The organism is Dyadobacter jiangsuensis, from assembly GCF_003014695.1.
Classification (GTDB): domain Bacteria; phylum Bacteroidota; class Bacteroidia; order Cytophagales; family Spirosomataceae; genus Dyadobacter; species Dyadobacter jiangsuensis.
Map to the genome: position 1 here is coordinate 57,672 of NZ_PYAS01000017.1, position 57,671 is coordinate 115,342.

At 52.4% G+C, this 57,671-nt stretch carries 40 protein-coding genes (1 of these 40 only partly in view); 12 read left to right on the top strand and 28 right to left on the bottom strand.

The annotated features are described in order from the left end of the window. Window positions 1-81: 81 nt before the first annotated feature. Entirely contained in the window at window positions 82-1,203 is a 1,122-nt protein-coding gene (locus CLV60_RS28530) for a Fic family protein (RefSeq protein WP_106598815.1), read from the top strand. Between the two features lie 4 nt (window positions 1,204-1,207). Here the strand turns inward: CLV60_RS28530 and CLV60_RS28535 are convergent, their stop codons facing one another. From CLV60_RS28535 to CLV60_RS28570, 8 genes are all read right to left on the bottom strand, one after another. After that, window positions 1,208-1,468, bottom strand: a complete 261-nt coding sequence (locus CLV60_RS28535; RefSeq protein ID WP_106598816.1) for a type II toxin-antitoxin system RelE family toxin — start codon at window positions 1,466-1,468, stop codon at window positions 1,208-1,210. Next, window positions 1,465-1,647: a hypothetical protein gene (locus CLV60_RS28540; RefSeq protein ID WP_106598817.1), complete on the bottom strand. Its 183-nt coding sequence runs from the start codon at window positions 1,645-1,647 to the stop codon at window positions 1,465-1,467. The genes CLV60_RS28535 and CLV60_RS28540 overlap by 4 nt, the downstream gene beginning before the upstream one ends. 205 nt (window positions 1,648-1,852) lie before the next feature. Next, window positions 1,853-5,302 carry a PVC-type heme-binding CxxCH protein gene (locus CLV60_RS28545; protein WP_106598818.1) on the bottom strand — a complete coding sequence of 1,150 codons (3,450 nt, stop codon included), beginning with the start codon at window positions 5,300-5,302 and terminating at the stop codon, window positions 1,853-1,855. A 63-nt stretch (window positions 5,303-5,365) separates the two neighbouring features. Continuing rightward, window positions 5,366-6,592, bottom strand: coding sequence for a GDSL-type esterase/lipase family protein (locus tag CLV60_RS28550; RefSeq protein ID WP_106598819.1), 1,227 nt, complete (start codon window positions 6,590-6,592; stop codon window positions 5,366-5,368). Between the two features lie 93 nt (window positions 6,593-6,685). After that, complete coding sequence (locus CLV60_RS28555; RefSeq protein WP_106598915.1) at window positions 6,686-7,957, bottom strand: MFS transporter; 1,272 nt, start codon at window positions 7,955-7,957, stop codon at window positions 6,686-6,688. Between the two features lie 185 nt (window positions 7,958-8,142). Then, complete coding sequence (locus CLV60_RS28560; protein WP_146151609.1) at window positions 8,143-9,339, bottom strand: putative outer membrane beta-barrel protein; 1,197 nt, start codon at window positions 9,337-9,339, stop codon at window positions 8,143-8,145. A gap of 112 nt (window positions 9,340-9,451) precedes the next feature. Continuing rightward, on the bottom strand, window positions 9,452-11,317 hold the full coding sequence (locus tag CLV60_RS28565; protein WP_106598821.1) for an ATP-binding protein: 1,866 nt from the start codon (window positions 11,315-11,317) through the stop codon (window positions 9,452-9,454). A 19-nt stretch (window positions 11,318-11,336) separates the two neighbouring features. After that, window positions 11,337-12,032 (bottom strand): LytR/AlgR family response regulator transcription factor, encoded by a 696-nt coding sequence (locus CLV60_RS28570; RefSeq protein WP_106598822.1) that lies wholly within the window; start codon window positions 12,030-12,032, stop codon window positions 11,337-11,339. A gap of 185 nt (window positions 12,033-12,217) precedes the next feature. Here CLV60_RS28570 and CLV60_RS28575 point away from each other — a divergent pair, with 185 nt between their 5' ends. Continuing rightward, the gene (locus CLV60_RS28575) at window positions 12,218-12,751 is read left to right on the top strand and encodes a hypothetical protein (protein ID WP_106598823.1); all 534 of its coding nucleotides are present in this window, start codon (window positions 12,218-12,220) and stop codon (window positions 12,749-12,751) included. Between the two features lie 125 nt (window positions 12,752-12,876). Here the strand turns inward: CLV60_RS28575 and CLV60_RS28580 are convergent, their stop codons facing one another. From CLV60_RS28580 to CLV60_RS28620, 9 genes are all read right to left on the bottom strand, one after another. Continuing rightward, complete coding sequence (locus CLV60_RS28580) at window positions 12,877-14,571, bottom strand: SGNH/GDSL hydrolase family protein (RefSeq protein ID WP_229211170.1); 1,695 nt, start codon at window positions 14,569-14,571, stop codon at window positions 12,877-12,879. Between the two features lie 68 nt (window positions 14,572-14,639). Beyond that, a complete protein-coding gene (locus CLV60_RS28585) occupies window positions 14,640-16,016 on the bottom strand; it encodes an enolase C-terminal domain-like protein (protein WP_106598825.1) in 1,377 nt (458 codons plus the stop codon). Between the two features lie 173 nt (window positions 16,017-16,189). Continuing rightward, window positions 16,190-18,433, bottom strand: a complete 2,244-nt coding sequence (locus CLV60_RS28590; RefSeq protein ID WP_106598826.1) for an outer membrane protein assembly factor BamB family protein — start codon at window positions 18,431-18,433, stop codon at window positions 16,190-16,192. 127 nt (window positions 18,434-18,560) lie between these two features. Then, a complete protein-coding gene (locus CLV60_RS28595) occupies window positions 18,561-20,285 on the bottom strand; it encodes a RagB/SusD family nutrient uptake outer membrane protein (protein WP_106598827.1) in 1,725 nt (574 codons plus the stop codon). A 23-nt stretch (window positions 20,286-20,308) separates the two neighbouring features. Then, the gene (locus CLV60_RS28600; RefSeq protein WP_229211172.1) at window positions 20,309-23,887 is read right to left on the bottom strand and encodes a TonB-dependent receptor; all 3,579 of its coding nucleotides are present in this window, start codon (window positions 23,885-23,887) and stop codon (window positions 20,309-20,311) included. A gap of 177 nt (window positions 23,888-24,064) precedes the next feature. Next, a complete protein-coding gene (locus CLV60_RS28605; protein ID WP_106598828.1) occupies window positions 24,065-25,312 on the bottom strand; it encodes a FecR family protein in 1,248 nt (415 codons plus the stop codon). 98 nt (window positions 25,313-25,410) lie between these two features. Beyond that, window positions 25,411-26,004 carry an RNA polymerase sigma factor gene (locus tag CLV60_RS28610; RefSeq protein WP_106598829.1) on the bottom strand — a complete coding sequence of 198 codons (594 nt, stop codon included), beginning with the start codon at window positions 26,002-26,004 and terminating at the stop codon, window positions 25,411-25,413. A 247-nt stretch (window positions 26,005-26,251) separates the two neighbouring features. Continuing rightward, window positions 26,252-28,078: an alkaline phosphatase gene (locus CLV60_RS28615; protein WP_106598830.1), complete on the bottom strand. Its 1,827-nt coding sequence runs from the start codon at window positions 28,076-28,078 to the stop codon at window positions 26,252-26,254. Window positions 28,079-28,205: 127 nt separating this feature from the next. Beyond that, window positions 28,206-29,111 (bottom strand): DUF6528 family protein, encoded by a 906-nt coding sequence (locus CLV60_RS28620; protein ID WP_106598831.1) that lies wholly within the window; start codon window positions 29,109-29,111, stop codon window positions 28,206-28,208. Between the two features lie 169 nt (window positions 29,112-29,280). Between CLV60_RS28620 and CLV60_RS28625 the strand changes: the two genes are divergently transcribed. The 3 genes from CLV60_RS28625 to CLV60_RS28635 all read left to right on the top strand — a co-directional run bounded on the left by CLV60_RS28625 (window position 29,281) and on the right by CLV60_RS28635 (window position 33,856). After that, window positions 29,281-30,267, top strand: coding sequence for an exonuclease/endonuclease/phosphatase family protein (locus CLV60_RS28625; protein WP_106598832.1), 987 nt, complete (start codon window positions 29,281-29,283; stop codon window positions 30,265-30,267). A gap of 321 nt (window positions 30,268-30,588) precedes the next feature. Further along, a complete protein-coding gene (locus CLV60_RS28630) occupies window positions 30,589-31,686 on the top strand; it encodes a hypothetical protein (protein ID WP_106598833.1) in 1,098 nt (365 codons plus the stop codon). A gap of 292 nt (window positions 31,687-31,978) precedes the next feature. Continuing rightward, the gene (locus CLV60_RS28635; protein ID WP_170118889.1) at window positions 31,979-33,856 is read left to right on the top strand and encodes a S8 family peptidase; all 1,878 of its coding nucleotides are present in this window, start codon (window positions 31,979-31,981) and stop codon (window positions 33,854-33,856) included. 58 nt (window positions 33,857-33,914) lie between these two features. On the opposite strand, the gene CLV60_RS28640 is transcribed toward CLV60_RS28635, so the two are convergent. Beyond that, a complete protein-coding gene (locus CLV60_RS28640) occupies window positions 33,915-34,724 on the bottom strand; it encodes an AraC family transcriptional regulator (RefSeq protein WP_106598835.1) in 810 nt (269 codons plus the stop codon). A gap of 34 nt (window positions 34,725-34,758) precedes the next feature. Next, complete coding sequence (locus tag CLV60_RS28645) at window positions 34,759-35,616, bottom strand: NAD(P)H-binding protein (RefSeq protein WP_106598836.1); 858 nt, start codon at window positions 35,614-35,616, stop codon at window positions 34,759-34,761. Window positions 35,617-35,781: 165 nt separating this feature from the next. Here CLV60_RS28645 and CLV60_RS28650 point away from each other — a divergent pair, with 165 nt between their 5' ends. The 3 genes from CLV60_RS28650 to CLV60_RS28660 all read left to right on the top strand — a co-directional run bounded on the left by CLV60_RS28650 (window position 35,782) and on the right by CLV60_RS28660 (window position 39,614). Further along, window positions 35,782-37,026 carry a Na+/H+ antiporter gene (locus tag CLV60_RS28650; protein ID WP_106598837.1) on the top strand — a complete coding sequence of 415 codons (1,245 nt, stop codon included), beginning with the start codon at window positions 35,782-35,784 and terminating at the stop codon, window positions 37,024-37,026. A gap of 149 nt (window positions 37,027-37,175) precedes the next feature. Further along, complete coding sequence (locus CLV60_RS28655; protein ID WP_106598838.1) at window positions 37,176-38,156, top strand: alpha/beta hydrolase; 981 nt, start codon at window positions 37,176-37,178, stop codon at window positions 38,154-38,156. A gap of 207 nt (window positions 38,157-38,363) precedes the next feature. Beyond that, window positions 38,364-39,614 carry an SGNH/GDSL hydrolase family protein gene (locus CLV60_RS28660; protein WP_106598839.1) on the top strand — a complete coding sequence of 417 codons (1,251 nt, stop codon included), beginning with the start codon at window positions 38,364-38,366 and terminating at the stop codon, window positions 39,612-39,614. Here the strand turns inward: CLV60_RS28660 and CLV60_RS28665 are convergent. Continuing rightward, window positions 39,604-39,999: a LytR/AlgR family response regulator transcription factor gene (locus CLV60_RS28665; RefSeq protein ID WP_229211173.1), complete on the bottom strand. Its 396-nt coding sequence runs from the start codon at window positions 39,997-39,999 to the stop codon at window positions 39,604-39,606. The genes CLV60_RS28660 and CLV60_RS28665 overlap by 11 nt on opposite strands. Before the next feature lie 221 nt (window positions 40,000-40,220). Here CLV60_RS28665 and CLV60_RS28670 point away from each other — a divergent pair, with 221 nt between their 5' ends. The 4 genes from CLV60_RS28670 to CLV60_RS28685 all read left to right on the top strand — a co-directional run bounded on the left by CLV60_RS28670 (window position 40,221) and on the right by CLV60_RS28685 (window position 46,360). Continuing rightward, window positions 40,221-40,784, top strand: coding sequence for a Crp/Fnr family transcriptional regulator (locus CLV60_RS28670; protein WP_146151610.1), 564 nt, complete (start codon window positions 40,221-40,223; stop codon window positions 40,782-40,784). Between the two features lie 104 nt (window positions 40,785-40,888). Continuing rightward, complete coding sequence (locus CLV60_RS28675; protein WP_106598841.1) at window positions 40,889-41,920, top strand: efflux RND transporter periplasmic adaptor subunit; 1,032 nt, start codon at window positions 40,889-40,891, stop codon at window positions 41,918-41,920. 8 nt (window positions 41,921-41,928) lie between these two features. Continuing rightward, window positions 41,929-45,033: an efflux RND transporter permease subunit gene (locus CLV60_RS28680; protein WP_106598842.1), complete on the top strand. Its 3,105-nt coding sequence runs from the start codon at window positions 41,929-41,931 to the stop codon at window positions 45,031-45,033. Beyond that, window positions 45,023-46,360 carry a TolC family protein gene (locus tag CLV60_RS28685; protein ID WP_106598843.1) on the top strand — a complete coding sequence of 446 codons (1,338 nt, stop codon included), beginning with the start codon at window positions 45,023-45,025 and terminating at the stop codon, window positions 46,358-46,360. The genes CLV60_RS28680 and CLV60_RS28685 overlap by 11 nt, the downstream gene beginning before the upstream one ends. A gap of 83 nt (window positions 46,361-46,443) precedes the next feature. Here CLV60_RS28685 and CLV60_RS28690 read toward each other — a convergent pair whose 3' ends face one another. From CLV60_RS28690 to CLV60_RS28725, 8 genes are all read right to left on the bottom strand, one after another. After that, window positions 46,444-48,195: a RagB/SusD family nutrient uptake outer membrane protein gene (locus CLV60_RS28690; protein WP_106598844.1), complete on the bottom strand. Its 1,752-nt coding sequence runs from the start codon at window positions 48,193-48,195 to the stop codon at window positions 46,444-46,446. A 21-nt stretch (window positions 48,196-48,216) separates the two neighbouring features. After that, window positions 48,217-51,330, bottom strand: a complete 3,114-nt coding sequence (locus CLV60_RS28695) for a SusC/RagA family TonB-linked outer membrane protein (protein WP_106598845.1) — start codon at window positions 51,328-51,330, stop codon at window positions 48,217-48,219. 341 nt (window positions 51,331-51,671) lie between these two features. After that, window positions 51,672-52,724 (bottom strand): FAD:protein FMN transferase, encoded by a 1,053-nt coding sequence (locus CLV60_RS28700; protein WP_229211174.1) that lies wholly within the window; start codon window positions 52,722-52,724, stop codon window positions 51,672-51,674. Continuing rightward, the gene (locus CLV60_RS28705) at window positions 52,700-53,920 is read right to left on the bottom strand and encodes a Gfo/Idh/MocA family protein (RefSeq protein ID WP_106598847.1); all 1,221 of its coding nucleotides are present in this window, start codon (window positions 53,918-53,920) and stop codon (window positions 52,700-52,702) included. The genes CLV60_RS28700 and CLV60_RS28705 overlap by 25 nt, the downstream gene beginning before the upstream one ends. Before the next feature lie 325 nt (window positions 53,921-54,245). Next, window positions 54,246-55,583 carry a hypothetical protein gene (locus CLV60_RS28710; protein ID WP_106598848.1) on the bottom strand — a complete coding sequence of 446 codons (1,338 nt, stop codon included), beginning with the start codon at window positions 55,581-55,583 and terminating at the stop codon, window positions 54,246-54,248. Further along, entirely contained in the window at window positions 55,570-56,154 is a 585-nt protein-coding gene (locus tag CLV60_RS28715) for an RNA polymerase sigma factor (protein WP_106598849.1), read from the bottom strand. Before CLV60_RS28715 ends, CLV60_RS28710 begins: the two co-directional genes overlap by 14 nt. A gap of 67 nt (window positions 56,155-56,221) precedes the next feature. Next, window positions 56,222-57,148 (bottom strand): hypothetical protein, encoded by a 927-nt coding sequence (locus CLV60_RS28720; RefSeq protein ID WP_106598850.1) that lies wholly within the window; start codon window positions 57,146-57,148, stop codon window positions 56,222-56,224. 10 nt (window positions 57,149-57,158) lie between these two features. Next, a protein-coding gene (locus CLV60_RS28725) for a hypothetical protein (protein WP_106598851.1) crosses the window boundary here: on the bottom strand, window positions 57,159-57,671 show its 3' portion. The gene runs 150 nt beyond the window's last position; 513 of the gene's 663 nt are visible here — the last part of the coding sequence; its start codon lies off the right edge, out of view; its stop codon occupies window positions 57,159-57,161.

Below are 57,671 nucleotides of genomic sequence, written 5' to 3' on the forward strand. Positions count from 1 at the left end.
AAAAGCATTAATTTTAATGCCAAAATCAGAGCTAACATTAAAACACAGCCTAATTTAATGCCAAACTAACACACTGATTCCATGCCTTATCCCATCAATCCCGACCGAAGTGTGCCCTGGAACGATCTTCCCGAACTGCCTATTTCCGAAGAACTGTACCGAAACATCGACGTTTACGAAGCCCTCGCTAATGCAAAAGCTGCATTGGGAAGGCTGCAAGGCCGGAGTATCGCGATCCCCAATCAGGCTATCCTGATCAACACCATCAGCTTGCAGGAAGCCAAGGCATCCAGCGCGATAGAGAATATCTTTACCACAGACGATGAACTGTATAAGGCGTTTAGTGAACAGAGGCTTAACGAAACAAGCGGTTCCGCCAAAGAAGTGCTGCGTTACCGCGAGGCGCTCTGGTTCGGTCACGATTTTTTGAAAGACAGCGACCGGTTCAGCGAAGACTATTTCAGGGTTGTTTACCAGGAGATTTACCAAACTACCGAAGGCATCAGGCCGCCGTTTATCCAAACCCACATCCGGCAAGGTGGTACCGGCCCTAACGCAGGCAAGCCGGTATATACGCCTCCGCGAGGAGCGGGGATTATCGAAGCTAAACTGACCAATCTTGTCAATTTCCTGAACGACGATGAAACATTCAAAGTCGATCCGGTACTCAAAATGGCCATTGGACATTATCAGTTCGAAGCCATTCACCCATTTCGCGACGGCAATGGCCGCACCGGCAGAATTTTCAATATCAACTATCTCACACACAAAGGCTTGCTCGACTACCCCATCCTATTCCTCAGCCGCTATATTCTCGACCATCGTGAAGATTATTATAATGGCTTAATGGGCGTCAGCCAGCGCGGCGAATGGAATATTTGGCTGAAATTCATGTTAAATGCGATTGAAGCTACTGCGATATTGACCTACAATAAAATCAACGACATCCTCAACACCAAGGACGCGATCCGCCAGGTGATCCTGGACGACACCGCCATCACCCGGCCCGAATTGCTGGTCAATGCGATATTTACGCAGCCATTCACACGCGTAAAGCATTTGACGGATCAGCGGCTTTATGCGGAAAACACGGCAAAAAAGTATTTAAATCAGTTGGTTGATCTGGGAGTGCTACAACGAAAGGTGATTCAGGGAAATCACTACTATCTGAATTTGGAATTGTATCGGATCCTGGGAGAGTAAGTCGTTATCTACTATAAACATCCTTTCGATCACCGATCGCTACAATTATGACATGCAGTTCTCCGTCATTAATCTCATAAAGAATTCGATAATTCCCCACACGAGCCCGATAAATTTCATCGGTATCGGTAAGTTTCCTGACGCCCGCCTGATAGGGATTTTCAGCCAGGGAATTAATCTTCTTAACCATTTGGCCGACGGCCTTCGAAGGAAGTTTGGAAAGTTCTTTTAGTGCGCGTTTTGCGTAGCTGACCTTATATTTCATAGTTTACCATGGCTCCGCAGGAACTCCATGGCTTCTTCCTCTGACACAAACTCTCCGTTTTTTCGTTCCGCATAGACCGCCAGATCGATCAGATCCTCATGGATTTCCCGCGCTGTTAGCTTCTTTTGTTTAGGCTTGCTTTCCAATGCTTTGCCATCCTTTTTTTCAGTTGTTTCCATGGACGTGAGTGATTTGAATCAAAACAAATTTACGATTTTTTTAAGAGTTCTATCAAGCCTAATATCCGCCGGTGCCATTCAAATTTGCAAGTACTTATCAGGCACTTAGTATCGATTATCAAATGGCGGAGAAATATATCCAAATAGTAAAAAAGCCGGTACTCATCCAGAGCACCGGCCATATTTCAACAACATTCAAAACAAATCACTTCCCAACCTTCAACCGCGTCTGCGCGCCTCCGGTTACGTCTTTCAACTCCACTTTCAAGCCACCTTTCACCACATTCCGGTCGAGCACCAGTGTGATCGGCTGAATGCCCTGCGAAAGATCGGCAGTGATGGTGCCGTCCGTGACTTTCAGCGCTTTGCTCCCGTTATAAGCCGCAACACCCGCTGGCGCGTTCAATGCGAAGGTTACCGGGCCTTTCGTCAATGCTTCTACCTCGAAACGGATAATGCTGAATGGCTTACCGGCGCTGTTTTTCATTTCGGCCAGGTCGTCGGTCGGGAGCTCGCCTGAGACTTTGCTGTATGCCGGGCTGGTAACGATTTTGGCACCTTTGCCGGCAATGACCGGCGTTTCCATAGAAAACTTGTTAGCTAGCTCCTTACTCAGCTCGATCGTCTCCCACCTGCGTACGTAGCGCGTTGCAGGCACGCGGAAGTCACCCGGTTCGCCGAGTTTGGTTAGGAATGCCACGAGGTTCACGAACTGGTCGCGGTCGAGGCTGGCGGTGAGGCCCGGAGGCATGAGCGAGCCCGGGACTTTTTCCATTACCTGCACCTGGCTTTTGGCAATAGAAACCTCTTTACCCGTCACGTCGCGGATCACGATGTCGTTGGCGCCGTCGGAAGCCAGGTAACCCATGAGCTCCGAGCCGTCCTTTTTCACGACGCGTTTCAGGTCGTAACCTTCTTTAATGGAAGCACTTGGATACAGAATCGAGCGGATAATGGTCTCTGCTGGCGAACTGGTACCAAGGCTGCTCAAATCCGGGCCGATCAATCCACCTGCGCCACCAATAGCGTGGCAGGTTGTACAGCTCGATTCCGCTTTACGGAAAATAAGCTCACCTTTGGCGGCATCGCCCTTTTCCCGGGCCAGCTTGGCAAGTCCTTCTATGGTTTTGTCATCAAGATCCTGCGGCATTTTAGGCGCAGGCAACGAGCCGCCCGATGCTTCCAGGGCCTTTTTCAATGCGGCGATCTCGTCGATGCTCTGGCGTGTCCAGCCGGCACGCTGCTGCACGAGCACCCGACCACGTTTGGCTACGGCTTCCGGGATTTTCTTCGCAGCAATAGCCTCTGCCAATGCCGCCGATCCGGGGTTCGATGGAATGAATGCGAGGAACAAGTCCGACATATCGGTGTCCGCCGGCAATGTCCGCATGAGTTCGGCGCTCACCCGTGCACCTTCCTTCTCGTCCAGCGACGCGAGTTGCGCGGCAGCGATAATGCGAACTTCGGGAGTATTCTTCGGACCGGCAAGGTCAGTTACGAGTTGCAGTGCTTTGGGTTTATCAATAGCCCCCAATGCGCCCAGCGCCGCTTTCTTGGTAGCCGGGTTACCGCTCTGGATAAGGCCCGTCAGACGGTCGTTCAATGACGACAATTTCCAAAGACCGATGAGGCGAATGGAGCTCAGGCTGGCACCCTCGTCGTCATTACCAATCAATGCAGCAATGCGCTCCGGACTCTTGTTGGGAGCTACATGACGCTGATTGCCGGCTTCTTCGAGCGCAGCCAGCTGAGCAGCCGCGTTCTTGTTGTTGCTCTGCACAGCCAGATCCAGCAAGGTATTAAGGTCGGCAGGCTGGCCGAGGCGCGCAATGGATGCGAGCACGTCTTTCTGGTAATCATCAGGCACCTGGCCTTTCTGGTACAAAGCAGTCAGTAAAGTCGCCGCATCGGCACCGGTAGCCGATTTCAATGCATAAGCAGTCTTTTTGGCGTCGCCCAGCAAGTTGGCGTCGGTTTTCAGTTTGGGCAGCCAAACCGGTTCCAGTTCCCGCACGGTTTGCCACAATGCAAAGTCCAGGAATTCATCCATCTGCGCGTCGAGCACCGTTAATGCGGTTTTCGCGGCTTCCGGTGTCTTGGTTTTACGCAATGCGATCACCGCTTCCAGGCGTACCTGTGGGTGCGAATCGCCCACTGCTTTGGCCAGCAATGCGGGCGTATTCGAAACTTTCGGGTACCAGAGCGCCAGCGCACGCAATGCGGCCGCACGTACGTTGTGGCTTTTCGCATTCAGCAAGCTTTGCAGCACCGGCTCGTTTACGGTTTCCAGCGTTTGGTATACCCACAATGCTTCCAGCAGATTGTGCTCGTATTTCGCATCATTTTTATCCAAACCAGCGACCCACTTTTCCAATGCGGGCAATACCTCCTTCGCGCCACGGGCTTTCAGTACCTGTTTCGCTTGCAGGCGTGTCCAGTCTTCGGGCAATTTCAATGTTTCGAGCAGCTCGGCCACGCTCGCTTTGCCTAATTGCGGTTTCTTCACCAGCGGGCGGTTCTTGGCTACTATGCGCCAGATACGACCGTGCTGCTGGTCGCGGCGGGGATCGTGGAAATCGACTTCACCGTGCTGAATGATGGGGTTATACCAGTCGGCGACGTAAATGGCGCCATCCGGACCAACGTTGATATCCACCGGACGGAAAGCCACGTTATCAGACCACATCAGGTCGTCGGTCTGCTTAGACACATAACCACTCCCCTGCTCTTCCAGTTTGAAGCTGTTAATGCGGTTGGCACGGAAGTCGTTCGTGATCATACGGCCTTGCCACGCATCGGGCAAATGCGTACCGGAAACCACGTCGAGGCCGCTGTGCTTCGGCTGACCGGGGTTAAGGCCTCTAAGAATCCGTGCAGCACCCGGCGCCGTCACGAACGTCGCCCCCGGAAATGCGTAGTTAATACCCTCACCACCGGCGCCGTCCGTCAGGAACGATTGCCCCCAGCGGTCGAACTGCAAGCCCCACGGGTTCACAAGCCCGCGTGCGTACACGTCCATATCCAGGTTGCGCGTATTGAGCTGCCACACACCACCGCCTTCGAGGCGCTTGATACCAAATGGCGTTTCCACGTGGCTGTAAATGTAAATCGACTGATTGAAATACATCCGCCCCTCAGGTCCCCAGCGGAAGGTGTGGATCAAGTGGTGGGTGTCTCCGGTGCCGAAACCGCTCAGAATGCGACGCTTCTTGTCGGCCTTGCCATCACCGTCGGTATCCGCAAAATGCAGGATTTCCGTCGAGTTAGCCACATAACACCCCCCATCGCCAGGCAGGATACCCGTTGGCTGGATTAACCCTTCCGCAAAAACGGTCGATTTATCGGCTTTGCCGTCGCCGTCCGTGTCTTCCAGGACGAAAATCTTGTCGTTCGCCGATTCACCGGTTTTCAAATGCGGGTATACGGTACTGCTCACCACCCAGAGGCGGCCTTCGGTATCCCAGTTCATCTGGATCGGCTTCGCGACCATCGGGTCGGCGGCGAACAGCGTTACCTCGAAGCCTTCGGCTACTTTAAAGGATTTCAGTTCCTTTTCAACGTCAGGGTCAAGGTTAAAGGGATGCTGCTCGGGCTCTGTCGAGGAGGTTAGCAGCACCATGGGAAGGAGCAACGCTCCGTAGAATAGTTTTTTCATATGTAACAATCGGCGGTCAGCGGTCGGCAGTCCGTCGGCTTTATGTTCTGATATCGGTTAATGTTAATCCAGTTTCCGCAATTCATACACCACTTCCTTCGGCTCCGCATGCAGGATAATCTGCCCTTCGAGCCATTTGATGAGGATATTCTGCTCTTCAAGCCCCTTCACGTGGCGACCCTGCTCATATTTCCGGAAACCGATGATGTAGGTCTGGTTCAATGGCCGGTACTGGAAAAAATGCAGTTCGTTTTTACGGATAATCATCTCGCGAATGCGCGCCGACTGCTCGAATTGCGGCCCCTGCTTGATCTCCACGCCCTTTTCCCACTCTTTCGCAGAGGCGGTAACAACCTGTTCATTCCCGGCCGTCAGGGTGTAATATCCCTTTTTCAACCCGACGACCCGCACTACGTTGGCATCGTTGCCCACCCAGCTGCTGGCCTGCGGAAACGGTAATGGAAGGTATTTGTCGGTCACTACAAACCGCACGATCGCATTGTTATCCTTGCCGTCGGTTGCGATTTTGACATTGGAAGAATACGGAGTTGGCTTGGCGACCGTAATCGTCGAAGTTACCCGGTCGTAAGGCACACCCATGGCTTTTCCCAGCACATCGGCGAGATAGTAATAGCCGGTTTCGTTCAAATGGACGGTGTTTTCGATGATATCCGCCTTCTTGCTCGTATTCAGCACGGGATTGTAAATATCGATAAACTGCTTGCTGCGCTGGGAAGCCACATCGGCAATCGCTTTGGAATACAATTCAAGATCCGCATTCCGGGCATCGATATGCTGCGAGGTGTCAGAAGAAACTACCGGTATCGTCGAAAGCAGCACGGTCCGGGCGCCCAGCGATTCAATTTTATCAATCAGTTTATTCAAACCATCCTTGAAATGCGCCACTCCGGCCTGGCCTTCCTGCGCCTCCACGCCCCCGTACGCGAGGAACACGATGCTCGGCGCAGCCTGGGTAATGTCCTGTATCAAATGCTCGTAAGGCGTCGGCGGATTGGTGTAGGTGCTGCGTGCTTCGCCCCAGACGTTATCGCCCGTCCAGCCAAGGTTGCGGAACGTAATGCCTTTGTCGGCGAAACGCGTGGTGAGCGCCAGTTCCAGGTAACCATACTGAAATTCGTTCTCAAAGATGGAATTCCCCAGGAAAACGACGCGGTCGCCGTCTTTCAGCACATTCGGGCTTTTGTTCTGGGCGTGAGTAGGTCCGTAGACGAGGGTTAGTAAAAACAGAAAAACACAAACCGGAAGCCCCGGCAGTCTAAAATTGCTCATTTACCTTGGGTTAAGTGTTTGGCAGAGTATTATAACAGCATACAAAGACCCAAATCCATCGAACTTAACCGCCCGTTACACAAAATTCGAGCATCATACTTCCTCCGGCACCGGTTGCAGCGCCTTCGGAGCGGGAATTACGGCGATGGTAATCGCCGTGGCCAACACCAGCGCAACCGCCATCAATGTATAGGAAGCATTAAAATTCCCCGTTTCACTGTTGAGATAACCCACCAGATAAGATCCGGCAAAGGAGCCCAATGCGCCCAGGCTGTTGATCAGCCCGATAGCCCCGCCGATCACATTCTTGGGCAATATCTCCGCGATGGCTGCAAAGAACGGCCCATAGGGCGTATACAATGCCCCTCCGGCAACCACCAGCAGGGCATATGCGAGCCAGAAATGCTCGGTACCAATCCAAACGGCAGCGTACAAACACACAGCGGCAATGAGCAGAAACGGCCATACGAACACTTTGCGGTTGCCTGTTTTATCCGAAAAATAGGACGCCGCGAGCATCCCCACCACGGCAAATACATAAGGCACCGCCGACAGCCATCCGGTAGTCACCATATTCATATTCGGAGCTGCCTTAATGATCGACGGCAGCCACATGACAAAACCATACACCCCGACGCTCCACAACAGGTATTGCAGGCAAAGCAGGATCACTTTCGTGGATTTAAATGCCTCCGCATAGTTTTTGACCGGCTTAATACCTGCCTGCTCGGCTTTCAGTTTCTCTTCTACGGCCATTTTCTCCTCCTGCGTGAGCCAGCTGGCTTCCATGGGGCGCTCGTCAATCAGTTTCCACCAGATAAACGCCCAGAGAATGCCGGGCGCGCCCTGGATAATGAACATCCATCGCCATCCCAGCGAATCGATCAGGTATCCCGATAGCACCGACATCCACAGCACCGTCACAGGGTTGCCCAATATCAGAAATGTATTTGCACGCGAACGTTCTTCCTTGGTAAACCATTGACTCAAAAGGATCAGCATCGCCGGCATTACCGCGCTTTCCACCACGCCAAGCATGAACCGGATCACGATCAGTGCCGTCGCATTGTTGACCATCCCCGTAGCTGCCGCCAGGCCGCCCCAGAGGATCAGCGAAATGAATATCAGCTTCTTGGCCGTACGCGTAGCCGCATAATGTGCACCCGGGATCTGAAAGAAAAAATACCCCAGGAAAAACAGCGAGCTCAGCAGCGTGGAGGTATTCGGGTCGATATGAAGATCGTCGGCCATGCCTCCCGCCACCGCAAAGCCAAAATTGGCACGGTCGAGGTAGGCAAGGCTGTAAGTGACAAAAACAACGGGGATAATCCGGTACCAGCGTACCTGTGCGAGTTGCGGCTTCATGCAGGGGTTCAGGAGATGATATGCATTAAAAGCGCAAAACCCCGGTGGTTCTACCATCAGGGATCTGAAATGTTGGAGCTCGTTTGCCGAAGCGTTGTTTGTAACGTTGGTAGCAGATCGGGATATCCAACGTCCGGAATGCCGTCAGGCATGCAACAACAAAAAGCAGCGCCGACACAAAAAGGCTACTTGCTTAACAGCTTATACCCAAGGATCAGCGAGGCTTTGCTGTAATCCAAATCAACCCTGGCCCGGTACAGGTAAAGGCTTCGGTTGAGATAGTACCTTGCTTCGAGGCTGAAACGCCCGCTGGCAATACCGACGCCACCGGCAAAATTGGAACCGGCAATGACTCCGTAATTTACATTGTCGTCCCGCTTGCCCATAGCCTGTTCCTTCAAAGTCCAGGCGTAGAGCGCATTTACGAAAATTTTGGTTTTATCCGAGAGGTAAAAGTGGTGACGGATACCCACGGGCAGTTCGATGGTCCAGAAATCGGCATCGAGCGTGTATCCGGGCGACGCGAGGGGAAATTGGTAGTACTGGAAGCTGGGCTCGACCAGGACTGACCATTTATTTTTATGAAAAGGTGCGAAATACTCCCCTTCCAAGCCAACCCGTGCGGAAACCTGGCTGCCGCTGCGTTTGCCCTTGTTTGTGAACGTAAAATTCCGGGTCGACAGCATCGTCAAATCTGCACCCGCCGTGACTTTCAGGTTGAACACATTTCGCTTTCCCTGCTTTACGACATTCTTCGCCGACGGATTACGGCAAATATTATATCGTCCGAAAAACCGTATCAGATCGGTGTCGCGGTAATTGGTACGCTCAATTTGAAGTTGTGTAATGCCCTCGCAGGAAAATTCATTCAGCAGCTGCTGCCGGAAGCCGAAATTGATGGCACGCTGACCATTACCATCAATATAGCGTTTGAAAATCAACGGTGTATACAGAGAATCCGCTTTCTGATAGTAAAACTGACTTACCTCGTTCTGCTTGTATTGCAAAAGTTTCGCTTCGCCTTCAACCAGCACTTTCAGGAACACCAGTTCTTCCTTCCATTCAGGATTGCGGCCATTGGAAAGCCTGCTCACGTCCGTCGAGCTCTGATCCACCTTCACAAAAGCCCTCACGTACGCGTTGCCGCCATCGATTCCGAAGGCTTTGATATCCTGCAACGTGGCTTCGACTACTTCATCACCCCCCGGCAGCTGGTAGCGAAACGATGACGGGTTATTGTCCCAATCCACATTCCGGATGTTACAGATCGTCCTCACGCCGTCGTTGGAGAGGAAATAGCCTTTTTCAAATCTGATCTGGGCTTTTACACTGATCGACAGGCAAATGAAAAAAAGCAGCAGGATTGGTTTGTCAGGGAGCATAGCGCGGTCGAGTTTCGGTACAATATAATCAAAGTAAAATGATGTAACCGATGAGACCGTTTTATTTCTGTTTAGCGTTGCATGCATCCGGCTCGCATGCCCCGAAACTTGTTCAGCCCTTCTGAAACTGCCTGTAAAAGGCCCCTGCTTCCCCCAGCGCTTCCTTACAAATGTTCAATACCCGCTCCAACGGCCCGGCGATGCTCTTTGTATCAACTGATGCGCTTTCCAGGCTATCCAGCGGCTCATCGAGCAATGGATTCAGGCCCATAATCGAAATAGTCGTTTTGATGCCATGAGCGATCCGGCGGATTTCACCAAGGTCATGTTTCGCCGCCGCCGCTGACAACGCTTCGAGTTCCCGTGGCATGAGATGCAAAAACTGCTCGGTCACCAGCTTTTCGTAGGTGGCGTCGCCGTTACTGATCTCCCGCATATAATCCAGGTCAATTACCTTGAATGCATGGGTGGGCGAGCCGTTCGCGGAAAAAGGTTTGGTATAACTGGCCAACACCCTGTCCAGCTCGCTTTCCCTTACCGGTTTGGCTATATGGTCGTCCATGCCGAGCCGAATGCACTTCTCTTTTTCCCCCTCCATCGCATGGGCTGTCATGGCTATCACCGGGATCGTCAGTTTCAATTCCTCGCGTATCGTGCGCGTAGCCATGTAGCCATCCATACCCGGCATTTGAATATCCATAAAAACCAGGTCAAAAGGCTCGTTGCGAAGTACCTCGATCGCCTCATGTCCATTGGCGGCAACACGGCCCACTATCCCCCGCTCCTCCATGAGGCGCATCATCAGCCCCTGGTTAATGATGTGATCTTCGGCAATCAGGACACGTAACCCCGGCCTTCGCGGGTGAGCTGCTTCCACGGAAGCGCCGGCAAGAGCCATTTCACTCTCCACCGTCACCCGGTACGGAATGGTCACTTTCACGGATGTACCTGCGCCGGGTTTGCTTGTCAGCGTTATGTGCCCGTCCTGCAAATGCACAAGATCGCGCACGATGGACAAGCCAAGGCCTGTACCTCCGAACTGCCGTGTAGTGGAATCCTCCGCCTGGCGGAAACGTTCGAAAATCGTTTCGAGGCGCTCGTTTTCAATGCCTATGCCAGTGTCGGCCACTTCGAAGGTGAGGTCCACCCGGCCATCCTTGCCGCCGTCCGTAGTAACACGGAGGTTGATTTCCCCCGTTTCGGTGAACTTGAATGCATTGCTGACCAGATTGACGAGAATCTGCGTCAGGCGCGTCGGATCGCCCGTAATCGTTTCGGGGATAGCCGGATCGAACGACACGATAAGCGGCACGTTTTTTTCGGATGAGCGGTGGTGAAACATCGTCTCGACCGAATGTACCAATGCCTCAGGATCGAAGGGTACGTGTTCGATCCGCATCATACCCGATTCTATTTTGGACAAATCGAGGATATCATTCACAATCGCCAGCAGCGTTTCGCCGGATTGCTGTACGGTACTGATATGCAAACGGGTATCGGCGTCGAGTTTTTTCTTTTGAAGCAGATTGGTGTATCCTAAAATCGCGTTCAGCGGCGTCCGGATCTCGTGACTCATATTCGCCAGGAAGTTCTCTTTCACGAGCACCGCCTCTTTCAGCTTTCTTTCGCTGGTATTGAGCTGGCCGATCAGCTCAGCCTGTTTCTTCATGCGTCCGATAATGATCGCAAAAACCGCCGTAAGCAGCGCCAGCACACCGATCGTCAGATACAAGTTCCAGCGCAAAACCCGCTGCCCGCTCTGGTCGACCACATTAATCTTCACGGCCAGCGCCGCCCGACTGGTGCTATCGGCCTGGTGCGAAAGTCCGCTGCTCATCCGGTACTCGTCCAGCAGGCTCTCATTTGCACTGATCAGCTCTTCCAGGTTCCGCCGCGTCATATACTGCACCGCCACCAGCGCGAGCACGGCGGCTACAAAACCTGTGGTAATGTAAATGACAAGCGTGCGGACTCTCATGGATTCAACTTTTCAAAACTCACAAAACATTCAACCTGCGGTTCAGCGCCGCGCGGTAGGTATCGGCTACGGGTACCATTTTCTTGTTAATAATAAGCGTGCCGCCTTCGATTGTGTCGATTTTACCTACCTGGATGATAAATGAGCGGTGTACGCGGAGGAATTTCGATTCGGGGAGCTTGGCCTCTACTTCCTTCAAAGAGGTGTGTACGGAGTAAAATTTTTCGAGCGTGTACAGTTTCACATAATCCCCCATCGCCTCGGCATACAAAATATCCCCGATTTTCAGCCGACGGACGATGTTGGAATCGCGGATGAACAGGAAACTGTCGTCCTCCATCCTCACCTCCTGCTTTTTGCTCCTGAAAATCTCCCGGGCTTTTTCAATGGCCTGCAAGAAGCGGACGGGCGTTACCGGTTTGGTGATGTAATCGGCTACATTGAGCTCGAATGCTTCGGCAGCGTACTCTTTTTTAGAGGTCGTGAATATGATAACCGGGTTTTTACTGCCCAGGCTCTTCACCAGTTCGATGCCCGTCATTCCTTCCATTTCAATGTCGAGCAGCAGCAGATCCACCTGTTCGTCCATAATCCGGCGATAGGCGTCCATGGCATTGTCGCACTCCCCGATGAGCACCAGCTCCTTATCGTGCTTCACAAGCTGCTTCAATGTGGTGCGGGCAATGATGTTATCGTCGATCACCAGGCAATTCATAATTAACGATCCGGTTTGGTGGGAGGAATGCGTAAACCAATGTAGCGAAAAGAAACCACAAAGACACTTTTGCCCTTTTCACCGACAGTTTCTGCCCTTCTGCCCACGCCCTGTTTCCCAGTTTGGCTCCACCAGGTAGTTTTGGATCATTCAAACGATCAATCACCAAAAAACATAGCATCACAATGAAAACTTTCATCACATCCGCTATTATCGCCGCATTGGCCATCACAGGAGCTCAGGCACAAACCCTTGCCAAAGACATCAGAAAAGAACACCGCGCCGAAAAACATGCCGAAGCACGCAGCGAAGTAAGCTCCCGCTCCAAAGACAGCTTCTACGCCGATTTCGGCCAGGTAAGCGATGCCAAATGGGTTAGAGGACCGCAATTCGACGAGGTCACATTCACCAAAGACGGCCAGCAACAAACTGCCTATTACGACAACCACTTCATCCTCGTAGGTACCACCGCCGACAAAAAATTCGCCGACGTGCCTGCCAAAGCACAAAAGGAAATCCAGAAACAATTTAAAGGCTACGCGATCGGCGCGGTGGTGGAGTACAAAGACAACGAGAACAACGACACCAACATGCTCCTCTACGGCACCCAGTTCGATGACGCCGACCATTACTTCGTGACCGTTTCCAAAGGCAAAGAAGCCGATGTACTGATGGTCAAAACCGACGGCGAAATCTCGTTTTTCAGCACCCTTCGCTGAAAGGGAGAAAGGAGGAACGGGAGGAAGGAGGAAAGGGAGAAAGGAAAACCCTCCCTTTCCTCCCCTTCCATCCCTTCCTCCCCTTCCTCCCCTTCCTCCCATTCCTCCCATTCCTCCCTTCTTTCCTAACGCCGCTTTTTAGCTTCAACCTGCTGCTCCACAAACGAGAGCAGCTCGTTCAGATTAAACCGGGAGGTATTATTGGCCGCCGCATAGCGCACGTAAGGCAATGCCTCCGACGGCTCGTCCATTTTCAGGAGTATGACAAAAAGCATTCGTGCGCGTTCGAAGCTGTTCTCCATGCGGAATGCTTTTGAAAGATAGTTCACCCCCTGTCTGTTCAAACCGAGCGCTATACTCAGTTTACCGGCGTTGTCGAAATGCACGACATTCAATGGATCGTCCAGCGCCAGTGCTTCGATTACACGGAGCATTCCCGCGGTATCTCTTGCAGCGGCATAATATTGTTTGAGCGTGCTCATCGCATCCCGCCAGGATATTTGTTTGACTACCAATGCCCCAGCCAGCTTTTCCTCTTCCGTTTTCTCGCGCTTTTCTTCCGCCGGCATCGGGATATTGAACGGCCAGCCTTCTTTCAGGATCATCATTTCATACTCCCCTTTCAAAGAATCTACGAGCGTGACCGGCATTTGCTTTTTCAGTATTGCGAACGGCATTTCATTCGGTGAGGCCGGCAACAGCCCTGTTTTTCGAAGGGACTGATAAAATGCTTCCGAAAGCAGCGCATAGCCCTGCAAGTTGGGATGTACGTGTTCCAGCAATGTTTCCTTACCCAGAATGCGCCCAGTGGAATGCTTTTGAAAAAGATCGCGCGTGTCGACGAGCGTCACGCCCTTGTGTGCGTGTGCGATGTCTTTGATAATGGCATTCAATGCCTCCGGCGCACGAAAACGCAATGCGTCGAGCTCTTTGGCGCGCACAAACTCCTTTTTAGCACCGCTGTATTTGCCCTGTTTATATAAACCAATGCCTGATTGATAATGCGTATCGGCCGATTCTCCTTTTCCGCCGGGAATACAGATAAAGGGTTTCAAATCCTTTTCATTGCTAACCAGGTTGCTGATCAATAACGGTATATGCCTGGCGCTTACTTCCCCGGCAAGTTCGTCCATATTGGCTCTGAACTGTTCGAGTCCGGCATGGTATGCGTCCGAACCGAATGCAATCTGCTGGTCGGCAGCCATTCGCTTCATCAGGTTTTCGCGCAGATCTACTTTTTCGCCTGAAATCAGCCCCTTTATCTTGTCGGTGAGAGATGCCATCAGTTGGGTAAGCCTCCAACTGCGGAGGTTCATCAGCAAGCGCGCCAGTGCACGGCTATGGCCAATGCCTTTGGTAGCGGCCACGCCCATGGCTCCGTAGTATTCATTATGGCCCGTGTAAACCAGCAGGGCGTCCGGCTCATAGTCGAGCACGGCTTTCCCGAAATCGAGGACGGTGTAGGAATTAACGGCCGTGAGCGAGAGGTTAATGACCTCGAAATCGTGATCGGGATAGCTTTGCGAAAGCCGGTATTGCAGCCAGCGGTGGAACGATCCGTTGTTCATGTAGGGATAGCCAATGGTTGTCGACTCGCCCAGTACGAATATCCGAAATACGCCCGGCGTCTTTTTTGCGGTAAATGGCTCGGCGTTGCCGTAAGTCGCATTCTGCTGGTTGGCAAAATAACGTTTTGATGCGTGCGGGTTAAGCAACAGGTAGCCCTTTCGGGATGGATCTTCCGTAAAAACCGCCAAATCATGGCCATAACCAAACAACCGCAATGCCCCTTCCAGCACCAGCAGTACCAGAAAGGGCATTATTAATATGATTAACTTAAATTGAGACTCGCGTTTCATTTGCTGTTACATGCCTGCGGCAACAACCATTACGGCCGGATGCTCGTACCGTCAAATTTACGAACCTGCCAGTTGGATTTACTCGTGATCGGATACTTGGCGGCTTCTTTTTCATCAATATCCACACCCAGCCCCGGCACTTCATTCACCGACATATAGCCGTCCTTCATCGTCGGGCAGCCTTTGAAAATCGCCTGCGTCTTTTCGTTAAAGCTCACCGCCTCCTGGATACCGAAGTTCCATACAGCGAGATCGACATGCGCATGCGCCGCGTGCCCTACCGGCGAAACGTCACCCGGCCCGTGCCAGGCCGTTTTGATATTGAACCATTCCCCAAGCCGTGCTACTTTCATGGCTGGCGTAATGCCGCCAATCTGCGACACATGGCAGCGAATGTAATCGAACCATTGATTGGCCATCGGGTCGCGGAACTCGTTCACATTGTTGAACAGCTCGCCCATGGCGATGGGCACCGTGGTACTTTGCCGCAACTGGCGAAACCAGCCCATGTTTTCGGGTGAGAACGGGTCTTCGATGAAGAATGGCCGGTATGCTTCCAATGCTTTGATCATATTGATCGCGTCCATCGGCTGCACGCGCTCGTGGATGTCGTGCAGAAGCTCGATATCGTCGCCGCAGCGCTTGCGCACCGTTTCAAAAAGCTTCGGTACCGATTTCAGATAGGCCCTTTCATTCATGTAATTGTCGGTAGCCCCGCCGAAACCGGCTGACTTGAAATCCGGCTTTTGCTCGGTAGCACCCACCGCGCCATAGCCGCCCTGCTGGATACGGATGTATTTGAAACCCCGGTCCATAATGCGCTGGACGTCGTCGGCAACCGCTTCGGGCGTATTACCGTTGGCATGAGTGTAACACGGTATCGCAAACCGCGCCTTGCCGCCCAGCAGCTGGTACACCGGCATACCGGCGCGCTTGCCCTTGATGTCCCATAGCGCCTCGTCAAGTCCGCTCAATGCATTGTTCAACACCGGGCCGTTACGCCAGTAGGAGCTCACGTAGGTCGAATGCCACATGTCCTCGATATTGTCGACATCCTTCCCGACGCAGAATTCATTGAGGTAAGTATCGATCGCCGTTACCACAGCGAATGCGCGCTGGGTGAAAGTCGCGCAGCCCAGCCCGTACAGGCCCGGCTCGGTGGTTTCCACTTTGACGACGATCAGGTTGGAGCCCTGGGGAGCTGTGACGATCGCTTTCACGCTTTTGATCTTTACCGGCGCCATGCCTTTCGCATACGCTGGTTGCGTGTAATGCGCTTGCGTATGCCGTGCCTCTGCGCGGGCGGTCGAGCCCAGCAGGCCGAGTAATCCGGCTGTCGATCCGGCTCCCAGCATTTTTAAAGCATCGCGACGGTTCTGTTGGGGCTCAGGGGTATTTTGGTTCATAAATATTTGGATTAGGAATGATTGATTTTACTGTTCAGGATTGGTTAATGGGGGCAGGAATAGTCAAGAGTGGTCAGGTGTGGTCAAGAGTGGTCAGGAATAGTCAGGAATAGCATTGTCAGCGGTCGGCGGTCAGCGGTCAGCGGTCCGCCGTCAGCCGTCAGCCCTCATTCTCACGGCAACGCAAATGCAACATACTTCCCACCGGGTTTGTGGCCGTTTTTTGCCCCGCCGGCTGCGATCACGACGTACTGCTTGCCATTCACCATGTAGGTGGCCGGGGTTGCGAAGCCGCCCGCTGGGAGCTGGTATTGCCAAACGGTCTTACCGGTTTTGCGGTCGAATGCACGGATCTTCTCGTCTTTAGTACCGGCGATGAATACCAGCCCTCCCGCCGTCACGATCGGCCCGCCGTAGTTTTCGGTGCCGGTAATGGGAACGCCCTTTTTCGTAAGCTCCGGAAACTCGCCTAGCGGTACGCGCCAGAGGTATTCCCCGGTGTTCAGGTCAATGGCGTTGAGCGTGCCCCAGGGCGGTTTAATGGCCGGGTAACCGTCCGGATCGAAAAAGCGCGTCCAGCCATTATTGATATAGGGCGGAATGTACGGAAATGGCGATTTCGCTTCCTCCGGCGCTTCGCTCGCGCTGTGATTTTCGGATGCCAATGTTTTTTGTTCCGGGTTGGCCAGGAATGCAACCAGTTCGTCCCGCTCTTTATCGGAAATATGCTGGAATGAAGGCATTCGGCCACGCCCGCTTTTGATAATGTTCGCTATTTCCTCCTTCGACATTCTGTTACCGACCTGCACCAGGCTCGGGTATTCCTGCCCGCTCCCCTGGCGGTCGGCGCGATGGCACGCGGCGCAGTTGCGCATGTACACGACCTGGCCGGGCGACAAAGCAGCTTGCCTCGCAGCATTACCCCCTCTTGCGTTATAATCCATCATCTTCAGGTCCCATACCATTTCGTTGGCATTTTGGTATAAAATACCTTGTGGATCGGCCGCATTACCGCCCCATTCGGCCCCGCCGCCAATACCCAGGTACAGGCTTCCTTCCTTGCTGGGCGGCATGTATTTATTGCCGGAGCGGGAGACGCTGAATTTTTCCTTGACGAACGCGTGTGCTTCGGGCGTACGATCGGTGATTTCACCTTCTGTAAAATTCTGCCGCGAAAACGGCGCGGGCTTGATTGGGAAAGGCTGGGTAGGCCAGGGATGTTCACCAGGAAGGTGGTAGTCCGTCAATGCCGGGCGCTCCTCCACCGGGAATAATGGCTTGCCGGTATCGCGGTCGAGCAGGAAAAGCAGGCCGTCTTTGGTCGCTTGCGCTACCGCGTCGATTTTGCGGATTTTGCCGTTCGGGCCTTTGTGATTGACAGTCAACAGATTGGGCTGGCACGAAATATCCCTATCCCAAAGGTCGTGATGGACAGTTTGATAGTACCAGTTCATTTTCCCGGTTTCTGCATTCAGCGAAATCACGCAATTGGCATACAAGTTCTTCCCTTCGCGATCCGCACCATAAAAATCGACCGACGGCGAGCCGGTACCGAAATACACCGCGCCACGCTTTTCGTCGAGCACCATACCCGCCCAGTTGTTAGCCCCGCCAATACGTTTCCAGGCGTCTTTGGGCCAGGTGTCATGGCCGGGCTCCCCCGGTTCCGGGACGGTATGGAAGGTCCATTTGAGCTTTCCCGTACGTATGTCGAACGCGCGGATGTGCCCGGGCGCGGCATCCCCGTACTCGGACACGCGCGAGCCAATCACGAGCAAGTCCTTGTAAATCACTCCCGGCGAAGTCGCGTCTACGGATAACTTGTCGTTTTCGCGGCCCGGTCGGCCAGTCACACCTTCGCTCAAATCAACTTTCCCGCCATCGCCGAAGCTCTCCACGAGCTTTCCAGTGGCGGCATCGACTGCGCAAAGGTGGTTCCCAGCTGTGTAAAGGATTCTCTTATCCCGCCCGTCTTCCCAAAACATCACACCCCTGCTCACATGGAAACGCGGTGTGCTTCCGGTGAACGGGTCGAAACGCCAAAGTTCCTCTCCGGTATCGGCTTTCAATGCAAAGAGGCTCAGGTGCGGCGTGGTGCCGTACAGAATGCCGTTCACAATGATCGGCTGGCATTGGATTTCCATCGGCCGGCGCGGGGCCGTCATACCAGGTGCTAACTTCGTCGCGTCGTATTCCCAGGCTACTTTCAGCTGGCTTACGTTACTCAGATTGATTTGCTTCAATGGCGAATAGCGGTTCCCTGCCTTGTTGCCGCCGTAAGCGAGCCAGTCGGCGTTGCGGTCGTCGGCACTGCGCCGAGTGGCTAATGCGGCGAAGGCTATAACTATTACCAAAATCGTCGCTAAACGCCGGTATCGCTTCCGCAAGCCGACTTTTTTCATTTGGTTCAAATGCATAAAATGGAATATTGTATTGGCAACAAATATTGCTGTGTGCAACAAGCATACGGCGCTCCGCGCCTTTACGGGCGAGGCGCAGAGCGCCGCAATACTTGTAGGTGCAAAGCACCGTATGATTTGCGGATCAATACCCCGGATTCTGCCGCATGTTCACGTTAGCGGTGATTTCGTTGATCGGGATCGGCTGGGCGTAGTCGGTAGGATCCCATTGAATGGCGCCTCCGCGAATGCGCTGGTAATAGGCCGCCTCCTTGTCGCCGATCTGCCAGCGCCGGACATCGAGCCACCAATGGCCTTCTGCGAAAAGCTCGGCCCAGCGTTCGTATTTCAGCGGGTCGTTTTTCAGGACGGCATCCGTCGCTTTCGTTTGGTCGGTAAGGCTCTTGTAGTCCAAAGCCGAAGGTGTATTAACCGGCAGGCCGTATGCCCTTCTTTTGACCTTATTAATGTATTCCAATGCGCCTGCATTGTCCCCCGAATGCGAGAGGGTTTCGGCATAAAGCAGGTACACATCGGCCAGCCTTAGCCACGGAAAATTGGCACCATTCGACATGTTGATCTCCGCTTCCGTCCCGCTTGGGTTCGTGAACTTACGGAAGCTCCAAGCCTCCATGTCCAGTTCAGTAATGTCGAGATAATGCGAAATAGGCCGTTTTTTACCATTCACGACCATCGAATCCACATAAGGCTGGTAGCATGCCACCCAAAGGCGCGGGTCGACGGTTTGCTTTTTCTTCGCTTCCAGCGAGCGGGTAATGTAGGCAGGATCCACGTTGGCGATATTCGCGCTAGTAGTGCCGGCTTTGAAATAATGGCCTTCATTGAACCCGAAACGGGCGATATTTTTGGCATGCGGGAACACATTCGACCACGCCGAAGCCGCCTGCCCGCCATTGTCGCTCACGTAGGTAGGCGCGATCACCATCCCGATACTCGAACCCATCGACTGGTCGTCGCCACCGCGGGCGGTCATGTCCACATTCAGGTTCAGTTCAAAAAGTGATTCGGAGGTAAACTCATTCTTGCCATTGAACATATCCTTGTACACATCGAACGTCACAAGCGATTTGCCGCTGTTGGTCACCACGTCGCTCAGATATGTTTTAGCATTAGCCCAGTCGGCCTGGTAGGCATATACTTTGCCCAAAAAGCCCTTTACAGCCCAGCCCGACACCTTGTGTTTATCGGTAGCGCCCGTCCAGTTCGTGCTTTTGAGCAAACCTTCCGCGGCTTTAAGATCGCCGATGACGAAATCCCAACCTTCCTTCACCGTTTTGCGCGGCACCTGCGTCGCTTCAAGGCCCGATGCTACTTCGGTAATGATAGGCACGCCCATTTTCGCGCCATCCGTAGCCGCATTGAAGCCCTCGCCCCAGAAGGAAACCAGGTGGAAATAGTACCAGGCACGCAGAAACAGCGCCTGTCCCTTGATCAAGTCAATGGCGGCGGCGTCGTTGGGAGCCTTCTGGCGATAGGTTTCGATTGATGCGAGCAATGTGTTGCTTCGCTGCACGCCGCGCCAGAGTTCGCGCCAGGTGTCATACAGAAAGCTGTCGTTGGGCTGCGAATTGTTCTGGCCCATCTGGATCCACGTCGGTGTACCCTGCCAGCTCAAATCGAGGGTGTGGTCCCAGAGCCAGAGGTTTTTGCCCAGCATCGTGTGCCCATAAAGGCCGGTGGCGTGCTGGGTAGCATATACGCCCGTCAGCAACTGTTCGAGGTCGGTTACCGAATTGGGGTATTGCGAAGGTGACAGTGCGCCGGGGTTTTCGACATTCACGAAATCGTCGCTGCACGAAAGCAGGCCCGTAAGCACGAAAAGCAGGAGAAATTGGTGTAATATTTTCATAGCCTTGCCAGCTGTTTAAGTCGTTAGAAATTCAGGTCGATACCCATGGAAACCAATCTCGTGCGCGGGTACGAATAAATTGTGTCGAGCCCGCGGGCGGTGGTACCGTTGCGGCCAAGCACTTCCGGGTCAAGTCCCGAGTAGCCGGTAAACGTGAACAGGTTCTGAGCCTGGAAATAAACCCGCAAGCCGCTCATTTTCCATTGCTTAACCAGCGCAGAAGGCAAAGTGTAGCCTACTTGCAGGTTACGCAGTTTCAGGAATGAGCCGTTTTCGACCACAAAAGAGGAAATACGCGTGTAGTTCGAGTTCGGGTCGCGCACGTAGTTGCCCGACGCGTCCTTCGTGCCCACGCGAGGCTGGTCGGTGAGGCCGTTTCCATTGAAAAACGAGGTCTTGAAAATGTCGTTGGTCGTATTGTAATCGCCGACGAAGAACTGGGTGTAATATTTGTTTCCATTGAAAACATCTACCCCCTGCACGCCCTGGAACATCGCCTGCAAGTCAATGCCTTTCCAGCCGAGATTCAGCGAGAAACCGTAAGTGATCTTCGGCCACGGGTTACCGATGTAGGTTTTATCATCGATGGTAATGCGGCCGTCGCCGTTCGTATCACGGAATTTCAAATCGCCCGCGCCGGTCCCTGCATTCTGGAAGAACACGCCGGTGGTGGGCTTCCCTGCCGCAGCCGCCGCTTCCTGTGCGCTCTGGTTCAATGCGGCTACTTCCGAATCCGTCTGGAACAGGCCCTCCACAATGTAGCCGTAAAACTGGCTCAGCGGCTTGCCTGCCTGCGTACGCGTGACGGTGCTTTCGAGGTAATCGCCTGCCGCGCCGTCGTTGATCGGGTTGTTGTTGGTACCGCTCAGCTGTTTCACCAGGTTTTTGTTGAATGCCGCATTGGCACTCACAGAGTAGGTAAAATCTTTCACCTTACCCCGGTAATCCACGGCCAGTTCAAGTCCTTTGTTGCTCATCTGACCGATGTTGGTATACACACTCGAACCGTAGAAACCTGCCGAAACCGGCACCGGCACCTGGTAAATCATATCCTGCGTCTGGCGGCTGTACCAGTCGGCGGTGATATTCAACGCATTCTTGAACAGGCCCAGGTCGATACCGATGTCGGTTTGGTTCACCTGCTCCCATTTGATATTCTGGTTGGGCAGCTGGGCTGTCAAAGCATAGCCTTTCGAGCGGTCGCCGTTGGGCAAACCGAGGATATTGGTGCCGCCACTGCCACCGAACGACGCCTGATAGGTGTATTGCTGAATGCTGCTGGTACTGCCCAGTTTACCATAGCTCCCGCGGATTTTCAGGTTCGAAACCTGTGCAAAATTGTCCCGTACGAAGGCCTCCTCGCTCACTTTCCAGCCCACGGAGAAGGATGGGAACACGCCCCATTTATTGGCCGGACCGAAGCGGTCGGAACCATCGCGGCGTACGTTGGCAGTAAAGAGGTATTTGTCGGCAAATGTATAGTTGATCCGTCCGAACTGCGAAAGCAGCCGCGTTTGCGGGAACTCGCCGCCGCTGGTTTTATAGGTACTCGGGTTGGTGGTCATGCCCAGGTTATAGGTGATCACCTGAAAACCCTGTGCTTCACCGTGCAGGTTGCTCAGGTTCGACTGATACGCTTCATAACCTGCCATGGCCTTGATCTCGTGCCGCCCGAAGGTTTTGGCATAAGTGAGCACGAAGTTGCCCGTAAAATTCCGGGTATTGCTCTGGTCGCGGCTCAGGAATGCATTCACATTTTTAAGCGTTCCAAAATCGTAAGCTTCCGTGAATTTGTAGTTGTTCAACGCGTAAATCGACGCGCCGAATGTGGAGCGGAAGTTCAGGCCTTTGATTATTTCCCAATCGAGGTAAACATTTCCTTCCAATGCATACTGGTTGTTCTTCGCGTGGTTAATCAGCTCGTTGGCCACCAGGTTGGGCCCGGTGAAGAAAGTACCGGTCTTGGCCCAGCCGCCCACTGGATTGGTCGGGTCGTAAACGGGAATCACCGGCGCCGAGCGGAAGGGGAATGTGCTGGTTTGCACGGGGTTGTTGCGGGTACTCCATCCGTAGAGCGTCTCTCCCACTTTCAACTGGTTGTTGATCTTGAAATCCGCATTCGAACGGATACCGTATCGCTCAAACCAGTTGTCGATGATGGTGCCGCCTTCGCGCTGGTAGTTGGCCGAGAGGTAATAATTGGTCTTGGGTGTCGCTCCCGAAAGCGACAGCGAATAGCTCTGGTCGCTGCCATTCTGGTAAATCTGATCGATCCAGTTGTTGTCGGGCAGCGTGTTCGGGTCTCCCCAGCCGCTGGTATTCACGCCGGAAGCGGCCTTGGCTTTGATATAATCCGGGGTATTCAGCATCGAATACAGGTTCACCGGCTTCCGCACGCCATAATAGGCATTGAAATTGATATTCATCTTATCCGAACCCGCCACGCCGCGCTTCGTCGTGACCAATACCACACCGCCGGCTGCCTGGGCGCCGTAAATCGCAGCCGCACTCGCATCTTTCAGAATCTCGATGGATTCCACATCCTGCAAGTTGAAGTTATTCCCGGCCGACATCCGGATACCGTCCACAATGTACAGCGGCGCCATGCCGCCGATAGACCCCACCCCGCGGATCACGATGTCGGAGCTGCCGCCTGGCGAACCATCCGGGCGCGTCACCTGCACCCCCGCCGCGCGGCCCTGCAATGCCTCATTCACACTCCGTACGGGCAGGTTTTTGATCTCCTCCGATTTCACCGATGATACCGAGCCGGTCAGATCCGAACGTTTCTGCGTACCATATCCGACTACGACCACCTCTTCCAATGCCTTATTGTCGATTTTCAGGGTCACGTCGATCTGGCTCCTACGGCCTACAATCACTTCCTGCGACATAAATCCGACAAAAGAGAACGTCAGCACCGCGTCGGCGTCTGTAATATCGATATTAAACACGCCCTGCTCGTTGGTGGAAGTACCGCGCTGAGTACCTTTCTGGATCACATTCACACCCGCAAGCGGCTCGCCCTTTTCATCGGATACCTTACCCGTGACGCTGATATCGAAGATCGTCTGCAGATTGACCTTCTTACGCATCAGTTCGGTCATTTTTTCCTTCAAAACAGGATCAGACGTGAAAGAGAACGGCTCTTTCAGGCTCGCCTGCTCCTTCGGCTTCCGGGCCGGCTCGCGTTTTTTCTTGACGATAATGGTCTTGTCAATAATATTGTAGGTCAGTGGCTGCCCGGCAAAGCAAGCATCCAGCACCTCCTTCAAAGGCGCGTTCGTCACATTGATATTGACCTTTTCGGCCTGATCCAGCATTTCGAGGTCGCAAATGAACAGGAAGCCCGTTTGTTTCCTGACGGTCCTGAGCACTTCCAGTAAAGTTGCGTCCTTCTTTTTGATCGATACCTGCTGGGCGAATGTGTCTTCGGCCAGCACCTGCAGTGTACCAATCAGGAATATCAACACGGTTAATTTCATCGTCAGGAGGACTTTGCCAAAGTCGGTTCGGTGTTTTACGGCATATAGCTCCCATCGAGAACGGATAAGTATATACGCTCCCCACAGGGCAGTTTTGCCCTTGTATACAAATTTCATAGTTTTGTATGCCTGGTTAAAGTGAATGTATCGTTGTCCAATGATAGCAGGACTGATCAGGTCGGGCCGGGTGCGGTCGCAACGCATCCGGTCTTTTTTCCTCATCATCCTTTCCGGTAAGCAGCTCAGGAGGAGTTCAGGAGGCTCATGTCAGGGGAAGTTTTAAGTTGAAGGTATTCAATCTGTATTTTTCACGGTAATTTTCCTGTCGTCGATCCGGAACTGGATGCCGCCCGTCATTTCGAGCATTTTCAGCACTTCCGATACGTTGTTTTTGCGGGAGATTGTCCCGGCAAATGACTTTCGCTCCACATTCCCCTCATATTTCACATCCACATCATACCAGCGCGAAATCTGCCGCATGATCTCACGGATATTGCCGTTGAACTCGAACCGCCCCTCCTTCCACGCCACAACACTCTCGGTATCAACCGTTTTAACGGCAATATCATGCACCGGTTCGCCCGATATTACTCGCGCCTGCTGGCCCGGAGTAAGCACTTTGATCACTTCATCCTTTTTCACACGCACGGAACCTTCGAGCAGGGTCGTTTGCATCGTAGGCTCGTCGCCATAGGAGCTGATATTGAAATGCGTACCCAATACGGTGATTTCCATATCCTTACCATTCCGGTTCTTATCCGCTACGCGCACCAGGAACGGCCTGGTTTTGTCGGGTTCTATTTCAAAATACACTTCGCCTGTCATTTCCACATCCCGTCTGCTGCCCTTAAAAGCGGTAGGATATTTTAAGCTCGATCCGGCATTGAGCCAGGCACGGGAGCCATCCGGCAGCACGATCTTATACTGCCCTCCGAGCGGCGTTTTAAGCACATTGTAGGCCACAGCGCCATCATTGGCGCTATTTTTACCATATATCACCTCCCCTTTCGATTTATCGATCGTCGTACCCGGTTGCACCAGCAGGTTTCGCTCGGTGATGGTGTTCAAATCGTAGGTCCGGCCGTCGGCGAGGGTGAGGCTTGCCCTATTACCTCCCGCAGGGGCGTCATCCCCGTATACGCTATGCATAACCGCCACCTGAGGCACAGCCTTCCGCCTGTTGACCCAACGGTAGCCGCCATACACCAGAAAAAGCACAACCGAAGCCGCCGCGAGCCTGAACAGCCACATCGGACGGGCAGCGCGGGGCTCTTGCTGGTTGGCGGCGGGCGCTTGCCCTGTGTCCGCATCTCCGCCTTGCAAGCCCGTCGCCGAAAATATCGAACTCAGGATGTCCTCGGCCGTTTCGTCGGACAACGTATGCTTCGTACCGTCGCTGCGGATAAACTGGTCAATCAGCCCGTTGATCTGCGCACGGTTATCGTCGGAAAGCAGCATGGCCATCAGTTCCTCCCGCTCCTCGTCGGTTATTTTTTTCTCACAATACCGGAAAAACAAGTCGTCCAGTCGTCGGTTTTGCATAGGTAGTCAGGATTACGGACGGCTTTTGCCGACCTTCACCCGTAAAGACTCCCGCCGGACAGTTTCGGGGGACAATGCGATAAAAAAAAGTTTAAAAATTATTTTACCAAGAAAAACAGCAGCCAGGAAATCGAGATTTCGAGCTTCAATTTGCTGTACGCTCGGATGTGGCGCAATGCGCGGGCGAGATGCGTTTTGACGGTTTCGGAAGAAATACGGAGCTTTTTCGCGATTTCGTCACGCTTCAATTCCTGCTCCTTGCTCATCAGGTAAACCTGTTTTTGCTGCGCAGGCAATAGCTCTACCGCCTGATGGACGATTTCCGCGATTTCGAGATCGAGCAGACGGTTGTAAGTCGTATTTTCCCCCGCGGGCAGTTCGAGTTGAAGGTCGTCGACGAGCTGTTGCTGCCGGGCCATTCGTTTGAGGGCGGAAAAAACGTGGTTGCGGGTCATGATGAAGAGGTAATCCTCGAAGCCGGCGATTTCCCGCAATGCTTCCCTTTTTACCCACAATTTCAGGAATACATCCTGAACAACCTCCTCGGCCAGAAAACTGGAATGGGTGAGCCGGAATGCGGCGGAATAGACCTTATCACGGTACCAATGAAACAGCGTGGCAAATGCCTTTTCGCTACCGGCTGCAATATCAGTCAGCAACTCCGTTTCATTATGTAACGCGTCTATCTTCAATGGAATACATGGCAGATTTGCACAAATGTAAACATCAAAACGGATCAAATAGGAAAATATGGTTATTAAATGTTTTTAAAAAGGGAAGGGGGGGGGGGGGGAATGGAGGAAGGGGAGGAAGGAGGAAGGAGGAGCGACTCGGTTTTGTCAAGTATAGTCAGGCATTGTCAGATGTAGTGCTAGTGCGATCCCTTCCTCCATCCTCCCTTTCCTCCCCTTCCTCCTTCCTCCTTCCTCCCCTTCCTCCCTACTTCAAAACCTCCCTCATCTTCCGATAAATCTCCGTATTCTCGTACACTCCTCGGAAATCCAGCGAATGCGGGCCGTAGGCGAATACGGGTACCATAATGCCCGTGTGGTCGGTGGTGCTGAACTGGCCGTCGACGTAGCCGGTTTTGAGGTTACCGTCCAGAAGTGTGAGGCCGCCGGTTTCGTGGTCGGCGGTGACGATCACGAGCGTTTCGCCATTGGAGTCGGCGAAGCGGAGCGCCTCTCCTACCAGTTTATCAAAATCCAGCATTTCGGTAACCACGTAAGGCACAATGTTTGCGTGGCCGCCGTAATCCACCTGCGCTCCTTCGGCCATCATGAAGAAGCCTTTCGGGTTCGATTGCAGCGATTGCAGCGCTTTTTGAAATGAATCTTTGAGGAAATCCCCCCGGCCTTTCTGCACCGATACCACATGCTTGTCGTCGAGCAGCACGAAAGGCGTTTTCATACCGGCCAGGTCATTCCAGTTGTCGGACACCTGAAAACCGCGTGCTTTGAGCGAATCGGCGGTTTTTGTTTTGGCAAAATGGCTGTAACCGCCGCCGATGAGCACATCCACAGGTTCTTTGAGGTAATCCGTTGCGATCTCCTCCATCTGGCTCCGCTCCGGGCGGTGCGCGTAAAAGCAGGCGGGAGTGGCGTCGGTAATATCGCCCGCGGAGATCAACGCGGCTTTCCGGCCCGTAGCTTTCACCTGACGAATAATAGAATTCACCGGTACCAGGTTAGAATCGACTCCGATAGCGCGGTTGCGGGTTTTATGGCCTGTTGCAAATGCCGTTGCACCTGCGGCGGAATCGGTGATATAGTTATCGTAAGAAGCCGTTTTGGAAAAACCGATATTCAGGAACCGGCCGAGATTGAGGTCCCCGCGGTTGGCGGTAAGGCCCGAATAAATCTGCGCCAGGCCCATCCCGTCGCCAATGAGCAGGATGATATTCTTCACCTTGCCAAGCGCGTCGTTGTTTTTATAGGTAGGTTGATAGGGCTTGTAAAACTCCGTGGATTGGTACTCGGCATTCTTGCGGCCGCTCAGGAATGTACCCAGCTCGGCCACGTGGTCGGTATTGATATAATCCGCGCCGAGGTTCATCAGCACTTTCCAGGCGTTGATGTTATCGGGACTGGCCCAGAAACGGAACGGCTTGCCTAGAGTATGTGCGTTTGCAATCGCTTCCACAAGTGCCTTGCGGTCTTTTTCAACCGGAATACCCTTTCCGTTCCATTGCGAATATTTGTGAAAATCCTGACTGATCATCCCAACCCTGGCGGCCTGCGCGGCGGTATAGTTTACACCCGGACGGCCATCGAAGAAAATGTAGGCTGGATATTGCCCAAACTGGTCCGGCCCGGGCGTATTGCCGCTCACGACCACCTTCACGGAACCCTTCGGAGCCAATAATGCCTCATGCGGCGCCAATGCCTTCACCAATGCCTGCAAGGTAGGTTGCGAGGAGGTTTTAAGGTCGACAAGCAAGGTCATTACCCGGCTTTTATCCTTATAGATGCTTCCCTCGTTTTGGCTGACTTTCTTGATAATCTGCTGTAAATACAGCTTGTCGAATGTGCGGTCGGCGCTGATGTCCTTGGAATCATGCGCGACAAAAAGCGTATCGTTGCGGAAATGCACATCGGCCTCTACCGAGCCGAACTGATGTTGGTAGGCCAGTGAAAACGGCGCAGCCTGCATGTAATCGTTGTGCGAATGCGCGCGCGACAGCGGGTTATCGTTGCTGTTCTGGGCGGAAACAGCCCAGGGCAAAAGGGCAAAAAGAGGAATTGAGAGTCGGGAAAATGCTTTCATGAATGGTATTCCGGCGGTTTGAATATCTGGTTGGTGCCGGCATTTACCCGCAAATATCCGCTGAAATGGCATTCACCAAGCCGGGAATGCCATTTTCATAACAATTATTTAAAAACAGGCGGTCGCGTCACAGCCCGTTGCCAAACCATCGCGCCTTATACACGTGCATGTCCGGGAACGCGAACTTGCGCGCGGGCTCGTGGAATTTGACATGATATGTCCACCAGCTTTCCTCGGGAATGGTATAAATGTATTGCCCGGAGGCGTCGCGGCCCAGACTTTTAACATTCTCCGCATCCGGAAACCCCGGGATTTTGGCAAACTGCTGCGTAGCAAGGCTGAACAGCCAGGTTCCATGGTGCTCGGTCACAAACAAATCGCCCGAGGCGCCAGCCGGCTGCAATTCGTGGCCGCCAATGCCGGGTATCGTCCATTTCGCCACCATTTTGAGGCCATTCCCGGAAACAATTTTGTACTCTCGCAGCACATCGTAGCCCAATGCGAAAAGGCTTTGCCGCTTTGCATTCCACACCACACCGTGCGCGGAGTAAAGGCTGTCGGTATACAGCGGTTTGTCAGGCTGTTTCAGAGAAAAAAGCATGAGTTTGTTCCCTGCCGGCTGTACGGATGCCGCCGCGGCAATAAGGTCGCCCGGCAGCAGCTCGATGGAATGCGCATTGGGAACGCTGGCATGGAAAAGCACCTTCTTATCTTTCATATTCAACAATGCGATCGCTCCACTGGACGACGATACGAGCAGCTGCCTGCCGCCTCGGACGGCTTTGCAATCGTCCATCGTGTTGAACAGTTTCGTTCGGAAATGTTCCGGCAAATCCATCGCCTGATGCGCATCCCAGGACCATATGATTTCGGGAATGCTGTCTCTCGACTTGGTATAATCCACGAGCAAAACCTTGCTATCGCCGCAAACGAGGAAAGACTTTTTGGGAATGGACTGAGAAAACGCGGGACTTGCTAAGACGAGCAAAAGGCACGCAGCTGCGAAAACGATTCTGTTCAAAAAACGGGTCATGGAATAGGTTATCACTGTTAAAAAATAAAACTGGCGCGAAGTTAGTGTTGCAACCATGCGATTCCAGTATAAAAAGCCCTATTCTACTGAAAAATAATGGTTTCTTAACAATTTGGAATTACCCTGACCATACGCCACCCGTAGTTTTGGGCATACCAACCGGCACATTATGGCGTCGCATTTACCGCTTCACAAACACAGGTTCCTGAAATCCGTTTCCTGGCTTTTTATCCTCTTCTTCCTCATTGAAGCCACACCCGCCGTCCGCGAAATGACCGAACACTCCGGCGTCCGTCCGACCCGATGGGCTTCGGATTCGGCTAATGCCGGTAGTTTCTCCGTCATTACCTACAACATCGCGGGTCTTCCCCAACTCATTTGTAGCGCCGCCACGCCCCGAAAAGAGAGCATTTCAGCCATAGGCCGCCTGCTCAACCGCTTCGACATCGCGCACGTGCAGGAGGATTTCAATTACAACCAATACCTATACCACACCGGCAACACGCACCCCTTCCGCACGCCTACCAAAGGGGCTGTGATGACGGGCGACGGACTCAATACCCTCTCCAAATTCCCGGTCAAGCAGCTCCGCCGCATCGCATGGACGGACTGCACCGGCGCGGATTGCTTCACGCCCAAAGGTTTCACCTATACACGCATCGAAATCGCCCCTAACCGCTTTATCGACTTCTACAACGTACACGCGAACGCGTACAACCACCCCCGTGCCACGCTCGCACGCCGCCACAACATGGAACAGCTATCGGCCTATATTCGCCAACATTCCCTCGGCAATGCCGTAATCGTGATGGGTGATTTGAATGGAAGGTATAGTTTCGGGCAGGATAATGTGGATTGGTTGTTGAAGGAGAATGAGCTTGTTGATACCTGGATTCGGTTGCATTGCAACGGTATCATTCCGAAAGCAAAGGAAGACTTACCTCCCAATGATATTCTTTCCATTAGCGATTCCACCGAAACAATCGACAAAATACTATTTCGCAGCAGCGAATCTATTCACTTGGAGCCTTTCGGCTATGTTTTGGAAAAGCAATCGTTTTACAATAGTAGTGGCCTGCCGCTTTCAGATCACCATCCGGTTTCGGCGCTATTTAAATGGAAATCTGCTCAGCCAATGATTACTTTCACTCCATAATTTAAAATCAATATCTACAAAAAGTATCCTCTGAACAACCCCCTACAAATAGATACTACACGTTTTATCTACTTATTTCCATCAAAAAAATAATAGAAATGTATTTACATTATTTTTCAAAAATCCATTTGTAGATATTCAAAAATCCGCTCTATATTGCTGCGCCTTTAAGCATCTCAGATTTTACTGCACATTTTCATTTCTGTCAAACTCAGCCGGAGAGCGTATGCTTCTTCCGACAGGTTTGTAATTCCATTCAAACATTGAGGTGCTCCCCGAAAAACCTGTAACAGAGTAGGGAAAATTCACAATTCATGTACAATGAAAAAATCAGTACAATCGTCGCTGATGGCGGCAGCCCTTTTGCTATCTTTTACCTCCATTTCAGTCAATGCACAAACAGTTTCCCCAGACACGTCGCGCAATGCACGCACGCAAAGTTTCTCAGGGACGGTAACTTATGATGGTTCGGGTGCGGGAACAGGAGGGAGTGAAGGGACCTACGTAGGCTACAATGCGGGAGCCGTAAACACCGAAGCAAAGAACTCGTTTTTTGGCGCATACAGCGGGCCTGTCAACACAACGGGAAAGCTAAACACATTTGCGGGCGCATATAGCGGTTTCAGTAACACTACCGGATCCTCCAATACATTTGTAGGATACCATGCAGGCTATACCACTACTACCGGGGGATTTAATACTTTTATCGGTAACCTGTCCGGAAAGTTCAATTCAACCGGTTTCTGGAATGTATTTATGGGATTGCAGGCAGGATATAATAATACAACGGGTAATTCAAACCTATTCCTGGGCAATAATGCTGGTTTCAGCAATACAACGGGTGAATCTAATGTTGCGCTCGGAATCAATGCGGGATCAGGAAACGTGACCGGCAGCAACAACATATTTATCGGTACAGCTGCCGGATCTGCTGAAACAGGCAGTAATAAACTTTATATATCCAATTCCAACACGCCTAATCCACTTATTAAGGGTGACTTTGCAAATAGCACGCTTGTATTTAACGGCAAGGTAGGCGTGAGTACTTCGACATTCCCTACGACTGTTGGAACTGCGGATGTAAGTGCCTACAAATTATTTGTGAAAGGTGGGATACTAACAGATGAAGTCCGCGTGAGAACCGGCTGGGCAGACTATGTTTTTCAACATGGATACAAATTGAAAGGGATTTTGGAGGTTGAAAAGTACATTCAAGAAAATGGACACCTACCAAATGTACCATCGGCTAAAACGGTGGAAGAGGAAGGGTTAAGCCTGGGCGAAATTGCGAAGATACAGCAGGAAAAAATTGAAGAGCTAACCTTGTATCTGATTGAACAAAATAAAAAGCTACAAGACCTTCAACAACAATTCGATGAGTTCAAGAGAGCAACGGAGCGTCCGGTTGAAAAAAAATAAAGTCGAACTTCTCTTAAACTTTAATAGTTGAATTATGAGATCAATCAAATTTAAGATAGCTCTCCTATTTCTTTTTGCGTCATTAGCAGCATTTGGCCAAACCGAGGAAGAAATAAAGGAAATACAGAAATCAACGAACGTTGATGTACTTCGAAAGATGGGAGAAGAGTTCAGGATTAAGTATGAGCTTAAAAGGAAAAAGTTATTGCAACTTGCTAAAATTCATGGTTGGCCAGTTTCCATCGATCTTCCCGATGGAAGAAAGAAAGAGCTAATCGACGTAACTTCTGATATGAAACCCTTGTATCAGGAGCCCCTCAACGCGGGATCATCCAAAATGATGGGAGCAGACAAGCTTTATACTGGCGGTTCACTAGGCCTGAATGTGAACGGGGAAAGTATGACCGCTGCTATTTTTGAGAATGATATTCGTGCTACGCACGAAGCTTTCGAGGGTAGAGTACTCTATATGGACACGATTCCAAGAATCGTCGACTCTCATACAACGCATACAGCAGGTACCATTGCAGCTTCCGGTCAATTCCAGTCCGGGAAAGCCCGAGGAATTGCTCCAAAATCGAATGTGCATATCTATGCGTCAAATTACACAGGTGTGATGAACCGCATAGCAGCCGTTGCGAGTAATGGCCTGCTCGCTTCTAATCACTCATACTATGAATCAGGCGACTATAATGATGTAGCACACGACATCGATGCGGTTATGTATAATGCCCCCTACTACCTATCGGTTTGGTCCGGTGGAAATCGAACCTATTATGATGTGAATGCGCAGTGGAAGAACGGGATTTCTGTCGCAGCAGTGGAGCAAGTCAATACCTATACCGGGCCGAGTTCAGTTGTCGGAATGTATATCCCAGGTGGAACGTGGGCAACAACACCAGGCCCCTCAGATGACGGTCGCATCAAGCCTGATATTTCCGCTAAGGGAGTCAATGTGTATTCTACATCGGCATATGTATCCGGGACAGGATCGACAGTTCCCAGCAGCAATTCTTACGCCGCTGGTGATGGAACATCTTTCGCATCACCAGCGATCGTGGGGTCTATACTTCTGCTCCAACAGCATTTCACCAACATCAATTCACGATTTATGCGTGGAGCCACAATGAAAGCGTTGATTGCCAATTCGGCAAAGGAGGCCGGACCTAATCCCGGGCCCGACGTTACTTTTGGCTGGGGTTTAATGGACGTGGAAAAAGCAGCAAACACCATTACCAACAACGGTGGTAAGTCCCTGATATCCGAGGATAAAATCCTTAGCGGCTATTCCTATTCGCGGGAAATTGTTGCTGACGGCTCTGAACCACTTGTTGCCACAATCTCGTGGACCGACCCAGCAGGTCCGATTAGAGCAAATAACGACCCCGCACCGGTTCTCGTAAATGACCTTGACCTTCGGCTTTCCGCGAACAGTACCACCTATTTCCCATGGAAACTCGACTGGTCGAACGGGAAAACCAGCGCCAGGGCAAACCCAGCATTGCAAGGCGATAACAACCGCGACAATATTGAAAAGGTTGAAATCCCAAACCCCATTGCCGGGCAGGTCTACACGCTTACCGTCAATCATAAAGGGTCAATCGGCCCAGGACAGAACTTTTCGATCGTCGTCACCGGGCTGAAAGAATGTGTGGCGACACGGAACATTGTTTCTCCTGTCAACAGTTTCGCATCTGTGACGGAGCAGGCGTCATCGGCCATTACACTCTCTAATACATTGGATTCCAATGCTCATGCAATATACCATGCAGGTGAAGAAGTGGTGATGACAACAGGCTTCACTGCAACGAGGGATTCGCAATTCCGCGGCTACGTGGCGGGTTGTACCAACGACTATGCTGCCAGACTACGCCCTGTTGAGCGGGCGGTTGTTACCTATCCGATGCCGGTTAGCGACGAAAATACAAGCGAACTCCCCGAAAATGCCGTGTACCCCAACCCGGGCACCGGCCTCTTCCGCGTGAAACTCAACGGTATTCCTTCGGGTAAGGTGGAAGTGGTGGCCACCGACGGCAAGGCGATATTCAACAAATCGTTCAAGAAGCAGCCCGAAATGGAAGTGGACATTAAAAACTCAACACCAGGAATCTACATTCTCCGCGTGGTGTCCGACCAAAACGTACTGACCAAAAAAATCGTCAAAAAATAGATTATTGTTGTGGTAATGTAAAAGTGGGCGCCGGCTTTGGTGCCCACTTTTTTATCGCCTACGACTGAACCAGCACCGGGAAATTCTCCACGGTCTCCTGGATGCGCTTCCTGAATTGAAACGGCGTGAGGCCGGTAAACTCTTTGAAATTGCGGATGAAATGCGACTGGTCGGCATATTCCTGCTCAAAGGCGATGTCGGAAAGTTTGTCGTACGACTGGCTGCGGAGCTGGTTGAGCGAGGCCTGGAAACGGCATATCCGTGCAAATAGCATGGGCGACAGGCCGATGCCTTCCTGAAAACGCCTTTCGAGCGTGCGCTCCGATACTTGCAGTTCAAGCCGGAGGTCTTTCATGGAAACACCACCCTGCGACTGGATAATGCGCTGCAATGCGTACCGCGTGGCGGATTGCAGCATGTGATCGTTGCGGCAAATCTGCTCCCAGAGGCATTCGGAAAGGATATGGGCCTTGGCTTTCACATCGGCGGCGTTCTCTAACCTTTCCATCAGTTGCTTGCCGTTCAGGAAAAGGTCCAGATCGAGGCAGTCGTCGGTCAGCTCGTTGGAATCTATGCCGAAAATGGATTTCAGGGCGTGCGGATAGAAATAAACGCCAATAGTGCTGAAAGTGGCGGGCGACACGATGCGGGTGTGCGCGGTCGATTGCCCGTACAGGAATACCGACGACAATTCCTTTCCCTCCTGAAAGAATGCCCCCGGCGCTTGCTGGAAAATGATCCCCGGAGAGCCATCGGCGATGGTCACGAAATGCACCTGCTCGTCGGGCCGCCCCGAACTTTCGAGTGCCCAATAGTATCGGACATAGTCCTGCAAATGCGGCGGCGGCTGGATCTGGTGGTATTTCATGGCTATTGAGTTGTGAGGCAAGTTACCGATTTTTTCAAAACAATCCCCGCAGATATTCCTGAACACCAAGCGGTTTGCGGCCCAGGAACCCTTCGAGGGAAGGATGCGTCTTGTCAAATTCCCCTGCCCGGATACTGTCGGCCATACTGGCGTAAAAACCGGCCTCCTCTTCATCCAATCCGAAACCGAGCAGGCCTTTGCGGTAATCTTCCGGCGAAATGTCGGTATGCGCAGCTTCCTGATAGCCCGCAATGTCCTTCAATTTCAATGCGACATCCGCAAAACTGAACGTTTCCGACCCGGTAATATCGTGCGTGGAATTGTCGAATGCGGGTCCGGTGAGCACATTGGCCAATGCCTCGGCAATATCCTTTCGTGAGGCGAAACTCACACGTCCGGTGCCCGATGGATAGAAAATCCGGCCGTCGCCCATGGCTTCGCCGATGAACAGCGGAATGGTTTCATGGTACATGCTGTTGCGGAAAAAGACGTAGCGCATCCCGCTCTGGCGGATCAGCGCCTCGGTATTCCGGCAAATGTGTGCCGCATGGAAATGTGCCGACTCTTCCGGAAAAAGCGTGCTGGTGTAAACGACTTCCTTCACACCGCATTTCACCGCCGCATGTACCACGCGCGTTTCCTGCGCCATCGCACGGATGCCCGTGGCCGAGGCCGAGATTTGCAATAACCGGTGCACGCCGGTCAGCGCTTGCTCCAACGACTCCTGGTTTTCATAATCGGCCACATGGATGTGTATGCCTGAGCCTGCATAGTCGCTGAGTTTGTCAGCGTCACGCACGATCGCGACGATGTTTTCCGGCTGCGTTTTTTTCAATAAAAATGAAAGGGTGGCTTTCCCGAGGTTTCCGTTTGCTCCTGTAATAGCTATCATTGTTTTGTTTGTTTTAGTTTAAAGCAAAACTAGACGCCGTCCGTCCCTCAAAATAGAACAAAACCGACAGGCCTGATTTTTGGCCCGGTAGCCTTGATTTTTCCCAATCATCCTTAGATTTGAAACGACAGACCCGAGCGTCGTCAGCCCCAGAAATTCAGTATTATGGAGAATTACAGTATCGTCATCTTTATTATGGCTATCATGATCGGCCTTTCCGCTATGGCCGATAGCGTCAGGATACCCTATCCTGTGTTGCTAATTACGGCTGGGATCGCCATCGGGTTCATTCCCGCGTTACCCGTCATCGAGCTCAATCCGGAAGTGGTGTTCCTGATATTCCTGCCTCCCTTACTATATGATGCTGCCTTCAATATCAACTTTCAGGATTTCAGGACCAATATCAACACCATCAGCACGCTCGCCATTTCGCTTGTATTCATCACAGCATCCGGCATTGCGGCGGTGTCGTACTACCTCATTCCCGGCATGACCTGGCCGCTGGCATTCGTCCTGGGATCCATATTGTCTGCCACCGACGCCGTTGCCGCCATGAGCATTACCAAAGGCCTTGGCCTTTCTTCCAAAACCAATACCATTCTGGAAGGTGAAAGTTTGGTGAACGATGCGTCTGCATTGGTTGCGTACCGGTTTTCGGTAGCAGCGGTAACCGGCTCCGCATTCGTATTCTGGCAAGCCTCCGCCGAATTTGCCGTATTGCCGCTAGGCGGCGCGATCGTTGGGCTGGTCATCGGGCGGATACTGGGCTTCATTATTATGCGCATCCACAACAATGCGCAGGCGACCATCGGCATGATGCTTCTGATGCCCTTCGTGGCCTACCGGGTGGCGGAAGAGCTCGAAGTATCGGGCGTGATCGCGGTCGTGATCCTCGGCCTCGGTATCGCCGATTTTAGCAAGAAGATTTTCCCCGACCGCCTCAAACAGCAATCCAAAACCATCTGGGAGATCATCATTTTCCTGCTCAACGGACTCATATTTATCCTTATAGGACTGCAATTCCCGTACGTGATCAAAAACATCAGCAGCGATCAGCTCCTTCCCTATATCGGTTATGCATTGATTATCACCATTATCGCGCTCATACTCCGTATGGTGCGCGTGTTCTGGCAACGGGCCAACCTCCAAAAAGGCTTCGAAAGCGGTCGCGGCAGGATCAGCGAAAATGCGTTGCTCGATTTCAAGAACAGCCTCATCATCAGCTGGTCGGGCATGCGCGGCATCGTCTCACTCGCCATCGCCATCGGTCTTCCCACGCACCTGCACGACGGCACGCCCTTCCCGCTCCGCGACGCGATTATCTTCATTTCGGTAGCTGTGGTGCTGTTTACACTGATTGGGCAGGGATTGACGCTGCCCTGGATTGTGAAGCGGCTGGGAGACGCCTGATCTGTTTCAACCTGTCAAACTTTTTTTCAATTTCCCACCTTTCTTAACCTAGGTTAATGTTTCCGGTTTCCCGCTGGTCTAGTTTTGTCATATCAAATCAATCGCAACAAGGCAAAACAAATATTAAATCTCAAAAACCTTTTAAGATCATGGAAACTCTGAATATCATCGACCCAGCCAACGACCCTGCTATTTTTGAAGATGTAAAAACTTTCCTCAACGCCCTGAACTCGGGAGGCGGTACCCCGCTGGAACAACTTTCACCCGCAGACGCACGTAACGTGCTCGTAGGCGCTCAAAATTCCGTAGAGGTGGATTTGTCGGGCATCGAAACCAGCGAAAAAACCATTACCCAGGACGGCCTTACCGTCAAACTCGATATCGTAAAACCAGCAGGTGCCACCGAAAAACTGCCGGTGTTCATCTTCATTCACGGCGGTGGCTGGGTACTTGGCGATTTTCCTACCCACAAACGCATTGTCCGCGACCTCGTGGTGTATTCAGGCGCAGCAGCGGTTTTCGTGAACTACACTCCATCACCCGAAGCGAAATATCCCGTGGCTATCAATGAAATATATGCGGCAACCAAATGGGTGGCCGAACATGGCGACGAGATCAACGTCGACGGCAGCAGGCTGGTAGTGGCCGGTAACAGCGTGGGCGGCGACATGGCTGCCGTTACGGCCTTGAAAGCCAAAGACAACAATGGCCCTGAAATCAAATTGCAGGTGCTCCTCTGGCCGGTAACCGACGCCAACTTCGAAACCGTTTCGTACAACCAGTTTGCCGAAGGCCGCTTCCTGACCAAAAACATGATGAAATGGTTCTGGGATAACTACACCACCGATCCCGAAGAAAGAAAACACCGCTACGCTTCCCCATTGCAAGCGACCACGGAACAGCTGCAAGGCCTGCCTCCTGCCCTGGTGCAAACCGCTGAAAATGACGTTCTCCGCGACGAAGGCGAAGCATATGCCCGCAAACTGGAAGCCGCCGGCGTTAAAACCACATTGGCAAGATACCAGGGCCTGATCCACGACTACGGCCTGCTGAACCCACTGGCCAATGTCCCTGCCGTTCAGGGAGCGCTCCTTCAAGCCGGTGCCGCTATCCGCGAGGCTTTGAAGTAATTTCAGTACATACTACTACACGGAAACGGGTTATGCGAAAGTGTAACCCGTTTTTTACTTTTTGATACTCCTACCTGTCAGATTATCAATTAATTATAAATATTTTATAAAAAAATAAGAGAATAACGTGAATATTCCGGTCGTTTTGTGTGTCTAGATTTTGAGTAAGCGGTTATCTTGCCGCACCTAAATCCTTACAGTGATTCTATGACGCAAAGACAAATCGGGGCAATTGCCGTATTTTCAGGCTATCTGCTCCTGGCCATCACAGTGTACCGATGGCAACTATTCACACACTTCGTTTGGACGATCCTGCTTTTCAAAGCACTCGTTCCCATTGCATTTGTGCTCTTTTGCTGGTCGGTTACCCGGCTGCTCAAAATGCCTTTCTGGACGGCGCTGCTGATTCCGGCACTCGCCGAAATGGCCTCCTATTTTTACATCCGGCATACGATCGCGGTCAATCAGCATACCGAGAGACACGAGGTGGGTGTACTCGGAAAATGGATCAACTACCGCGACGTGATCCAGTTCAACCGGCATTTTGCCAGCTACTCGCCCGACCTCGGCTACGTGCTCCGGCCCAACAGCGAAGGGGTGCATTCGAGCCTGGAATACAGCAATACATTCAAAATCAACAGCTTCGGCGTACGAGATAACGAAAGCTCCCTCGATAACCCCGAGCTGGTGTTCCTCGGCGATTCCTTCACCATGGGCTGGGGCGTGGACGAAGATCAGACCTACGCCGACCTTACGGGCCGGAAACTGGGCGTCAAAACGCTGAACGCCGGGATTTCATCCTACGGTACCTACCGCGAAATGCTGCTTTTCTCTAAAATGAAACGGGATTCCGTGAGGCTGGTGGTGTTGCAATATTGCGATAACGATTTCGAGGAAAACGAAGCACGCAACGAGCCCCGCAACGACCCTCAGCAGCTGACACCAAAAACATTTGAAAATACCGCGACTTTCAACCGCATCAACGAAACCTATTACCCGATGCGCTACACCTATTTTTTCGTGCGGGAAAAGGATCTGCTCAAACGGATCTGGACGAGCCCGGTACAGGTGTTCCGCGAGATCGGCGGCGCATTGTCGTCATGGCTGGGAGGCAGGCAGCTCGACGTCGTGACGCCGCCGGATATCAAAACGCCTGCCGAAACGAAGCCCCAGGCGGAGTACTTTTTCAAATCGCTCGCCAAGATCCGGAAGTTTTACAAAGGCAATATCGTGGTCATGCATCTCGACGGCCGCTATACCCGCCCCGAAATGATCCGCGCGTTTGAAGCGGAAGCGCAGCGAAGCGGCGACGGGCATCTGTTTTTCCTGCATACCGACGAGCTCCTCCAAGCACAGGATTACTACCCGGTCGACGGGCACATCAAAGCGTCAGGGCATGCGAAAATCTCGGAAGCATTGGTCAAAATGGTTGGCGAGAAAAGCTTGCTTACGCGCTGATGCGCTGCATACGCTCCCCGAAAATGCCGATAATTTCCTTTGTTTTGCGACGGCTCACGACGGCTTCGTTGCCGCAGCGCATTTTAAGGACGCGGCCGTCTTCCGCGCAGCCGATCACGTAATCGGCGTTTACAAGGAACGACTTGTGCACGCGTATGAAGTTAGTATCGAGCTTGCAGGCCAGCCATTTCAGCGTTTTGCAGATCAGGTATTTCCTGCCCGCACAGGTGTATACGTAGGTGTAATTGCCATCGCCTTCGAGAAATGAGATTTGCTCTGCGTGGATCCTAAGCGTTCTTCCCATGAAATGCACCGAGAGCTGCGCCGGGAGGGCCGATTGCTGGTTTGGGGAAAGGGAATAATCGAGCGTACCGATGGAATTCATAATAAAAAGGAATAGAGCTGAATGGATAATAGCACGTGTAGTAGTCGTTTGATAATTCAAAACTATAATGCATCGAATAGCCCGTGTAACCCACTACATGTGAGGCGGGTTTGGCTTTAAACCCGGGGAAAGCCGGCCTAAATCCGGCGTCGCATTGCTTATAATTGATTTGAAATAGTTATGTTAGGCGTGTCCTGGCGGCCGACCGGGCCTATACGCGTATGGAACTGCTTCAATTTGTAAAACAACACATATCATTATCTCCGGAACTGGAAACGCTGGCTATGGCGGCATTCAAGACGGAAGAGCTGGCCAAAGGCCATCAGCTATTGCCGCCCCATAATTTTTCCCAAAAAGTGTTTTACCTGGAAAAGGGCATCGCGCGGACCTTTTATATCAAGGACGGCAAAGACATTACCCATTCGTTCATACCCGAAGCCACTTTCTTTGTATCGATTGAAAGTGTGTTTTTCAATAACCCCTCCCCTTATGGCGCCGAAATTCTTGAAAACAGCGTCGTACGTACGATCGTTTATCAGGATCTCGAAAAGTACATCGATGGTTCCCTGGCATTGCAGAAACTGAGCCGTTTGGTAATGATCAATGCGGTGAAGACATTTTCGGACAAGCTGTATTCGATCCAGTTTCAATCGGCACAGGAGCGGTATAATTCCATGCTCGAAAAATTCCCCGACATCATGCTTCGCGTCCCGTTGGGGCATATTGCGTCGTACCTGGGCATCACGCAGGAGACGTTAAGCCGGATCAGAGCTGGAAAAGTTTGACATTTTTTCAATATTAGGTTACTTTTTGATTTAGATCAAAAGCATTGCCATCAATCGGGGCCAATTTTGCACCAGGATATTAAACCTAACGGTCGTCCATTCTTATGAAAAGCAATCCTATCTATCTCATTCTCACTATGGCTGCGCTCGCGGGCTGTAACAAACCCGCCGATCAGGCCAAATCCGTTGAAAAGCCGCTACCGGTCGTAACCCGGCAGGCGCAGAACATTTCCGCCAACAACCAGATCTCCGTCAGCGGCAACATCGAGGGCAACAAAACGGTGCGCCTCGGTTTTATGGTGGGCGGAAAGATCAATTACATCGCCGCCGCAGAAGGCCAGCTCGTGAAGCAAGGCCAGCTGCTATCGAGCCTGGACCCCGGTAATTACAGCATTGCCAAGGAAATAGCCGATGTGCAAGTAGCTCAGGTACAGGACGAATACGACCGCCTAAAAGTGATGCACGACCGCCGCAGCCTCAGTGAAAGCGATTTTGCCAAAGTCGGCTTCGGCTTGCAGCAGGCCCGCGCACAGGAGAAGCTCCACGCGAAAAACTTATCGGATACGAAGCTGTTTGCCCCGATCAGCGGCGTCATGCTGAAAAAGATGGCGGAAGTAGGTGAGATCGTCGGCGTGGGTACGCCGCTGTTCGTCGTGTCGGACATCCGCACGGTGAAAGTGAACGCGTATATCCCCGAAAGTGAATTGCACAATATCAAACTCGGGCAGGAAGCCAAAGTCCTGGTTTCGTCACTGAGCGAGACATTTACAGGAAAAGTAATCGAGGTAGGTTCCGCGGCCGACGCGGCTTCCCGGGCATTTACCATTAAAATAGCCCTCCAAAACCCCAAACTGCTGATCCGCCCCGGCATGATCGCCGAGGTAACATTGGCCTCCAACCAATCTAAAAAAGCGCTGGTACTGCCTACCGAGGCCGTTTTGCGCGACCTCGACAACCAGAGCTACGTTTTCGTGGCCGACCCCGACCGCAAAATCGCGCTGAAAAGGAAAGTTAGTCTAGGACAACTCACCGATAACCAGATCGAAATTACTTCCGGCATCAACGAAACCGACCGCGTGGTAACCGGCGGGCAACACAAGCTCACCGACGGCACCGCCATTTCCATCACCCAATAAGCTGCGTTATGAACTTTGTCAAATCATCCCTGAAATATCCGCAGGTGACGCTGTCGGTATTGCTGCTGGTGTTTGCGGTAGGCGTTTATTCGCTGCTGAACATGCCCCGGCGCGAAGATCCGAAGATCACCGTCCGGCAAGGCCTGGTCCTGGCCTATTTCCCCGGCGCCAACTCCGCACAAGTGGAAGACCAGGTGACCAAGAAACTCGAACAGTATCTTTTCCAGTTTGAAGAAATCCGCAAGGACAAAACCTACTCGACCTCACAGGACGGCATGGTGGTGGTGAATGTGGAACTGGGCGAAAATGTTAAAAACCCCGACGTATTTTGGAGCAAACTGCGCCACCAGCTGCTGGTAGCCAAGCAGGTAGACTTTCCAAAAGGGGTCCGCGGCCCGATCGTAAACTCCGATTTCGGCGACACCGAGGCATTGGTGATCGGCATTGAAAGCGACAAGGCCACTTATGCGCAGCTCAAAGATTACACCCAGAAACTGGAAGACGTGCTCCGGACCGTCAAATCGGTGTCCAAAATCAAGCGCATCGGCGAGCAGAAAGAGCAGATCACGGTTACTTCGAGCTCCGAGAAGCTTTCTCAATATAATGTCAAACTGTCGTCCGTGGTGCAGGTTCTGCAATCGCAGAATGTGATTAGTCCGACAGGAGATATCAAAACCGCAACGAGCCAGACGCCACTGTACACGTCGGGCTATTACAATACCGAAAATGAAATCGCAAACCAGATCGTGGGTGCCTCTAAAACAGGGGAGCTGATCCGGCTGGGCGATATTGCGCAGGTGAACCGCGAATATGCCGAGCCTACCAGCAAAACCACCGTCAACGGACGTAATGCGATGATGCTTGCCATCCAGATGCAGGAAGGGAACAACATCGTGAAGTTCGGAGAAGAAGTGAATGCCAAACTGGCCGAAGTGGAGAAGCTGCTCCCCTCCGACGTCACACTGACCACGATCGTGAACCAGCCGAAGCTCGTGGATGAGAACATTACACACTTCATCCGGGAATTTTTCCTGGCCATATTCTCGGTGGTAATCGTCGTGATCCTGCTCCTGCCGATCCGCATTGCTGCGGTAGCCGCGATGGCCATTCCGATGACGATCGCCGTGACATTCGCATTGCTCAACGCATTTGGTATCGAACTGCACCAGGTATCGCTCGCTGCGCTGATCGTCGTGCTCGGTATGGTGGTGGACGACGCCATTGTGATCGCCGACAACTATGTGGAGCTCCTCGATGAGGGTATCGACCGCTGGACAGCCGCCTGGCGCAGCGCCACCGACCTCGTAATCCCCGTTTTGGCAGCTACGGTAACCATTATCGCCTCGTTCATGCCGATGGTCATCCTGACCGGTTCTGTCGGCGAGTTCATCCACGCATTGCCCGTAACTGTGGCCATTGCATTGGCGGCCTCGTTCATCGTGGCCATGATCCTGACGCCTTTGCTTTGCTATACCTTCATCAAAAAAGGCCTTCACGACCACAGCGCGGAGGAATCCGAGAAAAAGAAACGCATTACCCTGCTCGACCGCATGCAGAACGGCTACAATGCCGCCCTCGAATGGTGCGTGAGGCATTCGGCGCTGACGATCGGCGTCAGTTTGCTCACCGTGGTGCTGTCGCTTTTTGTATACCAGGGTATTAAACAGAAATTCTTCCCGGCAGCGGAACGGAATCAGTTCGTGATCGAACTATGGATGCCGACGGGTACCAAGCTCGACCAGACAAGCCAGGCCATTCTGAAAGCAGAAAAACTCGTCAAAGGCGATCCGCGCGTGACCTCTTACGCGACGTTCACAGGCACGAGCGCGCCCAGATTTTACTATAATTTCTCCCCCGAAGTGCCGGTGACCAACTATGCACAGATCCTGATCAACACCACCGACGAAAAAACCGCTGAAGCATTTGCCCACGAACTCGAAGGCAAAGTGGCCGCGCTGATCCCCGAAGGTTCACCACAGGTGAAACTGATGCAGCAGGGCTCTCCTTATAAATCGCCTGTGGAAGTGCGCATTGTTGGCGACGACGTGGCCCGCCTCAAGGCGATCGGCTCGCAGGTGCAGGAGATTCTCAAAAATGCGAAAGGGAGCTCGATGGTTCGCCCCGATTTCCGCGAGGATTATTACGGCATCAGCATTCAGCTCAAAGACGAGGCCAACAAGCTCGGCTTTACCACCGGCAGCATTTCGCAAATGGTATACACCGGTTTCAATGGCGCCCCCATTTCGACCATGTACGAAGGGAATAATCCGCTCGACATTGTGTTCCGCCTCGACGAGCGTAACCGCCAGTCGTCCGACAACCTGGAAAACATTTACCTGGCCTCACCGGTAACCGACGCCAACGTGCCCTTACGCCAGATCGCCGACCTGAAACCGCAATGGCAAACCGGCAAGATCATGCACCGCAACGGTGTGCGGACACTCACCATCCTGAGTGAAACCGAAGACGATGTCCTACCTGCCGAGCTGGTCAAAGAAGTGAAGGATAAAATCGCGGATATCCCGTTACCCGCGGGTTACCGGATCGAATACGGCGGCGAGCAGTTCAATAAGAACGAGACGTTCAGCCAGATGATCGTCGTGCTGGTTATCAGCCTGGTGCTCATATTTTTCATCCTGCTGTTCCAGTTCCGCAGCCTCAAAGAAGCGGCGCTCGTGATGCTCACGATCCCGCTCAGCTTATTCGGCGCGTTGATGGGCCTCTATATCACGCATAACAACTTCGGTTTCACCGCATTTGTGGGACTGATCAGCCTTTCGGGGATTGTGGTACGGAATGCGATCATCCTGGTGGACCATACCAACGAGCTGCTCGGCCACGGCATGGACATCCGCACGGCCGCCATCGAATCCGGCAAGCGTCGTTTGCGCCCGATATTCCTCACTGCGATGGCCGCGGCGATCGGCGTACTGCCGATGATCCTGTCGGGATCGCCGATGTGGAGCCCGCTAGCGAGTGTGATCGCCGTCGGGGTGATCTGGTCGATGGTCATGGCACTGCTTACGGTACCAGTGCTGTACATCGCGATGATCAAACCGCATGATAAAAAAGACCTGATGGTAACACCTGTTGCTGAACACCATGAAAACTAAGCTGATATTCCCCATACTCACACTCTGCGCGGCCGCACTCGTCCCCGCGTACGCACAGCAGGCGCAACCGCTCACGCTCGAACAGGCCGTGGACATGGCATTGCAGAACAACCATTTGCTCAATGTGCGGAAGTTGCAGGTATCCGAAAAAGAAGCCAAAGTAGCCGAAGACGCGATCAAACGATATCCGGTCGCGTCGGTGAGCTCGTCGTACCAGTACAATGCCAACCTCGGCCAGCTGGTAATCGAACAAGGCTCATTCGGTGCGCTGCCCCTCGGCGGGACGACCATTGCATTGCCGAATGAGGAAAAGACGTTCCCGCTGGGGAAACACCACAATTTCAATGCAGGTGTAACACTCTACCAGCCGATTACCCAGCTCGGAAAGATTAAAACCGGCATTGAAGTAGCCAAGACCGATGTCGAGCTGGCCCGCCATGAGCAGTCGAGGGCATCTTTGCAGATCAAACAGGCGATCGAGAAGCTGTATTATGGTTTGCTGATCACGCAGAAGCAGCAGGAAGAGGCGAATGCAAAAATCAAGCTGGCACAAATGCGGCTGTATGATGTGGAAAGCGCCTTGCTTTCAGGCAAAACCATTGATGTAAACAAAGCCGGCCTCCAAGCAAACATCGCCGACGAGGAGCAGAATCTCCTGAAACTCCGCATTCAAACCGAAGATTATACGGCCGATTTGAAACAGCTCACCGGCATTGAAGCGGATAGCGTCACGCTCGCTCCGGTCGCCAACATGGCCGTTGCGTCGGGCACCCTGGACAGCTATCTGACGAATGCCGCTACCACCAACAACGATATCAAAATCGCCAGCCTGACGGAAATTAAAACCCAGAAGGCCATCCGCGCAGCCGAGCAGAGCAACCTGCCCGATATCGGCCTCGTAGCGGGTTATTCGTACCAAACCGGTAACCTGCTTTTTCCGAACAACAATCCGTTCGTGGGGGCGCAATTCAAATGGAATATCCAGGACCTGGTCGCCAACAAGCAGGTGATCCGCCAGCGGCATTTCCTGAGCCAGCAAGCGCGTGAAAACCTGATTAACACGCAAAATCAGGTCAAAAACGATGTCTCGAAAACGCATCGTAAGCTCTCGCAAGCCACTGCTTTAATTGCGGTAGCCGAAAAAGCCGTGAAATACCGTACGGAAGAGCTCAAAGTTCAATCCGACAAACAGGCATCCGGCCTGAACCTCGAAGCAGATATCCTCAACACGCGTTCGTTGTTGGCCAAAGCCGAAGCCGATTTGCTGGCAGCGCAGCTGAATTACCGGTTGGCACAATCGGACTTGCAGCGGCTGGCCGGGGATTGATTGGGCTTAATCATTGAAAACGAGGTTGTATCAGGGGGAAGGGTAACACAAAGTGTGATCCTTCCCCCTGATACAACCTCGTTTTACTCAATTTTCGTCAGCGGCGGCACGTTCCGGTTCGCGCCGTCATAACCGATATTCTGGTTGATCACGCCCTTCGTATTAGCCGTAATCACGAGCGAAGGAATCGGCCACAGCACGTGGAATGGCGCCATGTTGGCGGTATTGCCCAGCAGCTGTATCTTTTTTTCGTAGGTATTATTGTACCGCATTACCCGGTCGAAATAGTAATTCTTTTCACTGAAATTGGTGAGGCTGTATCCGTTCAAACCGGCTTTGGCCATGATGTACGAAATGCGGACCAGTTCCGAATGGCGCGGCTCCTCGGCGAACAGCTCCCGCGCACGCTCGTGCAGGATGAAATCGATCGACACCTCGCCGGCCGTAATCGGCAGTGCTTTCGCACGTTCACGCACCTTGTTGATATCGGCAGCGGCCAATGCCGGCTGGTTTTTCCATAAATAGGCCTCGGCGCGAAGCAGGTAGGTTTCGGCCAGCCGGAAAATGTACCAGTCGCCGTTCCCGCCCATGGGTGTCGCCTTCGGATCATCCTGCGGATTGTACATAATGTAATGCGGCATCGCGTATACGTGCTTGAACGTATCCACCTGCGCGGCCAGGAATTTGGTATTGATTGGTTTACCAAAATCGACCGAAGCCGGATTGTTGTATTTCAATTCATGAATATCCACCCAGTTGATATCCGCGCGTCGCAAATCGGGCGTATTGCGCCAGGTATCACCTTTGTACGACCAGATATCGTACTGATAGTAGCCCGTCAGCCTGATATTGGCATTGCCCCTGCCCAATGAATCGTACATAGGACCGTTGGCTACCATCCCCGGCTTACCCTGGCTGTCGAGTACCTGCGGCTGGAACCACTGGCAATTGTAAAGCCGCATTGTGTACAATCCCACCGAACGCGCAGCCGGCGGTGCCTCGTAGCGGTCGATGGACGCCAGGATGGTCTCCGTGTTCTGGACAATGCTGAAATTTTTGGCGCGGTGCAGGTCCCAGATGAGGTTACGGTAGCCCTTCGTCGCGTCGATCCCGAAACGCTGGGTCATCAAAGCATACGGGCCGTTAATAACCTTGTTCGCAGCCTCGATCGCCTTGTCGTATTCGAGATTGGCCAGGTAGATCTTCGTCAGCAAATGATTGGCCGCGCCTTTGGTAATCACACCGGATTTCGCAGTGGCCGGTAGCCACTCTGCCGCAAACTCCACATCCGTTTTGATCTTTTCCAGGATCGTCCAGCGGCTGTGCGTCTGAAAGTCGAGCTTGGCTTCCTGTATTTCGCCGCTCAGGAATGGCACGTCGCCGTAGGAATTCACGAGGCGGTAATACCAGTAAGCCCTGTGCCAAAGCGCCTCCCCCAGGATCGCATTCCGCTCCTGATCCGACTGCCATTTAATATCGTCGATCCTGCTAATGAGTACATTACAGTTTTTAATGGAAGAATAGATGACCGTAAACATCGTCAGGAAACGGTAGTACTGATCGGTATTCGGGGTCAGGTTGTAAAAATCCAGCTGCGACCAGGGCGACGCCAGGTCGGAAGCGGCAAATTCCATCGTCAGGTTCGGCATCGTGCCGGTACTTTCGTTTTTGAGGTCCTTGCGCATGGTGACAAGCAACGCCTCCATGCCTGCCTTATCCACGAACACATTCTCCGGGCTGAAAAACGACAGCGGCTCCGGTTTCAGCCAGTCTTTGTCGCAGGCCGACTGGCTGAGCAACAACACAAATAATATGAGGTATCGAAAGGTTTTCATAAAACTCAGGTTAATGGCTGTTTACAATGAGAGATTAAGCCCGACGGTGAAATTCTTAGGCATTGGAACGTTGTTTCCGTCACTATCCCAGGCTTCGGGATCCCAGCCCGGCCATTTGGTGAAAGTGAGCAGGTTGCGCGCAGAAGCAAACACACGTACGCTGTTCACTTTCAGCTTTTTGGAAAGATCAGCCGGTAGTGAATAGCCCACATTCACATCCTGCAAGCGCAGGAACGACAGCTTTTTGTAAACCTTGATTCCCCCGCCGAAAACATTGGTATTGGTGTTCAGCCGCGCATATTCGTTGGTCGGGTTATCGGGCGTCCAGTAAGGGAAATCGTTGGTATTACGGCGGTCGTAGGTGTCGGACCCGCCCGTGCGCAATCCTTCGGCGAAAGGTGCAATATGGCCCAGCTCGCTACGCAGGAATATGCTGGCGGTGAAGTTTTTCCAGAATGTGAATTCATTGCGTAAACCGATCCGGAAGCGCGGCTGGCGGTAGCCGATAAACTGTTTGTCCAGCAACGCCTCATATTTACCGTTACCATCCACATCCTCCGCTTTGAAATCGCCCGGCTGTAATTTGTAGACTGCCGCCGCATCCTTTTCGGCCGTTTGCCAGATACCCGTCACGTTATAATTCCACACCCGGTCGATGGCCTGGCCCGGAAACCACTCATTGGAATAATCGGGCAGCTCCCTGGTAACGGTTTTGCCGTCCACCGTTTCTTCCTTATAATCTCCGAACAACCGCTTGATTTTGTTCCTGTTAAAAGAAAACACGAGCCCGCTGCGCCACGAGAAATTGGCCTGCTCGGTATTGATGATATTGATGGTCATTTCAAAACCTTTGTTGCCCAGCAATCCCAGGTTGGTGGTAATGTCCTTGAAACCGGTGATTTCCGGCAAAAGGCGCTTCATCAACAGGTCGGTGGTGGTCATGTCATAATACTCCATGCTCAGATCGATCCGGTTTTTGAGCAAACTCAGGTCCATACCGATGTTGATGGACTTCGTTTTCTCCCAAACGAGGTTCGGATTGGCGAGCGAAGTATTGTAAACGCCCACCTGCACATTGGTACCGTCATAGTACATGGCCGAGAGCAGTTGCGCCAATGCCGAATAGGCCCCAATATCCCGGTTACCGTTCACGCCCCACGATAAACGGAGCTTCATCTGGCTCACAAAATCAATATGGAAGAACTTCTCTTCCGAAATCTTCCAGGCTATCGCAGCCGCCGGAAAAACCGCCCTTGGCTGCTTGGTACCGAAAGCCGAGAAACCATCCCGACGAACCGAGGCCGTAATCAGGTATTTATCAAACAATGTGTAGTTGAGCCGCGCCATGGCTGCGTCGCCCGTGATCTGGGTGTCGTTCGTCTCCATAGCCGGGCTGGTACCATACTGCATCCCGTGGAAGCCCAGGTTCTGGTTCGGTACAAATCCCTGGTTCGCGATTTTGGAATACCAGCCGCGGTTACGCTCGGCGCTGTAAAGCAGCGTCACATCAAACTGGTGGACGCCGAACTGCTTGTTCCAATGCAAAAGGTTGTCGAGAATATACTCGTACGTGGATGCGTCCGCCCGCGTGCTATACCCGCCCGAGCGTGTGGAGCCGCCGTCGAGCGTGTTGGACGACCAGAAATTGTAGTCTTTCGAAGCCTCATACCTCGGTTGGAAGGATATCTTGTAATCAAATCCAAAAGGCAGCTTGACCTTAGCATAAAGCGAGGCAAACAGCGTGTTCACCTTTTTCATCCTCTCCTGACCATAAAAGTTGATCAGCGGGTTAGCCACGGCGAAACTGTTCGGGTACCACATCGCATTGCCGTTCTCGTCGAACATCGAGCCGTAAGGACTCATGATGAACATCTGCCCTAGGTTGGCAGGAACCGTACTCTCGTCGCGATCGGCAAACTGGCTGTTTACCCCCACATTGAGCCAGTCGGTCACTTTGAAATCCACATTGAGGCGCGAACGGATCGTCGAAAACTTGTCGCCGCGCAATATGCCTTCATTATTCTGATAACCCAGCGACCAATAGTAAGTCACATTCTGTGAACCGCCGCCGATGCTCACGTCGTAGTTCTGCCGCAACCCGGTGCGGATCACTTCCTTGTACCAATCCACGGTTTTCCCGGCCAGGTAATTTTCGGTTTCGATCGGGAAAAAGCGCAGGCGACTGAGCCATTCCTGGGTATTGTCGGCTTGCGGGTTGTTGCTGGCAGTGCGCCATTGTTCCAGCGAAACACCCACCGGTAGCGTACCCGGGTTGTCGTAATAATAAGCCGGGCGGTCCGGATTGGTAGCGCGCAGCAGGTCGCGGCGGAAGCTAAGGTAGCCGTCCTTGTCGAAAGGTTTGAAATCATTGGCAGTCTGAGCCGTCCCCACATTGGCCGAAACATTGATCACCGGCTTGCCCTTGGTACCCTTCTTAGTCGTGATCAGGATCACCCCGCCCGCGGCCCGCGCGCCAAAAACGGCTGCCGAGCTCGCATCTTTGAGAATATCCATGGTTTCGATATCGGCCGGGTTAATGTCGGCAATGCTGCCGTTGAAGATCACACCGTCCATCACCACCATCGGGCTCGAATTAGCCGTCAACGATTTCGGTCCGCGGATCTGCAATGAGCTCCCTCCCGCCGCGGAAGTGGCCTGGTTCGCATTGAAACCCGCCACAGTGCCCGTCAGCATATCGGTAAGCTGGGTCATGGGCTGGTTTTTGAATGTCTTCGAATCGATCCGGATCACGGCGCCGGTCAGGTCGCTTTTCTTCATGGTACCGTAACCTACTACCACCAGTTCATCGAGTGCATTGGTGCTCGGCTGCATCGTAATTTCAATCACCGATTGGTTCCCGACCGCCACTTCTTTCATCACATAACCTACATAACTGAATGTGAGCACATCCGACGGAGCCGCCTGCACGGCGTAGCGCCCGTCGGCATCGGTGGTGGTGCCGCGCTGGGTTCCTTTCACCACGACGGTCACGCCCGGCAAGCCCTGTTTGCTCAAACTATCGGTAATCACGCCGGTAACATCCCTCAGATTTTGCCCGTGGAGCCAGAACGGGCTGAGGCATGCAAAAAGAACAAGAATACGGGCCCAACGATGGGTGGGTAGTTTTACATGCATAAGATTATGGTTAGGAAATAAAAAATGAATTTTCAGAGGATCACAGGGCCAAAATCAGGACATAGCAAACCTTGCCTCGCAATGCGGCTGCGAAGTCATTTATGATGCGTTTTACACATCAAGCAGTATTTAATTTTGACTTATAACAATGTTACAAGGAATTTAATAGGTATCCACGCGATCGGGCAGAAATAGTACCGATAACGTTCTCGGAGGGTTGGGGGGCGCTGACGGCGGACTGTTGACCGCCGACCGCTGACGGCCGACCACCAACCATGGACCATAGACGATGGACCATGGTCGGTGGTCAACGGTCGGCGGTCGGCCGCAGGCCCCTCCCCTCAGCGTTCAGCCACCACGTAGCGACCAAAGCCAGCCGAAGCGGTATCGGCCACTGTGCCGTCGGGTTTCCGGTAAATGAGGTAGGCTTCCATACCCGGGTGGGCACGGAGTATTTCAAACGCCCCGTCGATGCCTGCGGCGAGCAACGCATTGTCGAAGCCGTCGGCGGTGATCGCTTCGGGCGCCACTACGGTCGCGCTGATGATCTCGCGCTGAACAGGGTAGCCGGTTTTAGGGTCAATGATGTGCGAAAGCCGCATCCCGCCCGATTCGCGGAACTTCCGGTAGCTGCCGGAAGTGGTAACGGCCCCATCGCCAATGCTGATTACTTCACGGATCGCCGGCGCGTCGAACACATTGGCGGAAGGGGTTTCGATGCCGATGTTCATCGGTTCATTACCCGGCAGCTTCCGGCCTTTCGTACGGATCTCCCCTCCCACTTCCACCATATAGTTCGCGATTCCGCGTGCTTCCAGGAAACTTGCCAGCACATCCACCGAATACCCTTGCGCAATGCCGTTCACATCTATCTGAACGCAGGGAGCCGTTTTCACGAGTCGGAGGCCTTCCATTTTCAATTTATCAGATCCCACACACGGCAGCAGCCGGTGAATGGCCGCGCTGTCGGGCATTGCGTCCGTAGCTTTTACCCCGAAACCCCACGCACGTACGAGCGGATACACGGTAATGTCGAAAAGGCCGCCGGTAGTTCGGTAAATCTGCATTGATTTTTCAATCACATTCGCAAAGTGAGCGTCCATTTCCACGGCTTCCTGTGACGCGTTGAACCGGCTGATCAGTGAACCCGGCTGGTAAATGGAAAGAGATGCGTCGAGGCTTTTGAAAATACTGTCTGCCTGTGTTTTACTAACCAATTTCTGATCGGCATAATACGTAATGGCATACGTTGTACCTTGCGCCTGCCCGGTAATGCGGTAGGTTTCCGGGATGCGTGCGGGGCGTAATGCGCTTGTGAGGATGCTCATTACGCCCGCTACCAGTATGACGTGATGCCAGCGCCGTTTCATCAGGCCGAATATTCGGGTTTCCAATACTGCACTTTTTCGGTGTCGGCCGCCGCATTGCCCATATGAATCGCAATGGAGCCATCGCGGCCGGTTTCGACGTTGGAAACGGGCTCCTTTTTGTTTCGGACACATTCGGCGAAGTCTTTCAACGCGAACACCGTCGGTTCCAGATCCGCTTCACCCGGCTTGCCGAACTTCACTTCCACGCCTTTGCCCTGGGTGGTGGCGGCAATGGTGGCACCCGTGACGCCATCCACGACGCCCTTGGCATTGTTGGTGATTTCGGGGTAAATGAATGCCTTGTCGCGGAGTATCTCGACAGTCGCCTTATCCCCCAGAATGCGGATGCTGTAACCATTATACGCATTGGATAATACCGAGGTCACGCTGGCTTTCACGCCATGGGGATAGTCGTAAACCGTGCGGATGTTGTCGTACGTATCCCGGCCGTCCTTCCAATAGTTGATACCACCCAGGCCCACCACCTTCAACGGACGACTGTCGGTGAGGTAATTCACAACGTCGATCTCATGTGCGCAAAGTTCCGAGAGCGGGCCGCCGCAATATTCGCGGTACATGCGCCAGTTGATAGCACGTTCCATTTTCGGGTCTTTCACGGGGAAGCGCCAGTTCGAGTTGCGGTTGTACTGACATTCGAAATGCGTGATTTTTCCCAACCAGTTTTCCTTTATAATCTCCTTCACCCGGTGATAAAGGCCATAGTAGCGGTACTGGTAACCGATTTGAAACACAAGCCCCGAAGCCTTCACCTTTTTCACGAGGTCAATCGCCTGCGGGATGTCGTACGTCATGGATTTTTCGAGGTAAATGTGTTTCCCCGCCTGCAATGCTGCCACGGCCATCGGGTAATGCAGGTAAAGTGGCGTGGCGATCACCACGGCGTCGATGGATTTGTCGTCAAGCAGCTTCCGGTAATCGGCGTAGCCTTGGGCGTTTTGAGCAGCGAGGCTCAGGCCGTTTTGCAGGTTTTCAGGAATAATATCGCAGCAGGCTACCAATTCGTAATCGGGCATTTCGTGGATGAGCGTTGCCAAACCGGCACCGCGCGAGCCGGTACCGATGATACCGAGGCGGATCTTGTCGGCCGGGCGCACTGCTTTGCCGAATGCCGGTGAAAATGCAGCAGAAAGCCCCGCTCCTGCCATCGCGGCAAGGCCGGTGGCGATAAAATCTCTTCTGGATGTAGCTGTTTGGGTCATGGGTGTAGTGGTTAGGAATGGTCGGGTGTTGTTTGGGTGGTCAAGTATTGTCAGGTATGGTCAGGTGTTGTCAAGGGTGGTCAGGCGTGGTCAGGAATAGTCAAGTGTAGTCAAGCATGGCCAGATGGTGTCAGGAATGGTCTGGGGATTGGGGATTGTCAGGTTTTGTTAGGAACGGCTTTTGATCATAAAATTATAGCAACGGGCACGTGCCCGTAAATGTAAGTAATTTTTAATCAGATCGAAATGAAACGGGTTCAGAAAAAATTTCAGGCATAAAAAAGTCCCGGTAGTGTGGTTACCGGGACTTGACCTCGTGAGCGGTTCAGGGTCGTACGAAACGAAGCCCTGCCGATATCCCCACGCGGTACGGCTGATAGTAGAACGGGTTTTCGGTACCTTTGACCTTCACCGGGCTGAACTCGGCATAGGGTCCAATGCTAAATGCAGTATGACGGGTTACCGCAAATTGTTTTCCCAATCCCAGGCTGATCCACCCGAGGCTTTGGCTGCTGTTCAAATCATGCGAATATTCCGCTCCGAATGCAGCATAAAATCTGCTGACCGGCGAATGCCCCCATCGCAGCTGCCTCGAAACGCCAATGCCCAGCATGGAGAATTTCCGGTTCTCCTCCACCCTGTCGCCCTGGCGTACGGTTTGGTATTGCCCTTTATCATCCGGTTTGACGAGGTAATTGTTGTTGGCGATTTCGTAGGAATAGGTTTGCCTGAAACCACTGAAATGAAGCTGTAACTGAATACCGTTGCGCTCAACGCCACCGCTTATCTTGTAACCCATCGACCGCGCCGTGAACAAGGTCGGGAAGCTGAAATTCTGAAAGTCCTGCGCCGCCGACGACGGTACCGTCAAGATCTGGTACGAATGCAATGCCGACGCATTGAAAAGCCACGCCACCCTCGCCGGGTTGGTAACGATCACCTTCGCCGGCTTGAATGCAGGCGTTACGACACCGCGCAAATGCAACGGAATCGGCACCTCTTTCAACGACATCGATGCCAATTCTTCCAGCGGCATCACCGCCATCGCCGAATCCACCTGCGCAGGCGCTTCCTCAGCCAGCGCGGTATTCAAATGGTCGGAAAACGGATCCGTACCCTGTGCTGTCACCATGCCAGGGCCTGCATTCACCGGCGGTAATCCTTCATACCGGCTTACAGTGGCGCCCGGAGTGTTACCAGTCTGCCCGCGATGCACTTTTGCTGCCGGTTGGCCACTCAGGTCTTTCACAAAAACACTTTTAACCAGTTTCTCCGATCGCGAAACGGGTATTTTCCAGATCGTTTTGCGAGAAAGTGATTGGGCCGAATGCACCGGCGCTTTCGAAGCGGAAAGCGCCTCTTCCGCGGGTTTTGCGTCACCGGGTGTCGCTGGTACCGCCCCGGTTGCAGCGTGTGCATCCGCTTTTTCCGAAACCGCGAACGCCGTTTTACTTTCGCCCACGAAGCGACTAAGCAGGATGCCGGAGACCGAAAGCAGCACGAGCGCCCCGGTGAACCACCAATATCTTCCCGTACGCGCGGGTTTCACGCGTGCACGTATGCGTTCGAGCGCATTCGCGTTGGGCTGTTCCTCATAGTCATCAAACTTGCGTTTGAGGACGTCGCGCAGCGCTTCGTTCAATTTGTCCTCAGAAGTTTTCATGATGTACTATTCCTTTTAGTTCCAATTTTTTCATTAGCAGGTTACGTCCTCTCATGAACTGCGACCGGGCCGTGGCATCCGACATGGATAACATTTCACCAATTTCGGTGTGTGTATAGCCGTCGATCAGGTGCAGGTTGATCACCGTCCTGTATTTATCGGGTAACTCGTTGATCAGGTCCAGCAGGTCGCGGACGTTCATCTGGTCGATAATGCGTATGTAATCATCCGATTCAACCTGCCATTCCACCCCGTCGAGCGAGCTTTGAAGCTCCTGCTGCTTGGTAGTGCGGTTGTAATAGTTGATTGCCGTCCGGATCACCGTCACTTTCACCCAGCCGTCCACAGCCTCAGGCTCCTTCAAATCGTTGATATTGTTAAAAATCTTTACAAATGCGTCCTGAAAAATATCGTCGGCCTCAGCCACGGTCCGCGCGTAGCGCCGGCAAATACCGGTCATTTTGGCCTTGTATCGCTCGTAAAATACGGTCTGCGCCCTCGGATCCTGCTGCTGGCAGGCTTTCACGAGGCTCGTGACGCTGTCGTACTTTTTAGAGAGAAAGAATTTCATTAGGGACGTTGGGTTCAGGAACTAACTTATACCTGGAAGTAACTTAAACTTAATTAATTACTATTTTTTATTCAAATCTCACCACAGTTCTTTTATATGCTACATTGAAATCCTTATCGAAATATACGTCATGACGCCCATGTAAATAATTCACAGAAATGTAATAGGATGTCAGGCCCCGATAATCGCTGACAAGTTTTAGATTGTATTCGAACCCGTTCAACTCGGGTTGGTTATTCAGATAATCCTGGATCGGTTGCGGAACAGTTTGCAGGTTCGATACGGCCCCGGATACGCCTATTTCAATAAATTTGTCGCTACTCCACAACTGCCTGCCTTTGCTGTCAAACAACATTGAGACATTTTCTACGGATTGATTGTATCTGACAGTGGTCATTGTGTGATACATCTTCGAATCATCCATCCCTACGAACGTGTAGCCCTTGGAAAATTTCGCACCGGGAATGGCCCTAAGCGTGTCTGCCACGAAACCGGGAAGATCGGAGAGGTCGTAGGTTACGATCCGGTACTTCATACGGTCAAACAGCGCGTAGGGGGTTGAGGGACCGACGCCCGACCACTCGAATGAATATACTTGCCCCCTATGATTAAAAATCAGTTTATTATTAGCAGTGGTCGCAAAAAAGGCGGTAGTGTAATCCGACAATGTACCATTGGCAAAACGTGATTTTTGCAATGCTTCCGTCAAAGCAGCAGGCACGCCACCAGGCACTTCCCTGAAGGTCTCCCACATTTTACCATAATCCACTAGAGAAGAATAGCGATCGGCATCCGATTTCAGCTTCACTTCCCATATCTTTTCTTCCAGTATGGGTTTAAAAACCAAGTTTTCCGCTTTCGGAAACTTTGCTTTCACCACATTGACGATTGGTTCCGGAATCTCCGTCCCAGGATCTCCCGGGCGCAGGTCTTTCAGGTCATTACAGCCTGTAAGCGTCAATGCCAGAACGGTTATCAAAGCGAGGAATTTCATAGTAGGTTTTTCAAAAGACAACAAATCGGTCAAAATCGGCTGTGGTATTGTACCCCCACATTTGTTTTAGCAGGACGGTATAGTTTTTTCCTTCATGCTGGTAACCGAATTTCAAAAATCCGGTTGTATGTGACGTCTTAGCCTCATCTAAACTATTCACGTGGCGATATCCACTTTTATCGAGTTTAGCCGTGACGTTTTCCGGAAAAACATTCGTTGGCCCGTAAATAAGGGGAGGAAAGGTATCGTCTAAAATGGATAGCGTCCCTTCGGCATCATCCCAGCCGTAGTCAAATCCCAATGCCAAAGGGGAATCCCGCACCACATTAAAGATTTTAGCTTTGCCCAGAAACTCGGTATTTGGAGCCTCTGTACCGTGTCGATAGCAAAGCCACGTCTGCGTACTATCCCACGGGTTGGCATAAAACTGTATATAAACATGTTTCATCAAAGAGTCATAGTGTTGGTCCGAATTCAAAAATGTTGTATCCTTTCCCTTCACAATGTACCATTCCTCGATATG

Coding starts and splice junctions, on each gene's coding strand:
- CLV60_RS28555 (WP_106598915.1), bottom strand. CDS start 7,957: ATGAAGCCGCAACTCGCACAGGTACGCTGGTACCGGATTATCCCCGTT.
- CLV60_RS28590 (WP_106598826.1), bottom strand. CDS start 18,433: ATGCATTTGAACCAAATGAAAAAAGTCGGCTTGCGGAAGCGATACCGG.
- CLV60_RS28600 (WP_229211172.1), bottom strand. CDS start 23,887: ATGAAATTTGTATACAAGGGCAAAACTGCCCTGTGGGGAGCGTATATA.
- CLV60_RS28690 (WP_106598844.1), bottom strand. CDS start 48,195: ATGAAAACCTTTCGATACCTCATATTATTTGTGTTGTTGCTCAGCCAG.
- CLV60_RS28570 (WP_106598822.1), bottom strand. CDS start 12,032: ATGAATTGCCTGGTGATCGACGATAACATCATTGCCCGCACCACATTG.
- CLV60_RS28535 (WP_106598816.1), bottom strand. CDS start 1,468: ATGAAATATAAGGTCAGCTACGCAAAACGCGCACTAAAAGAACTTTCC.
- CLV60_RS28650 (WP_106598837.1), top strand. CDS start 35,782: ATGGAGAATTACAGTATCGTCATCTTTATTATGGCTATCATGATCGGC.
- CLV60_RS28550 (WP_106598819.1), bottom strand. CDS start 6,592: ATGAGCAATTTTAGACTGCCGGGGCTTCCGGTTTGTGTTTTTCTGTTT.
- CLV60_RS28680 (WP_106598842.1), top strand. CDS start 41,929: ATGAACTTTGTCAAATCATCCCTGAAATATCCGCAGGTGACGCTGTCG.
- CLV60_RS28615 (WP_106598830.1), bottom strand. CDS start 28,078: ATGAAAGCATTTTCCCGACTCTCAATTCCTCTTTTTGCCCTTTTGCCC.
- CLV60_RS28705 (WP_106598847.1), bottom strand. CDS start 53,920: ATGACCCAAACAGCTACATCCAGAAGAGATTTTATCGCCACCGGCCTT.
- CLV60_RS28675 (WP_106598841.1), top strand. CDS start 40,889: ATGAAAAGCAATCCTATCTATCTCATTCTCACTATGGCTGCGCTCGCG.
- CLV60_RS28685 (WP_106598843.1), top strand. CDS start 45,023: ATGAAAACTAAGCTGATATTCCCCATACTCACACTCTGCGCGGCCGCA.
- CLV60_RS28630 (WP_106598833.1), top strand. CDS start 30,589: ATGAAAAAATCAGTACAATCGTCGCTGATGGCGGCAGCCCTTTTGCTA.
- CLV60_RS28640 (WP_106598835.1), bottom strand. CDS start 34,724: ATGAAATACCACCAGATCCAGCCGCCGCCGCATTTGCAGGACTATGTC.
- CLV60_RS28695 (WP_106598845.1), bottom strand. CDS start 51,330: ATGCATGTAAAACTACCCACCCATCGTTGGGCCCGTATTCTTGTTCTT.
- CLV60_RS28635 (WP_170118889.1), top strand. CDS start 31,979: ATGAAACCCTTGTATCAGGAGCCCCTCAACGCGGGATCATCCAAAATG.
- CLV60_RS28595 (WP_106598827.1), bottom strand. CDS start 20,285: ATGAAAATATTACACCAATTTCTCCTGCTTTTCGTGCTTACGGGCCTG.
- CLV60_RS28625 (WP_106598832.1), top strand. CDS start 29,281: ATGGCGTCGCATTTACCGCTTCACAAACACAGGTTCCTGAAATCCGTT.
- CLV60_RS28715 (WP_106598849.1), bottom strand. CDS start 56,154: ATGAAATTCTTTCTCTCTAAAAAGTACGACAGCGTCACGAGCCTCGTG.
- CLV60_RS28575 (WP_106598823.1), top strand. CDS start 12,218: ATGAAAACTTTCATCACATCCGCTATTATCGCCGCATTGGCCATCACA.
- CLV60_RS28580 (WP_229211170.1), bottom strand. CDS start 14,571: ATGCCCTTTCTGGTACTGCTGGTGCTGGAAGGGGCATTGCGGTTGTTT.
- CLV60_RS28540 (WP_106598817.1), bottom strand. CDS start 1,647: ATGGAAACAACTGAAAAAAAGGATGGCAAAGCATTGGAAAGCAAGCCT.
- CLV60_RS28670 (WP_146151610.1), top strand. CDS start 40,221: ATGGAACTGCTTCAATTTGTAAAACAACACATATCATTATCTCCGGAA.
- CLV60_RS28620 (WP_106598831.1), bottom strand. CDS start 29,111: ATGACCCGTTTTTTGAACAGAATCGTTTTCGCAGCTGCGTGCCTTTTG.
- CLV60_RS28660 (WP_106598839.1), top strand. CDS start 38,364: ATGACGCAAAGACAAATCGGGGCAATTGCCGTATTTTCAGGCTATCTG.
- CLV60_RS28585 (WP_106598825.1), bottom strand. CDS start 16,016: ATGAACCAAAATACCCCTGAGCCCCAACAGAACCGTCGCGATGCTTTA.
- CLV60_RS28665 (WP_229211173.1), bottom strand. CDS start 39,999: ATGAATTCCATCGGTACGCTCGATTATTCCCTTTCCCCAAACCAGCAA.
- CLV60_RS28645 (WP_106598836.1), bottom strand. CDS start 35,616: ATGATAGCTATTACAGGAGCAAACGGAAACCTCGGGAAAGCCACCCTT.
- CLV60_RS28565 (WP_106598821.1), bottom strand. CDS start 11,317: ATGAGAGTCCGCACGCTTGTCATTTACATTACCACAGGTTTTGTAGCC.
- CLV60_RS28530 (WP_106598815.1), top strand. CDS start 82: ATGCCTTATCCCATCAATCCCGACCGAAGTGTGCCCTGGAACGATCTT.
- CLV60_RS28710 (WP_106598848.1), bottom strand. CDS start 55,583: ATGAAAACTTCTGAGGACAAATTGAACGAAGCGCTGCGCGACGTCCTC.
- CLV60_RS28655 (WP_106598838.1), top strand. CDS start 37,176: ATGGAAACTCTGAATATCATCGACCCAGCCAACGACCCTGCTATTTTT.
- CLV60_RS28720 (WP_106598850.1), bottom strand. CDS start 57,148: ATGAAATTCCTCGCTTTGATAACCGTTCTGGCATTGACGCTTACAGGC.
- CLV60_RS28545 (WP_106598818.1), bottom strand. CDS start 5,302: ATGAAAAAACTATTCTACGGAGCGTTGCTCCTTCCCATGGTGCTGCTA.
- CLV60_RS28605 (WP_106598828.1), bottom strand. CDS start 25,312: ATGCAAAACCGACGACTGGACGACTTGTTTTTCCGGTATTGTGAGAAA.
- CLV60_RS28560 (WP_146151609.1), bottom strand. CDS start 9,339: ATGCTCCCTGACAAACCAATCCTGCTGCTTTTTTTCATTTGCCTGTCG.